Source organism: Paraburkholderia pallida, from assembly GCF_004524855.1.
Classification (GTDB): domain Bacteria; phylum Pseudomonadota; class Gammaproteobacteria; order Burkholderiales; family Burkholderiaceae; genus Paraburkholderia; species Paraburkholderia oxyphila.
The window spans coordinates 2,742,390-2,798,411 of the sequence record NZ_CP038148.1; the positions used below are offsets into that span (position 1 = coordinate 2,742,390).

The window sequence follows — 56,022 nt, forward strand, 5'->3', positions numbered from 1 at the left end:
TCCCCAATGCAGTTCGACCGGGTGAGCAAGGCAGAGGCAAAGCGGTTGGGCGTGAAGCTCTCGACGCTAGAGAAGATGGTCAAGGAGGCGCGCGGCGAGGCCGATTCGGACGACGCGCCCCTGTTCGATGAAATCGAGCCATGGCATGAGGCGGTCGAAGGCGCCGCACTGCTGTCGGAAATCAGTCGCGCCATTCAGCGTTTCATCGTCTGCGACTTGGAAACCGTCACGGCGACAGCTCTTTGGTGCGTAGCGGCGTGGCTGATCGATTCCGTCAACGTCTGCCCGATCCTCCTTATCAACGCCCCGGAGAAAGCCTGCGGCAAGACTCAACTGCTGACTGTCACGGGGCGTCTGGTTCCGAAGCCAGCCCAGGCCGCCGGCATCTCCCCGTCAGTGCTGTTCCGCATGATCGAGAAGTATCAGCCGACATTGCTCGTGGACGAGATCGAAACGGTGCTGACGAAGGAGGCCGAGGATTTGCGCGGCCTGCTGAACGCCGGACATACCCGCGACTCGGCGTTCGTGTGGCGCAGTGTGGCAGTGGGCGATGATTTCGAGCCGAAGCGGTTCAATGTGTACGGCTTCAAGGCGCTGGCTGGCATCAACGCTGACCGGCTCGCCGAGACGATCACCAGCCGTTCCGTGGTCGCGCAGCTGCGCCGCAAGCTGCCCCACGAAAACGTAGAACGCCTGCGCCATGCCGAGCCGGGATTGTTCGACGAGCTGAAATCGAAGATCGCCCGCTGGGCCGATGACAACGCCGACGCGATCCGGCGCGCACGTCCCGATCTCCCTGACGCGCTGGGCGACCGCGAGCAGGACAACTGGGAGCCGCTGCTGGCCGTTGCCGATTTGGCCGGCGGCGCATGGCCTGCCTGGTCGCGCAAGGCTGCTATCAAGCTGTGCGAGCGCGGCGGCGATGCCAACCAGAGCAACGGCGCGAACCTGCTGGCGGACATTCAGGAAGTGTTCGAAACGCGTGGCGTCGATCGCATCTTTTCGGCTGACCTGCTGGACGCGCTGATGGCCGACGAGGAAAAGCCATGGGCGACTTGGAACCGGGGCAAGTCGATCAACATGAAACAGGTGGCGTCGATGCTTCGGAAGTATGGAGTAGAGAGCGCGCAGATCCGGATTGGGTACGAATCGAAGAAAGGCTACCTGCTGAGTCAGTTTTCTGACGCCTTCGACCGATATCTGTCTTCCTCGCAGCCCCCCGGAATTTCCCGAAACAACGAAACAAACACGGCAAAGGGCAATACCGGCGGCCATCACAGCGTTTCGCGAGTCCCGAAACACGTTCCGAAACACGATGGAGATTTCCCGAAACATGAAGGGAAAAACGCCAGCGGAAACACGTCGGGCAGCGTGGTCGATGTTTCGAATGGAAACCTGAATGTTTCGGGTGGAAACGAAACACGAAACACTCCCGAAACGCTGGAACCCTTGTCGGATAAGGATTGTTTCGGTGTTTCGGGAGATTTGGGTGATTCGGAAGAAAGAGAAAAGTCGGTGAGCGGCGACGAAGCGGAGGATGAGCTATGAGCGTTGCACAACTTTTGAGCAGGGCGGCAGCGATGGGGGTAACGCTGAGGCTCGATGGTGACACGGTGAAAGTCGGCGGCCCGCTCGCTGCGCGCGAGGCAATGCGCCCGGAACTGGCCGCCCACAAACCGGAAATCATCGCGCACCTGCGCGCCGCCGCGAACGATGCCGCAGATTGCACAGGTGCGCTGCGTTCGCGTGATGGCGGTCTGTATTTGCCGTGGGGTGCGTACCTGTCGGTGGACGATGTTCATCGGTTGCGCGCTGAGCTTGCCGAACTGATTGAGGATCTCGCTGACGCTGAAGACTGGTCCGAGGCTCACCGCGACGAAGTGTTGGCCCGGGCGATGCGCGGACCGGTGTCTGACCTCCTGCCGAACCTCGCGCACTTCCGTGGCCGCATTGTCGAACTCGACGCCGAGCGTAAGGCGCGTCACCTCCTGCGGCAGCGCACGTGGCGCATGGTGGGCTTCGACGACCGGAGGGCGACATGATGCGATTGTCGCCGGCATGGCTGGCGGCTCCGGCCACGCTCACTGCCGCCAGTTTGTCGGTAATGGCCGGTTGGCAACGCGGTGGATGGTTGCCGGAGCGGCTGCTGTGGGTCGCGATCGGCGTCGTGCTAGTTGTGGCCTGCCATTTATTGCCGGCGCTTTGCCGGGCCGCTCGGTGGCCAATGCGGAGCATAGGTATCGCCCTATGGGGATTTTGCATGGCCGCAACCTGCTACGGGCACGTCACGTTCTTTGTGCTGGCGCAGCGGCACGCCGGCGAGATGCGCGCAGCCGCCCTCCCCGACGCTCCGCCTGCTGCGCCTCGCCCGGCCGTGAGCCGTTCCCTGACCGCGATCGCATCCGATCGGGCCGCGATCATCGGGCGACTGGCGAGAGTGACGGCCCCGGCTGTGCGCTCGTCGCTTGCTGCTCGGCTTGATGCGCTTGACGTGGAGGCCGCAGAGGCACGGCGACAGGAAGCGACGGTGGACCGCGCAACGGCGCTCGATGACCGCGAGTGGGAGGCGCGCGACGCACTGCGCGCCGATCCGGTCACATCCCGGCTGGCGGCATTACTCGGCACAGACGAACCCCGTGTCGATCTGCTCACGGGCATGGCGTTCGCCGCGGTGCTGGAGGGCGTCGCGTGCTTCTGCTGGCTGCTAGCGCTCGACACGGGGAAACACCCCATGAAAGAGCGCCGCTCCGAAAACTCCCCCATGAACGCGGCTGCGGAAGCAATCCCAAGCACACCCGGCGCGACTGACCGCGAACCGGAGAGCACCGCGATACCCGAGCCGCTGGCCGCCTATGCGGCTGCGGGTAACGGGCCGGTAGCGACGGCAGTAGTGGACACGGTACCGGACGACCGGGCGCGCGTAGCGGAGGAGATTGCGGCGGGTCGCGTGCGCTGCACGGTCGCAGACATTCGACGCTATCTCGGCTGCTCGCAGACCCGAGCGCTGGAGTTGCGGCGACAACTAGGAACGCAGGGAGGGTGAAAGATGATCGACGGATTGATTGCAGGGAAGATGTACGGCGCACCGGGCAGCAAGACCGGGCAAAGCGGGAAAACGTTCGTTACTGCCAAGGTACGCGCGGCGGCCGGCGACGGCGAAGCTCTCTTCGTGAACGTGATCGCGTTCGACGATGCCGCGAAATCGGCATTGTTGGCGCTTGGCAATGGGGACAGCGTCACGCTGGCGGGCACTCTGACACCGAGGGTCTGGATGAACCGGGACGGCGATGCAAAGCCCGCGCTTGATATGGTCGCTCACGCGGTGCTGACCGCCTACCACGTGACGCGCAAACGCGCTGCCATCCGCGATCACGAATCGGGAAACGAGAGTCACTCCGACCGACCAGCCACGACCGGTGCGATGTCGGATTTTGACGACGACCTGTGAGGCGACGTGATGACCGGTGAAATCGTGGTTCAGCGCCTCGTTCCGCTCGAAACATGGCTACATGAGAACGCGCGTACCCGCTCCATCTGGCGCTTCGGCAGTCCGCGCCTGACCTGCCCCGCCGACATGGGCAAATGGCTGCGTCGACATGAGGCGAGGCTGACCGAGCGTGGCGCGGTGATGCGCTTGGGCACCGCGTGGCGAATTATCGAGCCGACGTTCCGCCCGATGCTGTTCGAGATACTGGGCGAAGAGCGTGACCGCGCTAGCCGCCAAGGGGGCAAGTGACGTCGAAGACATCCCCTTTGCGAAATTAACCCCATGAACGATGCAGGAGTAACGCATGATCAAGTTTTTCAAAAGAGGCGAATCCGAACAGTCCGACCAGGACACATTCGCCGAGATCGAAATCGCAGAGAAGCGCCTCGAGGGTGAGCTGACTGATGCTACGGCTCGAAACGCGCGTGCCGTCGACGAGGCGAATCGATGCAGGTCGCGCCTGTCCGACATTCATCCGGCCGTCCTGCGCGATGCGCTGCTGGAGGAACAGGAAGCGGCTGCCGCATTCAGTACGGTGCAGAGTCGTTACGAATCTGAAATGGCCGAGTTGCGTGGCCGGCGCGAGAAGATCCGTGCGCGGGAAGAGGAAGCGGCCATTGCAGCCAGAATGGCGGCGTATGAGCAGGCACGAGCGGCCTACATTGCTCAGTGTCAGGCGCTCGTCGAGCCTGCGTTGAAGCTGCGTAAACTGGCCAGCGCCGCCGGGATCGTCCTTCCGAGTCGCACCCCTCCGTACCAAGTCGACTTGCTGTTCGATACGCTTTCTGAGCCGCACGTGGCTGGAACCTTCTTGGAAATCTGGAGGATGGACCGTCCCTAAGCGACGAGCTTCTGATCGCCGGTCCGCCATGTGCGGGCCGCTGCCTCCGCTTGCACTACTGGTGACGGAAGCTGTCGTTGCGGCCGACGCCTCCTGACCCGCACGCAACTCATCGCACCTGCTTGGCTGCGACATCCAGATTGGTGGTGCGGCCGTCAACATGAACACTACTCTTGAGTCGAATATGGCAGACAGTTTCCAATGGTTTGGTCAAGACATCCAATTCACTTCACGTGGGGACGACTTGCTCGCCACGGGCGTGACAGAGCTCAATCAACGCATCGTACGAGCCCTCCTTACCCCCCCCGGCACGTACATCTGGCATCCAACGTACGGCGCCGGCCTCGGCCGGTTCGTCGGGCACGCACTATCCGCCGAAGAGTTCGCCGAGATCAAATCGCTGATCAACAGCGTGCTCGTCACCGAGCCCGATGTGCAGAAGCAGCCGCCGCCGACCTTCACGTACCAGAACGACGCTACCGGCCTCCTGAGCGTCACGATCCAGTACATCTACGCGCCCAACGGCGTGCCGCAGACCCTCGCATTCAACGTCCCCGCATATGGAGCCTAACGTGGTCATCAGTTGCAGACTTTCTGGATCTCACGCATGTTGGCAAACTCATCGGGCATTTCCGCCACGTAGTCGCTCGGAAACTCGGCCTTGATCGTGCCGCTGATGTCCTTCCTTGCCATGGCCACAGCGTGGTCGGAAGCGTGCAGGTAGGGCATGTAGACGGCCACTGAACTGTTGCACTTGGTGAGAAGTTCCCCGCGGGCTTGGAATAGCAGGTTGTCGGCGATCTCGAGGTTCGTCAGCGCAAAAAGGTAGGGCTGGAGTTCCTTCGCATCAGCGGCGGTGTGGCAAGCGAGAACGTCCTCGTAGGTGCCCCGCAGCTTCGCGAGGATCGAGAAGTCGGCTTCCCGCTGGGCGGCGGTTGCATCTGCGACGTTCCACTTTTCGTAGCTCGACGAGTTGGGTGGCAATGACATGGACTTCGCTAGGCTGATGTCTTGGACCAGCGAAAGCCTTGCTTCTCGATACGCGCCGAATGCCTGCTGTAGTCGGGCCATGTAGGTGGACACGGGAACGCATCTCGGCGCAGGCGGCGAAAGAGATGAGCCGGTAACGCGCGGGGCATCCACGGTCGGTGTAGACGCATCCGTCGACGTAGCGGCATCTGTCGAGGGCGCTCCGTTGCAACCGTTCAGTGCGCCTTGAGACAGAGCGTAGTCGACTGGAGCGCGCCGGCGCCAAGATGCAGGTTCGTCTGAACCGGGCGAACGGCATCGTTGTCACGCTTCTGGACGACCGGCGGCGTGGCATTTCGATAGATCCAGAGATTCTCCAGCGCGAACTCGACGATATGCAGGCGCTTGCACTGTCGATCGAAGATCTCAGTAGACGGATGCGGCTAGTCCTATCGGAAATGGAGGAGCTAAATCGCGAGTTGCTCAAGCGCATCTGACCACCTCCATGCCGGAACGGACGCATTTACGGCCTCCGGTCCGGCGAATGACGCAGGAAGCGGTCACGGGTGACGGATTTTGCGCAGGATGGCAGGGAGTCGGATTAATCCGGGTTATGCCAGCAGCGGCCATTCGACTCAGTGACCAAAACGTCGAATTTTGGGCGTACGGTCTTGGCAGCGGCTACTGCCTTGTCCCGAACCTGCTCCCGCGTAGCTTCGCCGTCATAGTTGTACTCGGCTGTTGGCATGTGATAGACCGCGTCCTTAACCTTGATCGTGCGCGTGAAGCCCTTTGCTTCCATCGCCTTATGGAGCTTTGGGTAGTCCGAGCTTTCCTCATCGTGCAACTCAACGCGAGTTGTAAAACGTGGCATTTTCAATTCCTCTTCTACGTTTGGTTTGGAGCGCCCAGTCCCCCGAGGCGCCTCTTTCGAACGTGTGGCCGCGCGTGTCGCGTTCAATCCTGACGTAAACCCTAGATCCCTTGGCTTAGTTCGCCCACGGGGCCGAGCGCTTTAGCCCGATATCCCGGCAGACTGTCTACCACTTGGACGGGCAATCGCTCCGGTGTCCCGCAGAGGTTGCACGGCGGCAAGGTTTCACTGCAAGTTTCAGGTCCCCCCCTGAAACCACACGGCGCCGCGTTCACGCTGCCGGAATGACGAAGTGACGAAGCATTCGACGAACCGCGCCGTTCGTCAGAAACAAGGGGCGACCAGAACTGATCTCGGTAGCCATGCTCAGAAATGCTCAGGTGATTGGGCGTGTCGGTTCATAGCCGCCATGTTGAGGCGCGCTGCGATACGCTCGGGAGCGGGTCAGCAAAAGTAAGTACCGGGCCGCTCACTCGGAGGCAGGCGACTATTCGCGTTTTGATCGCCCCCGAGCATACCGCCTAAGAAACCCTAAGGCGCCAGAGCGTTTCTGAACGGCGGAACAGCGGCTCAAGCCTTGTATAGCAACGCGGAGCGGCGAATTCTGGAGCGGAGTTTCTGAACGAATTTCGCGGCTTATTTTGCAGTGCGTGTACGAGGCGGCACCGTATTGGCGGCGACAAAGGCTTGAACGCTGTCATCCGTTATACGCGATGAATTTCCGCCGAGCTGAATGCGTACGAGTTTCCCTTCCTGTGCGAACCGATAGACTGTGTTGCGGGAAACGCCGAGCGCGGCGGCGACGTCGTTGATGCGATGCAGTTTCGGAAGCGTGGATGCCATCTATCCCTCAAAAAAGCCGCGCATTATATCCAAGGGTCCGCGATGACCTACCTGCCGTGCTACGGAGGATCGATCGATGTTCGACAAAGTCGAATTCAAGCGAGAGTTGCTGTACGGCGAGGTTTGGCTGGAACCGATGTCGGCGGTGGCGACGCGCCACAAGATCACGGTCGAGGCATTGCGCAAGATCTGCAAGAGCCTTGCGATCCCGCTTCCCCCTCTCGGTTACTGGGCCAAAGTCCGTGCGGGAAAGCGGGTGAGGCGAGCGCTCTTGCGCAGTTATGCCGGCCCCGCGACTATCGTCCACGAGGTCCGAGTCGAACCTGAGGAAGCGGCACGCAGAGAGGCCGCAGCGCGCATCCGCACAGAGCAATGGTCTGCGTCTACCCGGGCTCAGGTCGAGGCCCGAAAGGAAAGACTGCGCAACCAAGCCGAGTTCTTCGAGAAGGCCGACAAGTGGTTAGAACTGCTGCGGCGCCTGCAGTACCTCGATCACATCGAGAGCGCGGCGCGTGACGCAGGCTTGAGCGCGCCAGAATTGGTGCGCGTCAGCGAGTGGATCGCAAGCACTCGAGCTGTCTGCCTGGCGGCCGACCCGACCGGAAGCCGGATTAAAGCGATCATCGCGACGGGCGTGCGCACCGAAAACTAATCTCGCCTGCTTGGTGCCGGCGGAATGTTCGATAGAGGGCGTCGACACCGAAGGCATCAGCGCCCTGTGGATAACTTTCGCCAGCGCGGGTGCCTAAAAAATGTGCAAACCGGCCGATCCTGCAAATCGTTTACCGGCGCGGCTTCCGCACGATGCGGACAAAAATTGTCCACAGGGCAAAGTTCGATAATTGGAGATTATGTAAAATTGCGGACGTTATAATTGTTTTTGTCCGCATTTAGGGAATCATGCTATTCTTCTGGCACCCTTACTCTTACGCGCGCGCGAGACACCCCGAATGACCCCTGAAGAGTTCAGCGAGACGTTATCTCAACTTGGCTGGAAGCAGTCCGACTTCTGTCGGATGACCGATACCGACAAGAACACCCCCAGTCGTTGGGTCAAAGGCCATACTTCGATCCCGGGCTGGGTGCCGCGATTCCTCGCCATGGCTCTGGAGATTCGTCGGCTCGCCGCATTGATCGAGCCACCAAAAGGATAGGCTCGAGGCAGAGATGTGCGTGTTGTTTGGCGTCCACAGCGAGGAACCGGCTTGTTCGCTTGCGTCACTTTGCGAAACAAGCCCGGAGCCGAGACCTGTTGCGGAAATGGAAATGCGTCACTCTGTGAACGAGAGCGTCACGGTGCGCTCGCGGTTCGCCGAATTGGCCGAAAGTGCTTGCGCGCATCGCATCCGTGCCATTAGGCTAGGCTCACAAACCCGAGCCTCGGGTATGAGGCATGAAGTACTGCTGGCTCTGCCAGCCATTAAGTAGAAGCTCGCTTTGCGGGCGCGGTGGCTCGCTCCATCGCGATGAATTTCCAAGTTGGGCCCGGCGCCCAAATTGCGTCCGCCAGTTTCTGGTGGACTGCGCAACTGCCTCGTCGATAGACGCGGCGTCCCGTTCGCCTTTTGCTTTACGCGGAAGGCTCGCAGTGCAATCCCCGTTCGCCGCTCCTGCGGCAATCAATCCGTGACGTGCGCTCGCCAGCGCCAACACCGCGCCCTGTTGCGTCCGTCGTATTCGTCCGCGTGACGATCGACGGCGCACTAGCCGCAGTGTCTGCAATTTCGTGCCGGCTTGCCCGACACCTATCAATCGCGCGGTCAGGGCAATGGCGCCCCCTGATCGGTCGCATAGCCAAATTCACGGAACGAACGGGGGAAGCGTTCACCTGTTGCGACTGTCGCCCATAGCGAGGTCGTGCAGGCTGCGCCAGCTTGCTGGCGTAGCACGCTCCCGAATTCACCAGCTCGAGGCTCGTGCCCCCGTTCGTTGTCTCCCTTGCGCATAGTGCGCAGGCACACCGTGGCCCATCGTGGGAGACAACGTCGGGGTGCGAGCCTCAACACTGGATTGTCGGGGAACACATGTCTCATAAGTCACTGACGGCCGACCTGTGCCGTGCTGCGCGCTCGGCGCGCGGGAAACAGGCAGACCACACCCGTAAGGGGCGTGACCAATCGCTCACGCGCTTTGCTCACTTTCTCTGGCGAGAGGGTTTCCAAGTCCACACTACGGGCCAACTGAAGGAAAAGCATGTCAAAGCGTGGGCCTCCGATCTCGCAGAGCGCGGACGCTCGAAGCGGACGGTCGCCAATAACTTGGCGCATATCCGCACAGCGCTCGAAGGAATCAAGCGGCGGCCGTTTGCGGACAAGATGAGCAATACCGCGCTGGGTGCAGTGCGAGCAAGCCGCGCCGGCACCAAGCGTCCGATGACACGCGAGGCGCTCGACGTGCACCTCGCGATCGTGGCTGCCCTCGATCCGGGAGTCGCGATGGTGCTCGAGCTGCTGGCGGAGTTCGGGCTGCGCGCCGAGGAAGGCGTGCGCTCGGTGAAGTCGCTCGCGGACTGGCACCGCGCGCTCGTGAACCCGGTGGCCGACGGCTTCGTGAGCGTGATCCACGGCACCAAGGGTGGCAAGACGCGACGCTGCCCTCCACTGGACCGCCAGCGAGCCGCCGGGCTCGTGGCGCGGGCGATCGAACTGAGCCGGCAGTACGGTGGGAAGCTGGTGCGCAAGCCCGATCTGAAACGGGCGATGGACCGCTACCACTACGTCGTGCGCAAGGCGGGAATGACCGGCGAGAACGCGCCTCACAGCCTTCGATACGCGTACACGGTCGAGCACCTCCAGCGCATGAAGGTGGCCGGTATGGCACGGCCCGAGGCCGCGGCTGGTGTGTCGATGTACCTCGGGCACGGCGATGGCCGTGGCACATGGGTGGAATACGTCTATGGTCGCGAAGCTCTCGCCGCGGAGGCGTGAGATGCGTAGCTGTATGGCTGGCCCGTGCACCTACGCTGCACCGGACGCCGGCCTAATCGGGACGACGTCCGCGCCCACCTTGATTCGGTCGAGGTAGTCAGCCCACTCCTGCATCATGGCGCGGCGTTGCTTAATGAACTGCGTACGGTTGTAGGCCTCGCCGAGCCTGTCAGGAACCGAGTGGGCGAGTTGACGTTCAATGACTTCGGGATTGTGCTCGAGATCTTCATGCAGGATCGTGCGCGCCATTGCCCTGAAGCCGTGCCCGGTGATTTCTGAGCGCGTGTCATACCCCAGTCGGCGGAGCGCTGCATTGACGGCAGCGTCGCTCATCGGCCGCTTCTTATCCCTCGCACCAGGGAACACGTAACGCCCTCCGCCAGTGAGCTCATATAGATCCCGCAGGATCGTGACAGCCTGAGTCGCCAGCGGCACCAGGTGTCCGGTATTAGTTTTCGTAGCGAGGTAGCGCCACTCGCCCTTGTCCAGATCAAACTGACCCCACTCAGCCTTTCGCAGCTCGCCCGGCCGCACAAACAGGAGCGGAGATAGCTTGAGCGCGCAATGCACGACGAACGTCCCGGAGAAGCCATCGAACGCGCGTAGCATCTCCCCGACCTTCACCGGCTCGGTAATGGATGCAAAATGCGTCTCGGTCGCTGGCGGAATCGCGCCAATCAAATCCTTGGCCGGATCGTTCTTGCAGAACCCCTCCTTAATTCCGTACCGGAACACCCTACTGATCTCACTCCGCACACGGTGCGCCGTGAAGCGCGCGCCACGCGAGTCGATGCGCTTCAGGACGGCAAGGACTTCCGGAGCGTCGATCTCGGCGATAGGGCGCTTGCCAAGCCACGGGAGCACGTCAGCCTTGAAGCGGGCCAGCGTCTTCTCGTACTGGCCGATCTGGACCATGGTCTTGCGCTCTGCCATCCAGCCCATTGCGACGACCTCAAACGAGTTGGCCGCGGCAATCCGGACGGCGCGCTTCTCCGCCCTCTTCGCCTCGCTCGGGTCAATCCCGGCCGCCAGCTTCTCGCGCGCCTCGTCGCGTTTCTTTCGGGCGGCGGCCAGCGGCACGTCGGGATAGACGCCGAGCGCAAGCAACTTCTCCTTCCCCGCAAAGCGATACTTCAGCCGCCAATACCGCTGGCCGGCCGGCGTAATGAGGATAAACAGGCCGCCACCATCGAAAAGCTTCAGTGGCTTTTCAGCGGGCTTGGTGTTCCTGATCGCGGTGTCTGTGAGTGGCATGGGGGTATCTGTCTGCTAAAAGGCGGCAAGTTGCAGCCCATACCCCGAAACATACCCCCGCATACCCCCTGCTGTCACTAGTGAAACCTTGGCGTCACTGGTAAGAAAAAACCCCGCGAGACACTGTCTGGCGGGGCTTAGTTGTGAAACCTTGTAATCGTTAGTAGATTATTTGGTGCCGGCGACCGGAATCGAACCGGTAAGCCGTGAGGCGGCGGATTTTCGTCACACTACGTCTTTCGACGCCATCCGCAAGGTTCTTGCGAGTGTTCGTGCGCTGGACTATGCCTTCACCCTAGCCATGTAGCGCGCGGTCAAGCCGCGCCATGGCCTTAGGCGCCCCCCGTCTAGTCTCTACACCTTCCTGGCTGGCGCGCATTGCGTCAGCCGGCTTGGCTCGGCGTCGCCTCGGCGCAATGCGCGCTCGCGCAGCGCAAAGTCCAGGGGTTTCGCCGAATTTGAGGGGTTCTGCACCGGCCGTTTCCGGCCGGGCACTCAATCTAGTTTTAAGTCCGCTATGTTTACCAATTTCATCACGCCGGCAAGGCGGACGCGATTCTACCATTGCCCCGCGCGCCCTCCCAAGCGCTCCGCGTCATCGGGCGGTCATACGCGCTTTCCATAATCGGCCCATCGAAAACGTTTACATCGCTCGGGCCGCCAGCATGACGTCAACCATCAAGGATGTCGCCGCACACGCCGGTTTTTCGATCGCCACCGTCTCGCGCGCGATCAACGCGCCGCATACGGTCAATCCGGTCACGCTCGCCAAGGTGCGCGAGGCCATCGACGCACTCAAGTTCCGCCCGAGCCCGCTCGGCCGCCAGCTCCGCGGCGAACGCACGCGCCTGATCGGTGTCGTGCTGCCGACGCTCGCCAATCCGGTGTTCGCCGAATGCCTGCAGGGCATCGACGAGCTCGCGTCCGCGCAGGGCTTCCGGCTCATGTTGATGACGACGCAATACGACGCACAGCGCGAGCGTCACGCGATCGAAACGTTGCGCGCGCAACGTGTCGAAGGACTGATCCTGACCGTCGCCGATGCGGACACGCACCCGCTGCTCGACGAGCTCGATGCCGACGGTCCGCTCTACGTGCTCATGCACAACGATACGAAGCGCCGCCCTTCGGTCTCGGTCGATAACCATCGGGCCGCGTTCGACGGCGTGCGCATGCTGATCGCCCACGGGCATCGGCGCATTCTCATGCTGGCTGGCACGCTGGCCGCTTCAGACCGCGCTCGCCAGCGCCATGCGGGCTACGCGCAGGCGATGCAGCAGGCCGGACTCACGCCGGCGCCCGCGCTCGAAGTCGACTTCAACGCCGAGGCGCTCGCGCCTTCGGTGCTCGCGCATCTGAGCACGGGTCCGGCGCGGCCCACGGCCCTCTTCTGCAGCAACGACCTGCTCGCGATGGTGGTGATGCGCGGCCTGCGCGAGGCACGCCTGCGTGTGCCGCAGGACATGTCGATTCTCGGCTTCGACGGCCTCGCCATGGGCGAGCTGCTGGCGCCGCCGCTCGCGAGCATCGGCACGCCGAACGGCGAAATCGGGCGCGCCGCGTGGCAGCGGCTCATGGCGCGCATCGGCGGTGATTACGCGGGTGCATCGCTCGGCCTCGCATTGCCGCACACGCTGCGCGAGGGCGGCACGATTGCCGCGATTGCAGGCGCGTCGCTCTCCGAGGCGTCAGGTCAACGTTGCATGCCCGACCCGACGCGTGCCTGACGCTCGCCCACGCCGCGAGCCGCTGCCGATCAGCGTCTCGCGGGCGGGCCATCGCACACGACGATTCCACTTCCGGGCAACCGCCCCCCTGCACGCGACCGAAGTCAGTGCAGAGGCGCTAGCGCCAATCAACCGCTCTACCCCCACTCCGATCAACACGGGAGACCCACCGTGATTCGCCGATTCGCCATCGCCAGCCCGCTTTCCCTCGCACGCGGCACGACGTGCACCGCGAGCACCACAGCGCAGCCGCTCCACCCCACGCCGCTCGCGCTCTCCAAGCGCGTGCTCACCCGCTCGCTGCCGCGCAGCGCCCGGGCGGCGGCGCTCAGCTTCGGTCTTGCGGTCTCCGCCGCCGTGGCCGGAATGGCCGCGCCATCCGCCGCCCATGCCGAGCAAACGGCGATCTGCTACAACTGCCCGCCCGAATGGGCGGACTGGGCCAGCCAGATTCAGGCAATCCAGCGCACGACCGGCATCCGCGTGCCATTCGACAACAAGAACTCGGGCCAGGCCATCGCCCAGTTGATGGCCGAACAGAAGAGCCCCGTTGCCGATGTCGTCTATCTGGGCGTCTCCTCGGCCTTCCAGGCCAAAGACAAGGGCGTGATCGCGCCGTACAAGCCCGCCCACTGGGACGACATTCCCGCGAACCTGAAAGATCCGCAAGGCTACTGGTTCGCGATCCATTCGGGCACGCTCGGCTTCTTCGTAAACAAGGACGCGCTCGAAGGCAAGCCCGTGCCGCGCTCGTGGGCCGACCTGCTCAAGCCCGAGTACAAAGGCATGATCGGCTACCTCGACCCGTCCAGCGCGTTCGTGGGCTATGCGGGCGCCGTGGCCGTGAATCTCGCGCTCGGCGGCACACTCGAGAACTTCCAGCCCGCCCTCACCTGGTTCAGCCGGCTCAAGGCAAACCAGCCGATCGTGCCGAAGCAGACCGCCTATGCGCGCGTGCTCTCCGGCGAGATTCCGATCCTGCTCGACTACGATTTCGACGCCTACCGCGCGAAATACAAGGACCATGCGAACGTCGAGTTCGTGATTCCGAGCGAAGGCACAATTTCGGTGCCCTACGTGATGAGCCTCGTGAAGAACGCGCCGCATGAGCAGAACGGCAAGAAGGTGCTTGATTTCGTGCTGTCCGACGAAGGTCAGAAGCTTTGGGCGAGCGCTTATCTGCGGCCGGTGCGTGCGAATGCGATGTCGCCGGAGGCGGCGGCGAAGTTCCTGCCCGCGAGCGACTACGCGCGCGCCAAGCCCGTGGACTTTGCCAGGATGGCCGCACAGCAGCAGGCGTTCGGCGAGCGCTATCTGCAGGTCATGCACTGAGCGCGCAACCCGTTTCCGATCGTCAACCCGCACGGTTTCCCGCACCTCATGCACGACCTCACCTTTCCCCTGCGCTGGCGCGTGGCGCTCGTGGCGCCCGCGCTCGCGGTGTTCCTCGCGTTCTGGCTGCTGCCGATGGCGGCCCTCGTTCAGCTCAGCGCAAACGGTCATTTCATCGCCACTTATCGTGCACTCCTGACCAATGGCCGATACATGACGAGCCTCGTTCAGACCGTGCTGCTCTGCGCGGCGGTCACGCTGGCCACGCTCGTCATCTCGACAACCTGCGGGCTGCTGCTTGCGCGCCGCGAGTTCATGGGCCGGCGCGCGGTCGTCGCGCTGCTGACGTTTCCGCTCGCGTTTCCTGGCGTGGTGGTGGGCTTCATGGTCATCATGCTCGCGGGACGCCAGGGCCTCATTGGCGCGCTCGCGCTGCGCTTCACCGGCGAGCGCTGGGTCTTCGCCTATTCGATGGCGGGACTTTTCGCCGGCTATCTGTATTTTTCGATTCCGCGCGTGATCGTGACAGTGATGGCCTGCGCGAGCAAGCTGGACACCTCGCTCGAAGAGGCAGCCCGCTCGCTCGGCGCCTCTTCGTGGCGCGTCACGTGCGACGTGGTGCTTCCGGCGCTCGCGCCGGGCCTGGTCGCCGCGGGTGCAGTGTGCTTTGCGACCGCGATGGGCGCCTTCGGCACGGCGTTCACGCTCGCCACCGACATCGATGTGCTGCCCATGACGATCTACACCGAGTTCACGCTCAACGCAAACATGGCGACGACGGCCGGGCTCTCGATCGTGCTCGGCGTCGTGACCTGGGGTGTGCTCACGCTCGCGCGCAGCCTCAGCGGCGCATCCGTGGCGGCAACCGCATGAGCGCCCTGCCCTCCGGCGACCGCGAGGAAAATCGCATGGACGCACGCGGGTTGCCGGAGCCGCACGAAAACGCGTCCACCGTGCCGCCCGCGCCGCCCATGGTTGCCACATCGCGCCAGCGCTTCGCGCTGCCATCCGCTCGCACGTGGATCGCCGGCGCGCAATGGCTCGTCACGCTCGCCACCTGCGCGTTCCTCGTCGTGCCGGTCATCATGTCGATCGTCGCGGGCCTCACCGTCAACTACTTTCGCGGCATCGCGAGCGGCCTCACGCTGCGCTGGCTCGAAGAGGTCTGGACGCAGTATCACGGGTCGGTGTTCCTCTCGCTCGAAGTGGCCGCCGCCACCCTCGCGATCACCCTCGCGACCGGCGTGCCCGCGGGCTATGCGCTTGCACGCAGCCGCACGCGCGTTTCGCGCATGATCGAGGAGCTGCTCGTGATGCCCGTCGCACTGCCCGGCCTCGCCTCGGCACTCGCGCTGCTCGTCGTCTACGGCGGCTTTTCCGCGTTCCGCATGAGCGCGGCGTTCATCGTCGTGGGCCATGTCGTGTTCACGCTGCCGTTCATGGTGCGCCCGGTAGCCGCCATCTGCGCCTCGTCCGACTTGCGCACGCTCGAGGAAGGCGCCGCGAGCCTCGGCGCGAACTTCATGCAGCGCTTCTTCACGATCGTGCTGCCGAATGCGCGGCCCGGCATCGTCGCGGGCGCACTCGCGGTGCTCACGCTGTCGATTGGCGAATTCAACCTCACGTGGATGCTGCATACCCCCGACACCAAGACCTTGCCCGTCGGTCTTGCCGATACCTACGCCTCGTTGCGCATCGAAGTGGGCAGCGCGTACACGATCCTCTTCTTCGTCATGACGATGCCGCTGCTCGTGGCGATGCAGTGGCTCGGCGTGGACACGTCCGGCGCCAATGCGCGCAGCAAACGCGGTGTGCGCGCACGACATCATCAGGATTCCCAATGAAGCTCGATTCGATTCCGATCACACTGAAACGCTGCGCGAAGACGTTCCGCGGCACGAGGGTGCTGGAGCCGTTGGACCTCACGATCGGCGCGGGCGAGACGCTTGTTCTGCTCGGCCCTTCGGGCTGCGGCAAGACCACGACGCTGCGCATGATTGCCGGCCTCGAGACGCCCGACGCGCCCGGACGCGTGCAGTTCGGCGACGACGACGTGACCGCGCTGCCCATCGAGCGCCGCAAGGTGGGCATGGTGTTCCAGAACTACGCGCTCTTTCCGAACCTGAACGTGCGCGGCAATATCGGTTACGGCCTGAAGATTGCGCGCGTGAGCGCGGCCGCCACGCGCGAGCGCGTGGACGAGCTGCTCGCGATGATGCGTCTCGAAGCGCATGCGGACAAGCCCATCGCCCAGCTCTCGGGCGGCCAGCGCCAGCGCGTCGCGCTCGCACGGGCGCTCGCGCCCCGTCCCCGCGTGCTGCTGCTCGACGAGCCGCTCACGGCGCTCGACGCCCGCCTGCGCGACGCGCTGCGCGGCGAAATGAACGCGCTCTTGCGCGGGCTCGGCGTGACGACCGTGTACGTGACGCACGATCAAGCCGAAGCGATGGAGCTGGGAGACCGCATCGTCGTGATGAGCGCAGGGCGCATCGAGCAGATCGGCACGCCGCGCGAAATCTACTATCGGCCGGCGAGCCGCGCCGTCGCGCAGTTCGTCGGCACGCTGAACCGGATCGCAGGACGATGGAGCGATGGCATGCTGCGCACGACGGGCGGCGCGGTGCCATCCACGGGCGCGAGCGAACTCTACTTCCGCCCCGAAGACGCCACGCTGGCCGACCCCGCCAGCGCAGCGTTGCGCGGCGTGATCGAGCAGTCGACGTTTCTCGGCGAACGCACGCGGCTCACCATCGGCGGCGCCGCACCCGATGCGCTCTTCGTCGACGTAGCAGGACGCATCGAACTCGCGCGCGGCACCCCCGTGGGCATTGCCATCGCGCCTGAAGCGCTCATCGCGCTTGCGTAATACTGACCAACCGAGGCCACTCATGCTGCTCGCCCAAATCAGCGACCTGCACATCAAGCAACCGGGCGCGCTCGCCTACCGGCGCGTCGACACGGCCGCGAGCCTCGCGCGCACCATCGCGAGCCTGAGCGCGCTCGCGCCGCGCCCCGACGCCGTGCTCGTGACCGGCGACCTCGTCGATTGCGGCAGCGCCGACGAATATCGGCATCTGAAGACGCTGCTCGCGAAGCTGGACATACCGTATTGGCTTCTCGTCGGCAATCACGACGGCCGCGAGGCGCTGCGCGAAGTGTTCCCCGAACGCGCCGAACTGCGCTCGGGCGGCGCATTCGTGCAATACGCGGTCGATCTCGGCCCATTGCGCGTGATCGCGCTCGACTCGATGGAGCCCGGGCAAAGCGCGGGCACGCTATGCGCCGCGCGCCTCGACTGGCTCGCGCAGCAGCTCGACGCGGCGCGCGGCAAGCCGACGATCGTGGCGCTCCATCATCCGCCGTTCGATTGCGGCATCGGCCACATGGATGCGATCCGCCTCGACGATGCCGCTGCGCGCGCGCTGGAAGCGCTGATCGCGCAGCACCCGAACGTCGAGCGCGTGCTGTGCGGCCACGTGCACCGGCCCATGTTCGTGCGCTTTGGCGGGACCATCGCGAGCGCCGTACCCGCGCCCGCCCACCAGGTCACGCTCGATCTCGCGCCCGGTGCGCCCTCCACGTTCACACTCGAGCCGCCCGCGTTCGCGCTGCATCGCTATGACGAGAGGCACGGCATCGTCACCCATCACGCGTACGTGGACGTGGCTGACGGCCCCTACCCGTTCCACGAGCCGTCGGGCGCATTGATCGCGTAGTGCGCATGTCAGATGCGGAGTCAAACCCGGATCGAGACATGACCAGCACGATCGCACACGCTCCGGTATGATCGGCACGCCCGGGCCCGTGCGGAGCGCGTTCTACCTGCACGAGCCCGGTCCGCCTTTTGAGTACCCCGCCGGGCACCGCCCGCACTGCGCACATGTCCACATCCGATACCGCATCCGCTGGCGAGCGCCAGTCGCTGCGCGGCCTGCTGCTTCTGCTCGCGACGATCGCGGGCGTCGCGGTCGCGAACATCTATTACAACCAGCCGCTGCTCGACGACTTCCGCCATGCCTTCCCCGCCGGAGCCGCATGGATCGGCGCCGTGCCCGCCGCGACGCAGCTCGGCTACGCGCTGGGCATGCTCCTGCTCGCGCCGCTCGGCGACCGCTTCGACCGGCGCCGCATCATCCTCGTGCAGACGGCGCTGCTGTGTCTCGCCCTGCTCGCCGCCGCCACCGCGCCCACGCTGCCGGTGCTGATCGGCGCGAGCCTCGCCATCGGCGTGCTCTCCACCATCGCGCAACAGGCCGTGCCGTTCTCGGCCGAGCTCGCACCGCCCGAGGCGCGTGGTCACGCGGTGGGCACCGTGATGAGCGGCCTGTTGCTCGGCATCCTGCTCGCGCGCACGGCGGCCGGGTTCATCGGTCAGTACTTCGGCTGGCGCACGGTTTTCGGCGCGTCGATCGTCGCGCTGCTCGCGCTCGCCGTGGTGGTCGTGAAGAAGCTGCCGAAGAGCCAGCCAACCTCCACGCTCGGCTACGGCAAGCTGCTTGCCACGCTCTGGCATCTCACGGTCGAATTGCGCGGCCTGCGCGAGGCATCGGCGATTGGCGCGTGCCTGTTCGCCGCGTTCAGTCTGTTCTGGCCCGTGCTCACGCTGCTGCTCGCGGGCGAGCCGTTTCATCTCGGCCCGCAGGTCGCGGGGCTCTTTGGCATCGTCGGCGCGGCGGGCGCGCTCGCGGCGCCGTGGGCAGGCCGTTCCGCCGACAAACGCGGACCGCGTGCCGTCATCACGCTCTCGATCGTGCTCATCGCCATCGCGTTCGTGATCTTCGCGTTCTCGGGCAAGAGCCTGATCGGCCTCGTGATCGGCGTGATCGTGCTCGACGTGGGCGTGCAGGCCGCGCAGATCTCGAACCAGTCGCGCATCTACGCGCTGCGCCCCGAAGCGCGCAGCCGCGTGAACACCGTGTTCATGGTCTGCTACTTCATTGGCGGTGCAACGGGCTCGGCGGTAGGCGCGGCCACGTGGCATGCGTTCGGCTGGACGGGCGTATGCGTGGCCGGCCTCGCCTTCAGTGCACTCGCCGCGTGGATCCACTACGCCACGCGTGCGAGGCAGGACGCACGCGCCGCTTGAATGTCCTGAGAAACGCGCCGAGCGCCTTCGCCGCGCAGGCGCAGCGCGGCACACACGCGTCTGGAATCGAGTGTTCGTGCAAGCAGTACGACGTACCGGGCACGCGGTGTGCTGGAGAAGGGTTCACTCATTTAGCGGAGAAACCCCTCATGAAACGCCTGATTGCCTTGCTTCTCGTCACCGCGTCGGTTGCGGCGCTGTCCGCCTGCAATACCGTCGCGGGCGCGGGTGAAGACCTGTCCTCGGGTGGCCACGCCATCACGAACAGCGCCGAGCAGGCGAAGTAACGGCGCGGCAGGCGCGGCGCCGGCGCTCGTGCTGGCGCCGCGGCTGTTCATTAGCGCACCGGCATCGACTTCGAATGCTTCGCGCTCCGAATGATCCGGCGAGATCAGGACGCGCGCCGCCGATCGTCGAACACGAACGAGAGCCCGACGCTGCCGAGAATCAACACCGTCGCAACGATCGTGCCGAGCGTGATCGGCTCGCCGAGCGTGAGCGCGCCCAGGATGACCGCGACCACCGGGTTCACGTACATGCAGCTGCTCGCCACGATCGGGCTCGTGTGGCGAATCAGATAGCCATAGGCGACATACGCGGCCATCGTGCCGATCAGCATCAAATAGACGAACGCGACAAACGGCAGGAAATGCAGCGTGCCCATGCGCTCGCCCGTGATCCAGGCGACCAGCGTCGAGATCGCGCCGCCGAGGCCGATCTGCAGCGCTGTCGCGATGAAGAGATCGGCGGGCAGTTCGAGCCGCCCCGCGAGATGCGCGCCGATCGCCCAGAAGAGCGCGCCGCCGAGAATCGCGAGGCTGCCGCCCGCGGTCCCGGTCGCGCCCCCGCCGTGGCTGAGAATCGCGATGCCGACGAGCCCGAGCGCCACCGCCGCCCATTCGCCCTTTGCGACGCGCCTTCCAGCCGCGGCGGCGATGAGCGTGGCGAACAGCGGCACGGTCGCGACCATCACCGCCGCCGTGCCCGTACCCACCGTGCGCATGCCGTAGGCCAGCATGCCGCTCGACAGGCCCACCAGCATCGTGCCCACTACGCCCGCGTTACGCACCTGCGCGAGCGTCGGCATGACGGGACGCCGGCGCATCGCGAACACGAAGAGCCCGATGCCCGCGAGCAGATTGCGCAGGCCCGAGAGCAACAGCGGGGGAAACGAGCCGAGCGCGACGTGCACGCCGAGATAGGTCGAGCCCCACACGAAGTAGACGACCGCGAGCGACAGCGCGACACGGCCGCCGCGCGACTGCGGCAGCCGCACACTGCGCGCGAGGCGCCAGCATTGGGCGCCGGCCTGGATCAGCGTCTGCAGCAGCCCTTGTACAAGGGGGCTGGCGCTCCAGCGGGAAGGCAAACGGGGAGGCATCGTCATTGCACCGCGGAGAGACTGAGGGCGAACCGCGGACATCCCGCCGGACGTGAGACGGGACGAATGAAGCGCAACGGCATGATGGAAGCGACGAAAAAAGAAAGTGCGAGGTGTGCCCAGATTTAGGGGCACGAAGGACACGAAACGCCCGAACGGGGCGCCACGCATTATGCAACAAGGCATCTGGTTGCGGACGCAGCGAGCGTGCTTTATGCGCGGGCGCGCTGCTTGCGCGCAACGAAGCGCATGGCTGACCCGTTGCCCACCATTTACGAGACCGTGTTAGCATGTTAGCTGCTTTCAAAAATCTTTCAATTTCTGCCGTCTTCATGCATCCGCCGCTCACGCACCTTGCCGTGCACCTCGCCGCTTCCCTGCCGCCGCGCGCCCAGCGCGGCGCGCTGGCGTGCGCGGGAGCGTATCCGGACGCGCGCGCTGCCGCCCGACGCCCCCTCCCCGGCTCCCCAGCCCCGCTCGCCGCCGCCCGGCGTCCACACTGAACCACCCTCCGCTTCCCGGAGCCGTTCGGTCGGGCTCCGGGCCGATCCCCACCTTTTTCAATCCCGGATCGTAAGGAGAACCACCATGTCGAAGAAAATCCGCTATCTGACCGAGCTCGATCTCGCCCGCCTCGAAAAATGCGCCGCCGAGCCAGGCGCCGCGCCCGCGCGCCAGCTCATGCTCGACGAACTGCTCGAACGCGCAGAGATCGTCGACTCGCACAACGTCGCGTCCAACGTCGTCACCATGAACTCGCAGGTCACGCTCGTGAACGCCCGCACGGGCGAGAACGTCACGTTCACCGTGGTCTATCCCGTGAGCGCCAACCTCGCCGCCGGCCGCCTGAACGTTTTTTCGCCCGCGGGCCTCGCGTTGCTGGGCGCGAAGCGCGGCGAGTCCGTGCGCTTCACGCCGCCGAGCGGCGCCGTGGAGACCTTCAAGATCGACCGCATTCTGTTTCAGCCCGAAGCCGCGGACGATTTCACGCTGTAAGCGTCGCGCGACTCCACCTCGTCTGGCACATTTCGCACGCCGGAGCACTTGCCAGATCGTCGCAGCACGGTGTATCGTTTGGCCTGCTTACGCGGGGGTCCTGCGTTATGCGCCGCTTCGAATCGTTCAGACGAATGTTCAAGCCGCGTATTACGTGGGTGAGAAATACCCTTTGAACCTGATCTGGATAATGCCAGCGCAGGGAAGCGTCCGGACTTCGCCACGCATCACGTCTCACCCCATCACAGCGAAGTCCGTCCACGTTCCGTCTCGTCTCCTGCTAAGCCGCTGTTCCCACTTTGCTTTGCATGGAGAGAGAGACGCATGAACGCGAATCCGAAGTTCATTTCCGCCACGGCGCACGTCGACGAAGCCGCAATCGCGCCGCTGCCCAATTCCCGCAAGATCTACGTGACCGGTTCGCAGCCCGACATCCGCGTGCCGATGCGCGAGATCACGCAATCGGATACGCCCACGGGCTTCGGCGGCGAGAAGAATCCGCCGATCTACGTCTACGACACCTCGGGTCCGTACACCGACCCTGAAGCGAAGATCGACATTCGCGCGGGCCTGCCGGCGCTGCGTCAAGGCTGGATCGAGAAGCGCGACGACACCGAAGCGCTGCCCGGCCTCTCCTCCGACTACGGCCGCGAGCGCGCCGCCGACCCGGCCACGGCCGAGCTGCGTTTCCCGGGCCTGCATCGCACGCCGCGCCGCGCGAAGGCCGGCAAGAACGTCACGCAGATGCACTACGCGCGCCAGGGCATCATCACGCCCGAGATGGAATACATCGCGATCCGCGAGAACCAGCGCCGCGCCGAATACCTCGAAAGCCTCAAGAACAGTGGCCCGAACGGCGCGAAGCTCGCCGCGATGATGGGCCGCCAGCACCCGGGCCAGGCGTTCGGCGCTGCCGCTTTCGGCGCCGACGCACTCAAGGAGATCACGCCTGAATTCGTGCGCGAGGAAATCGCGCGCGGCCGCGCGATCATCCCCGCGAACATCAATCACCCGGAAAGCGAGCCGATGATCATCGGCCGCAATTTCCTCGTGAAGATCAACGCGAACATCGGCAATTCGGCGGTCACCTCCTCGATCGGCGAAGAAGTCGACAAGATGACGTGGGCGATCCGCTGGGGCGGCGACACGGTCATGGATCTGTCGACCGGCAAGCACATTCACGAAACGCGCGAGTGGATCATCCGCAACTCGCCGGTGCCGATCGGCACGGTGCCCATCTATCAGGCGCTCGAAAAGGTCAACGGCAAGGCCGAGGACCTCACGTGGGAAATGTTCCGCGACACGCTCATCGAGCAGGCCGAGCAGGGTGTGGACTACTTCACGATTCACGCCGGCGTGCGCCTGCAATACGTGCCGCTCACGGCCAACCGCATGACGGGCATCGTCTCGCGCGGCGGCTCGATCATGGCCAAGTGGTGCCTCGCGCATCACAAGGAGTCCTTCATTTACGAGCATTTCGAAGAGATCTGCGAAATCATGAAGGCCTATGACGTGAGCTTCTCGCTCGGCGACGGCCTGCGTCCGGGCTCGATCTACGACGCCAACGACGAAGCGCAGCTCGGCGAACTGAAGACGCTGGGCGAGCTCACGCAGATCGCGTGGAAGCACGACGTGCAGGTCATGATCGAAGGTCCGGGCCACGTGCCGATGCAGCTCATCAAGGAGAACATGGACCTGCAACTGGAATGGTGCGACGAAGCGCCCTTCTACACGCTCGGGCCGCTCACCACGGATATTGCACCGGGCTATGACCACATCACCTCGGGCATTGGCGCCGCGATGATCGGCTGGTTCGGCACGGCGATGCTCTGCTACGTCACGCCGAAGGAACACCTGGGCCTGCCGAACAAGGACGACGTGAAGGAAGGCATCATCACGTACAAGCTCGCGGCCCACGCGGCCGATCTCGCGAAGGGCCATCCGGGCGCGCAGGTGCGCGACAACGCGCTCTCGAAGGCGCGCTTCGAGTTCCGCTGGGAAGACCAGTTCAACATCGGCCTCGATCCGGACAAGGCACGCGAGTTCCACGACGAAACGCTGCCGAAGGACTCCGCGAAGGTCGCGCACTTCTGCTCGATGTGCGGCCCGCACTTCTGCTCGATGAAGATCACGCAGGACGTGCGCGACTTCGCGGCGAAACAGGGCGTGAGCGACGACGAGGCCCTGAAAAAGGGCATGGAAGTGAAGGCCGTCGAGTTCGTCAAGCAAGGCGCGGAGATTTATCACCGCCAGTAAGGCACGCAGGACGGTTCGCTGCGCCGCACGAGGCACGAGAGGCACGCCTCGCGCGCGTGCGGCGCACCGAAACAATTTCTAACGACTCCGACATCTCGTTGACAAGCGCACACACCCGGATACGGGACGCGCCACTACGATGAACGTATTGGAGGTGAGCACCAGGCCGAAAAGCCCGAAGCCCCTCAGCCGATACACGAGGAGTCGACAATGAAAACCCTTGCACGCGCACGCACCCTGCTCACTGTGACCACGCTCGTTGCCGTGATCGGCAGCCTCTCGGCTTGCGACAACATGTCGAGGCGCGACCGTGACACGGCAATCGGCGCCGGTGTCGGCGGCGTAGCCGGCGCAGCAATCGGCGGCAGTGCGCTCTCCACCGTCGGCGGTGCCGCGGTAGGCGGCATCATCGGCAATCAGGTCGGCAAGTAAGGGCATCGCCCGCCCCACCTGACACAGCGAAAAACAACAACACGACAACAGGCGAATCGGCTTCAAACGCCGGCTTCAGAGAGGATACGCGGCGCATGTCTCGCAAGAGCATGCGCCGCATTTTCATTGGCATCGGCGAAGCACCGCACGCATGCCAACGCGCGCAGCCCTGCAATACCGCGAAATATCCGGTTATGCGAGCGCAACACAAAGCGGCGGCAAGGAGCGTAAGCTCGATCGGTCAGGTTCCGGGTATACGACACACGACGACACACGAGCCCGCGTGATCGTCCGCTTTGCGTGGGACAGGAGTCCGCCATGAATCGCCCCTCAGCAGCACTCGCGTCGCCTTGCGCATCCAGTGTGCCCGCCTGCAAAACATGGTCGAACCGGCCTTGGGTGCGTGGCGCGCTCAAGCGGGCTGCGGCGCTCGGCGCAACGACCGCACTGCTCGCGCTTTCCGGCTGCTACTACTATTACCCGTACGGCTATGCGCCGTACTACTACGGCTCGGTGCCCGCCGCGGGCACGCAGCAGGACAACGCGGTGATGCAAACCAGTCCGCAGGCGAGCCAGCCACCCAATCCTGCCCCCGCCGCCATCCCCGACGCGCAATACCCCGGGCCGCTCTATCCCTCGCCGCCCGTCGCCATCGCGGTGCCCGCGTGGCCGGCTTATCCCGCGTACTACCCCTACCCTGCATGGGGATGGGGTGGGCCGTCCATCTCCTTTGGCTTCGGCTACTGGGGTGGCGGTGGCGGGTACTGGCGACACTAGGGGCCGTTCGCGCCAATAGCCGGCGTTGACTGGCGTCGAAGCACACGCGCGTTGGGCCGCCCCTTTGCCGCACGACCGTACTTTCCCTCCTTGACGGTCCCGAACCATTTTCTATCCTGCAATTGGGCATCGGGGACTGAAGCATCGCCTTACTGAATTCGCCCTCCCTCACGACGGCGCTCCGGTTCCACCGCGGGCGCCGCGCGCACCGTCGACGCCACGCCCGGCACACCCTTGCGCACGCACGCATCGATGCGCCGATACGAATCAGCACAAAGGAGACGTCATGTTCCATCAGCTGTTGACTCCCATCGGCAACTCGCTCTTCCTGTCGTTCATCGTGGCGGTGCTGCCGATCGCCGTGGTGCTCATACTCCTCGGCTGGGCGCGCCGGCCCGCGTGGCAGGCTTCGCTCGCGGGTCTCGTCGTCGGTCTCGCCGTCGCCATCGCGGGCTGGCAGTTTCCGGTCAATCTCGCCATCAGCGCGGTGCTCAACGGCGTGGTCTTCGCGCTATGGCCGGTCATGTGGATCGTCGTCACGGCCATCCTGCTCTACAACATCGCGCTGCGCTCGGGCCGCTTCGCGGCCTTTCGCATGTGGCTGCTCGACAATCTGCCCAACGACCGGCGCATCGTGCTCGTGGTGGTGGGCTTCTCGTTCGGCGCGCTCTTCGAAGGCATCTCGGGCTTCGGCACGCCCGTCGCGATCACGAGCTCGCTGTTGATCATGCTCGGCTTCCCGACGCTCGAAGCGCTCACCTTCACGCTGATCTTCAACACGGCGCCAGTGGCGTTCGGCGCGCTCGGCGTGCCGATCACGGTGCTCGGCGCGGTCACCCACCTCCCCGCCGATGCGCTCGGCCAGATGGTCGGCCGCCAGTTGCCGTTCTTCGCGCTGGCGCTGCCCTTCTATGTGATCGCCATCTACGCGGGCGTGGGCGGCATGCTGCGCATCTGGCCGGTGCTGCTGGTCTCGGGCGGCAGCTTCGCAATCACGCAGTTCGTCACGGCCAATTTCATCAACTACAGCCTCACTGACGTGCTCTCGTCGCTCGTCTCGCTGATCCTCACGATCCTGTTCCTGCGCGTCTGGAAACCCGCGCCCGACCCGCACTTCGAGATCAAGGTCGACCGCGCGAAGGAAGTGCGCGGCGCCGTGCCGGGCGCGCAGGGCTGGTATCCGTGGATCATCGTGGCCGTGGTCGTGATTCTCTGGACCATCGCCAAGGTGTTCGCGATCGGCGACGTCAAGGTGCCCTGGCCGGGCCTCGACAAAGCCGTCTATATCACGCTGTACAAGACGCCGTATGGCGCGATCTGGGACTTCCAGCCGCTGGGCACGGGCACCGCGATCCTGCTCGCGGCGATCATCACGGCGCTGGTCGTGCGCCTCAAGCTCGCCGACTTCGGCGGCGCGATCGTCGACACGTGGGTGCAAACGCGCATCGCCATCCTGACCGTGGCGACCATCGTCGGGCTCGCGTTCCTGATGAACTACTCGGGCCTCACCTATACGCTCGGTCTCGGCGTCGCCTCGGTGGGCGCGCTGTTTCCGCTCGTCTCGGCGTTCCTCGGCTGGGTGGCGGTGTTCCTCTCGGGTAGCGACACCTCGGGCAACGCGCTGTTCGGCAACCTCCAGGTCGTGGCCGCGCACCAGCTCAACCTCGACCCGGTGCTGATGGCGGCCACCAACTCGTCGGGCGGCGTCATGGGCAAGATGATCTCGCCGCAGAACATCTCGACGGGCGTGGCCACCACCGACCTCAAGGGCAAGGAGGGCCACGTCTTCGCGAAGACCTTCAAGCACTCGATCCTGCTCACGGTGGTGCTCGGCATTCTCGTGTGGCTGCAGCAGAACGTGCTCACGTGGATGATTCCGCCGCACTGAAGGCGCCGTGCGGCACCTCGGGGCGTAAAAAAACCGCCTGCGAATCACTCGATTCGCAGGCGGTTTTGTGTCGCTTGCTTGCGGCGGCCCGTGTGCCGCGCGCTGCAATGCGAGGGGGCTTACTGCAGCTCTTCGACCACGAGGCCCATGATCTCGCGAGCCGGACGCGACGCGTCGATCTGGCCGTTGTCGTCGACGACCGCCACGCGGGTCTGGTTATCGGTCACGGCGCGCACGTTGAGCTTGTACTGCTTCGCGATCTTCTCCTTGCGGCCGTGGAAGATCTGGTTCCAGAATCCCTGCTCCGCCGAGCTCATGTCCTGCGGGTCGACGTAGCGCACGTAGTAGATGCCCTTCGCGCGATCGCGGTCGTCCACCGTGAAATTCGCGCGGTCGAGCGCAATACCCACGCGCAGCCATGCGCGGTCGTACGGCTCGGAGAGCGTGAGCTCGGTCGACGTGTACTGGCCGCCAGCCGGACTGTTAGCGGAGGACGACGTGGCCGGCGTGCTCTGGCCTGCCGCGGCGGCGTTCTGCGCCGCGACGGCGGCCGCGGCCGCATCGGGCCCCTTGGACGTCGCGTCGTTCTTTGCGTTCGCCTTCGCGTCGGCCTCGGCGGCGATCTGCGCGTCGGGCACGCCCGGCTTGGCGTTCGCGAGCGTCATCATGAGCCGCTTGAGGTACTCGGTTTCGAGCGCCGGATCGTTGGGCTTCGGCTCCCACTTGCTGGTGTCGTTGTTGGTGCCGCTCAGCTGCTCGCTCAGACCCTTCTGGCTGATGAAGATGTACGTGCCGCCGGAGGGAGAGGTTTCGAGACGCGTGCGGTACTTGTTGCGCTCTGCGGTGACGTACGAGTTGCCCGTGGCCCACGACAGCGTGTTGCGGATCAGGCCGTCGTTGATCTTCGGATGGGTCTCGTTCCAGTCGGTTTCCATCACACCCTTGTCGCGCTGGTCGACCACCAGCAGGAACCCCTGCTCCTGCCAGAAGCGGCGCACCTGCGGCCAGACCTGGTCGGGCGTGCGATCGTCGATGACGAGCCAGCTCTCCGTGCCGTCACGCTGAATGTGCATGCCGGGCACTTGCGGAAGCACCTGGGTCTGGTCGGACGGGGGCGCTGCGGCCTGGGTCTGCTTGAGCGAGGACAGCGACGTCTCCCCGCCTTGCGGGGCCATCGAGCGCTGGTCGGACGCTTCGTCGAGCATGTTCGGGGGAACGGCCAGCGAAGCCTGCTTCGCCTTTCCATCACTGCGGTAATCGATCTTGCCGGGCGTCGGCGAACTGCAGCCGGCGACCAGCCCGCCCGCCATCAGGAGCGCGAAGGCGCGAGCGGCAAGACGTTGGTGAAAATCACTCATGTTCGGGTAATCCCTTCGGCTAGGCCACGGGCTAGTTTCCGTGGATCAACCAGCCATTTTACCGGCGAGAGGCCGTGCTGTGCAAAAACCGCAGTTCGGCAGCGCTGCCGGGCGCGAGCCGGAAGCGCAAACCGGGCCGCCAGGCGGCGAGCGGCGGGCCGTTCAGCCGATTTTGTCATCGGTTTGACGCCCTGAACGTGACGTTTATCAACATTTTAGAAAACACTCTCCAACCCCTGAAATCAGACAAATCTCTTTTTTGATCAATGCCTTACGAGGAATGGCGCCGGGCGGTCAAGTTTGCGCGAGTCGGCATTTGAATCGTTCTGGTCTTGCGCGTGCGACCCGGTGCTAATTTCCCCCTCAAAAAACGAGATAAGTCCGAAGAACGACATACGGAGAGTTTCATGAAAATTTGGAGATGCGCGCAGGCGAGCCGCGCCGCGGCCAGCGCCTGCCTCTTCTCGTGCCTTGCGGCCGGCGCCGTACCGGCCCACGCCGCGCTCGGCGACACGGTTGCGCCCGGGCTCCCGCCGACACCGGCATCGACCACCCAGACGCTCGCGGGCGGGGCGGCACGCGTGACGAGCTACGTCGACGCGGGCGGCACGCACTTTAACGAGTACATCGCCGCCAGCAACGGCGAAATCTTCGCCTACGTGTGGCAAGGCCCCACCCAGCCGGACCTCGATTCGCTGCTCGGCCGCTACGCCGACGCATGGCGCAGCGGCGCTGCCGCGCTGCATGCCAGCGGACGCGACGGCCTGCACGCCGCGCGCGTCGATACGCCCACGGTCGTCGTCGAGTCCGGCGGGCACATGCGCAGCTATATCGGGCGCGCGTGGCTGCCCGCGGCGCTGCCCGCAGGCATCAGCGAAGGAGATCTGCGATGAGCACGCGCGCACAACGCGTCCTGGAACGCGTTTCCATCCGGAGCGTACAAGCGGACGTCCGCGCGTTCGTGCTCGCAAACCTCTTCGCCGTGGCGCTCGCGGGCTGCGGTGGAGGCGGCGGCAGCGGCGCGACGGGCGCCACGGTCCCGGCGAGCTCGCCCGCCGCCGCAAGCGCGCCCGCGGCCTCGGCTCCGGCCGCGGCGAGTTCGCCGTCCTCGAGCGGCTCGAGCACGTCAGGCACTGTCCCGCAATCGACGACGCCCAATGTCGTCGCGGTCAGCGTCGCCGCCACGGCCACCTCGACGCGCAACATGCTCATGGCAAGCGTGACTGTGTGCGTGCCGGGCACGAGCACCTGCGCGACCGTCGACAACGTGCAGGTCGACACCGGCTCGCAAGGCCTGCGTCTGCTCGCATCGGCCCTGCCGGCCGGGTTCGCGCTGCCCTCGGTGGCCGCGGGTTCCGGCTCGTCGCCCGCGGGCGAATGCGCGGCCTTCGGCAGCGGCTACACGTGGGGCGCAGTGCGCAGCGCCGACGTGCGGCTCGCGGGAGAAGTGGCCCGCGCGCTGCCGATCCAGGTGATCGCCGACCCGTCCGTGCCGACCACGCCGAGCGTCTGCGAGGGCTTCGGGCTCGCGATGATCAATACCACGGCGCTGCGCGCGAACGGCATCCTCGGCGTCGGGCCCTTCAACGCCGACTGCGGCGCGGCCTGCGTGAATCAGCCGAATAGTTCGTGGTACTACGCATGCCCGTCCGGCAACTGCGCGGCGAGTGCGCAGCCGCTCGCGCAGCAGGTGAGCAATCCCGTCGCGGCGTTTGCGACGGACAATAACGGCGTCGTGCTCGACCTGCCCGCGGTGCCCGACTCGGGCCAGAGCGCCGTAAGCGGATCGCTGATATTCGGCATCGGCTCGCAGTCGAACAACGCGCTCGGCGGTGCGACGGTGCTGCGCGCGAACACGGTGACGGGCTTCGTGTCGACCACGACCTCGGACGGCTCGGTCTATCCGCTGAGCTATCTGGATAGCGGCTCGAACGGCTTTTTCTTCGCGGACGCGGCACTCACGCGTTGCGGCGTGTGGTACTGCCCGGGCGCGCCGCTGAGCATCGGCGCGACGATCAAGGGCACGGACGGCGTGAGCACCGCGGCCTCGCTCCCGGTCGCCAATGCACAAACGCTGTTCGCGAGCGGCAACTGGGCGTTCGACAACCTGGCGGGCTACAACGGCAACATGTTCGGGTGGGGATTGCCGTTCTTCTTCGGGCGGCGCATCTACACGGCCATCGAAGCCCAGGTGACGCCCGCGGGCGCGGGGCCGTATTTCGCGTTCTGAGCGTGGGGCAAGCGGGTGTGGCGCCGGTGCAGCGCCGGTTCGGGTTACTCGTCGCTGGCGTCGGGCGCGGGCGTGGTCTTCGCGAGGGCGGCCGGCGAGAGCCAGCGGAACGACGTGAGGCTACCCGTCTTGTCATAGGTGCACTCTGCGGCGGTGGTCGGGCGCGGGGCCTTGTGCAGACCCAGCTTCACGGCCAGCACCGCCATCGGCGTGGTGGGCTTGCTTTCCGCGACCGGCGCGGCTGCCGATGCAGCAGATGCCACGGCGGCTCCAGATGCCGCGGAAGCTGCCGACGCTATGGCTGCTCCGGACGCCGCGGAAGCTGCCGAGGCTACGGCTGCTCCGGACGCCGCTGACGCCACCGTGGCGTGCTGCGCCGACGATGCCGATGCCGCCGACGCCCCCGTCGAAGCCGAAGCCACGGCGGCATTCGCCGCGCTCACGCCCGAGGCGCCGGCGGTCGAAGCCCCCGGCGCACCGGTGACGGCGGCGACAGCCTCTGGGCTGAGCACACCCGATGCCGGCAGCGCGCCGCGAGCGAGCGCGCCTTCGACGACAACACGCTTGCCGCGATACGCCACCGCGGTATGCGTGACGGTCAGTTGGCCCAGCGACGCGTTGACGAGCCGGGTGCGCATTTCATGCTCGCATGCGCTGGGGTTCTGGTACTGCGCGACGCATCCCGCGAGCAGAGTGGCACCGGCGGCGAGGCCGACGAGGCAGACTTTTCGTTTGTTCATCGCTCTTGTTGCGCTTCTCGCGCGGTTCGGTTTTCAGGCTGCGGCAATTGTAGCGTAGAGCCCGCGAAGACCCGAGGCGCATCGGGTTCTGCGCACGGCGCTCGCGCGCCGCGCCGGCCTGTTATTATCGCGGCTGTATATCCGTACAGTGCCGCGCGTGCTTCCCGAATCTCCCGATCCGTTCTATTACCTCGCGAACTTCGAGCGCGCGCTCGCCTCGCTCGATGCGCGCTGCGCCGACCTGTTCGACGAAGCCGAACAGTGCTTCGTGCAGGGCTTCGGCGCCCTGCCGCGGGCTTCGCGCGCGCTGTTCGTGCGCATGCTCATGCGCAAAGGGCCGCATTTTCGCGCGAGCAAGCTCGACTACGCCGAGATCGGCTGTCCGCGCGCGGCGGCGGCGGCCCTCGTGGCGGCGGGCTGGGCGGACGCGGCGCCCGTGCTCGCACTCGACGCGCTCGCGGCGCTCGTCACCAAAGCCGAATTGCAGACGCTCGCCACATGGCTCGCAACCTGCGCGCAGGCGCAAGGCGCGCCTGAGGTGACCATCGCGCCTGATACGGCTGATTCCTCCGACGTGCCCAAGCCCGTGAGCGCGCAGCACACCGGCGCTACCGCCCGCGCCGTACCGGCCGCACGCGCCACGCGCGCAGAAACACTCGAAGCCCTGCAAGCCGCCGCGCCCGAGGCGCGCGGCTGGTCCGCGTGGTTTCCGGGCTCGGCCGATACCGTGTTCCATCTGGTGGCCGCGCCGCTGTGCGAGCGGCTCAGGCTGATGTTCTTCGGCAACCTGCGGCAGGACTGGTCCGAGTTCGTGCTGGCCGACCTGGGCGTCTACCGCTACGAACCAGTGCCGCTCGACAGCGCCTCGCGCGCGTTTCAGCAACGCGCCGATATCGACGCCTATCTCACGCTGCGCGACTGCCGCGAGTCCTTCGATCTTGCTCCGGACGCGGCGAGCGCCGTCACTGCCCTCGACACTGCACTCGATACGCTCGACACTCTTGCGCCGCGCACCCGGCACAACGACTGGCTGCGCTCGCGTCACGACCGGGTGCGCCACGCGGCGGGCCAGGCGGCCGAGCGCCTGGGCGAGCCGGCGCTGGCCTGGCGCGCCTATGCCGACTGCGGTCATCCCGAATCGCGCTATCGCTGCGTGCGCGTCCTCGAACAACTCGACCGACGCGACGAAGCGCTCGCGCTCGCCCAGGCCATTGCCGGCGCGCCCGCGAACGAAGAGGAAGCGCAACGTGCGACGCGCACGCTCGCACGCCTGCAGCGGCGGCGCGCCACGGCGCAAACGCCGACAACGCCCGGCGCGCCGACGTTCGCGAGCGCCGAGCTCACGCTCCCCGACGCCTGCGCCGGCCTGCGCGTGGAGGAAGCCGCGCGCCGCACGCTCGAGCGCGCCGAGGCGCCCGTCTTCTACGTCGAGAACACGCTCATCAACAGCCTCTTCGGCCTGCTCTGCTGGCCTGCGCTCTTCGCGCCGCTGCCGGGCGCCTTCTTCCATCCGTTCCAGCGCGGCCCCGCCGACCTGCACGCCACCGACTTCGTGTCCCGGCGCGCCGGGCTCTTCGCCGCGTGTCTCGCCGAATTCGAGACCGGCACCTATCGCGCGACCATCGAACGGCGCTTCACGCAGAAGTACGGCATCCAGTCGCCCTACGTCGCGTGGCCCGCGCTCGACGCCACGCTGCTTGCGCTGGCGCTCGACTGCTTTCCCGCCGCCCACCTGAAGCTGTGGTTCGAGCGCCTGCTGCGCGAACCCGGCGCGAACCGTTCGGGCCTGCCCGACCTCGTGCGCTTCTGGCCGCGCGAGCGACGCTACGAGTTGATCGAGGTGAAGGGCCCCGGCGACCGGCTGCAGGACAACCAGCGCCGCTGGCTCGCGTACTGCGCGGCACACGGCGTGCCCGTGACGGTGCTGCAAGTGCGCTGGGCGGCGCCGGAAGGCACCTCAGCTGCGCCCACGCCATGAGCTACACCGTCGCGGTCCGTACGCTCTGCGAGTTCACCGCGAAACGCGGCGACCTCGACCTGCGCTTCACGCCCTCGCCCGATGCGAGCGAAGGCCGCGCCGGCCACGCCGCGATCGCCGCACGCCGGCCGACCGGCTATGAAACCGAAATCGCGCTCACCGGCGTATTCGGCACGCTCACGGTGCGCGGCCGCGCCGACGGCTATGACCCGGCACGCCAACGGCTCGAAGAGTTCAAGACCTATCGCGGCGATCTGGAGGCGATGCGCGAGAATCAGCGCGCGCTGCACTGGGCGCAATTGCGTGTCTATGGCGCGCTGATGTGCGAGAAGCTCGGCCTCGACGCGCTCGAGCTCGCGCTCGTCTACTACGAGATCGGCTCGGGACGCGAGACGGCGCTCGTCGAGCACGCGAGCGCGCAGCAACTGCGCGCCGAATTCGAGTCGCAGTGCGCACGCTTCATCGCGTGGGCCGAACAGGAGAGCGCGCATCGCGCGGCGCGCGACGTGGCGCTCGCGGCCTTGCGCCTGCCGCATGCGACGTTCCGCGAGGGCCAGCGCGATCTCGCCGAGGCCGTGTGGCGCGCGGCCACGCAAGGACGCTGCCTGCTCATCGAGGCGCCCACCGGTATCGGCAAGACCATCGGCACGCTGTTCCCGCAACTGAAGGCCTGCGCGCGCGCCGGCATCGACAAGGTGCTGTTCTTGAGCGCGAAGAGCCCGGGACGGCAGCTCGCGCTCGACGCGCTCGACACGCTGGCCGCCGCTCAAGTCGATGGCGCACCTCGCGATGGCGTACCCCGCGAAGGCGAAGCTCGCGAAGGCGAGCCGCGCGACGCCGCCCTGCTGCCACTACGCGTGCTCGAACTGGTCGCGCGCGACAAAGCCTGCGAGCATCCGGACCTCGCATGCCACGGGCAATCGTGCCCGCTCGCACGCGGCTTCTACGACCGCCTGCCCGCCGCGCGCGCCGCCGCACTCGCGCGCGTGCGGCTCGATCGCGCCGCATTGCGCGAGGTCGCGCGCGAGCATGTCGTCTGTCCGTACTACCTCGGCCAGGAGCTCACGCGCTGGAGCGACGTGATCGTCGGCGATTACAACTATTACTTCGACGTGAGCGCGATGTTGTTCATGCTCGGCGCGCACAACCAGTGGCGCACGAGCGTGCTCGTGGACGAGGCGCACAATCTGCCCGAACGCGCCCGCGCGATGTATTCCGCCGAGCTCGTGCAAACGCGCCTCGACGCCGTGCGGCGCGCCGCGAGCGCTCCTGTGAAGCGGGCGATGACACGTCTCGCGCGCCACTGGAACGCGCAGAACGCCGTGCAGCCGCACGCGTGGCGCGCGAGCGAGACGCTGCCGGAAGGCCTCGTTGCCGCGCTCGGCGACGTGATCGCCGCCATTGGCGACCAGCTCGCGCAACCGGCGTTCGTGCGCGACGCCGAGCTCGAACGCTTCTATTTCGACGCACTGCACTTCGTGCGCATGGCCGAGCGCTTCGATACGCAATCGATCTTCGACGTCACGCCGCTTGCCGCGCGGGACGCGAAGCGCACGCGCTCGACGCTGTGCATCCGCAACATCGTGCCCGCCGGCGCGCTGCGTCCACGCATGGCGGCGGCCCATAGCGTGACGCTCTTTTCGGCGACGCTCGCGCCCACGCGCTACTACGCCGAGATGCTCGGCCTGCCCGCGAACACCGTGAACGTGGAGATTGGCACGCCATTTCGCGCCGAGCAGCTCGACGTGCGGATCGCGCGCGATATCTCCACGCGCTACAAGGACCGCGAGCGCTCGCTCGACGCGCTCGTCGAGCGCATCGCAAGGCAGTACGACGCGCGCCCCGGCAATTACCTGTGCTTCTTCAGCAGCTACGACTATCTCCAGCTCGCCGCCGACGCCTTCGTCGCGCGGCATCCGCACGTGAGTACATGGATGCAGTCGCGCACGATGGACGAGGCGCAACAGCAGGCCTTCGTTGCGCGCTTCGTGGAGGGCGGCTGCGGGATCGGCTTTGCGGTGCTCGGCGGAGCGTTCGGCGAAGGCATCGACCTGCCGGGCACGCGCCTGATCGGCACGTTCATCGCGACGCTCGGCATGCCGCAGGTGAACCCCGTCAACGAGGCGATGCGCGAACGCATGCAAACGCTCTACGGCGCCGGATTCGACTACACCTATCTGATCCCCGGGCTGCGCAAGGTCGTGCAGGCCGCGGGCCGCGTGATTCGCACCGAACACGACTGCGGCGTCGTGTATCTGCTCGACGACCGCTTCGCGCGGCCGGACGTGCGCGCGCTGCTGCCTGCGTGGTGGCAAATCGGCTAGCGTATTAAATCAGGATGTCGAATTAAATCCCAGGAAACAAAACCGGCGCCGCGACGGCGCCGGTTTCTCCACTACGGACTCAGGCCGCCTTCGACTTGCCCGTGCCCTTGCCGCCCTTCTTCGGCGGTGGCGGCGGCGGATCGCCCTCGGCGTCATCTGCGGCGAGCTCCGGCGCGACCTCCTTCACGTCCGGCTTCGCGCCCTTTCCATCGCCTTTGGCCTTCTTTGCGGGCTTGTTTTCCGGCACGTCGGGCGGCACCGCGATCTTGCTGATGGTCACTTCATGGTTCGCCGTGTCGTAGCCGATCTCGGCGGTATCGCCCGTTTGCAATGCGTCGCCGAGCATCTCCTTGGCGAGCCGCGTCTCCACTTCCTGGCGAATCTGCCGCTTCAGCTCGCGTGCGCCGAACTCGGGTTGATAGCCGGCCTCGACCAGATGCGCGACAAGCGCATCGCTCATCTTCAGCGTGATGCCCTGCGCCGCCGCGGTACGCTTCACGCGGTCGAGCTGAATCTGCACGATCGATTCAATGTTCTCGCGCGAGAGCGCATGGAACACGATGATCTCGTCGATGCGATTGAGAAACTCGGGACGGAAGTGGCCCTTTAGCACCTTCATGAGCGCGTCTTTGAGCGCCTTGTCGTTCATGCGCGAGTCGGCCGGACGCTCGAGATTCTCCATGATGATCGGCGCGCCCAGATTGCTCGTGGCGATGATGATCGTGTTGCTGAAATCGACCACACGGCCCTTGCCGTCGGTGAGCCGGCCGTCGTCGAACACCTGCAGTAGCACGTTGTAGACGTCCGGGTGCGCCTTCTCGATTTCGTCGAGCAGAATCACGCTATAGGGACGACGGCGCACGCGCTCGGTGAGCTGGCCGCCTTCGTCGTAGCCCACGTATCCGGGCGGCGCGCCAATCAGGCGCGCAACGGCATGGCGCTCCATGTACTCGCTCATGTCGATGCGGATGATGGCCTGCTCGTCGCCGAACACGGTTTCCGCGAGCGCCTTCGCTAGCTCGGTCTTGCCCACGCCCGTGGGCCCGAGGAACAGGAACGTGGCAATCGGCCGGTGCTCCTGCCCGAGGCCAGCGCGCGAAAGACGCACCGCGTCGCTCACGGCGACCACGGCGTCGCTCTGGCCGACCACGCGCTCGCGCAGCTTTTCCTCCATCTTCAGCAGCTTCTGCCGCTCTTCCTGCGTGAGATCGGCCACGGGGATACCGGTGAGACGCGAGACCACTTCGGCGATGGACGCGACCGTCACCTCGAGCGTCTCCGAACCGGTCTTGCGCTGCCACGCCTCGGTGAGCTCTTCGAGTTTGGCCTGCTTTTCGTTGATCCGTTCTTCGAAGTTCTTTGCCTCGTCGAAGCGCTTGCGCGAGGCCGCATAGTCCTGTTCGCGCTTGCACTGCGCGATCTCCGCCTCCAGCTCCTGGATCTCCGCCGGCCGCGAGGTCGCGCCGATGCGCACGCGCGCGGCCGCCTGATCGATCAGATCGATGGCCTTGTCGGGCAAGAAGCGCGAGGTGATGTAGCGGTCCGAGAGCTCGGCCGCCGCGACGAAGGCGTCGTCGGCGAACGTGACCTGATGGTGCGCCTCAAGCTTGTCGCGCAGGCCACGCAAGATCACGATCGTCTGCTCGACGGTGGGCTCCGGCACGAGCACGGGCTGGAAGCGACGCTCCAGCGCCGCGTCCTTCTCGATGTACTTCTGATACTCGTTGAGCGTGGTCGCGCCAATCAGGCTCAACTCGCCGCGCGCGAGCGCGGGCTTGAGCACGTTCGCGATATCGAGGCCGCCCTCGCCGCCGCCTTGGCCCGCACCCACGATCGTATGCAGTTCATCAATGAAGAGGATCAGCTCGTCGTGCTTGGCCGTCACCTCGTCAATCAACTGCTTCGCGCGCTCTTCGAACTCGCCGCGATACTTCGCGCCCGCGACCATCGAATTGATGTTCACCTCGACGAGCCGCTTGCCGCGCAGGACCTCGGGCACGTCGCCGTTCACGATACGCTGCGCGAGGCCTTCGACGATGGCGGTCTTGCCCACGCCCGGCTCGCCGATCAGCACCGGATTGTTCTTCTTCCGGCGCGCGAGCACTTCGATAGTGTTCTCGATCTCCAGCGCACGGCCGAGCACCGGATCGAGCTTGCCCTGGCGCGCCATGGCCGTGAGATCGCGGCCGAACTTGTCGAGCGTGGGCGTGCCCGTGGGTGCATCCACGCGGCCGTCTTCCGCGCCCTTGCCCACCACCTTCACGACCTTCTGGCGCAGCGCCTCGGGGGTCACGCCGTACTTCTTGAGCAATGTGCCGGCAATGCTGTCCGGCACCGCCGCCAGCCCGATCAGCAGATGCTCGGGACCGACGTACGAGTGGCCCAGATCGCGCGACGCCTGGAACGCGAACTGAAACGCCTTCTTCAGGCGCGGCGAGATCGTCATCTTGTCGATGGGCGCGTCGGGGTCGGCGTTGCCCTTTTGCGCGTGCTGGTCGATGTAGCCCTTGATGTCCTGCGGCGAGAGCTTCAATTCCTTCAGGAGTGCCGCACAAACGTCGGTATCGGCGAGCACGTAGAGCAGATGTTCGGTGTCGAGCTCGGTGCGCCGCAACTCATGGGCTTTTTCGGCGGCGCGCTGCAGGATCTCGAGCGTCTGCTCGCTGAACGCGTCCGTGGCGTCGACGGACTCGCGCGGCACCTCCGCCTCGAAGCCCCCACCTCCGTCGTCGTGATTGCCCTCGCCTTCCGGGCCGCCGAAGAAACGCGACAGACCGCTGCCGCCCAGCAGCGAATCGAACGGATTGAGCGCGCTTTGATGGCGCATCAACTGCCGATAGTCGTAATCGCATATCGACATGGACTTGCGCTGGCCGTTTTGCACGACCGTCACGCGCGCGACAGCGGGCCGCGCGTTGCAGATTTCACAGAGGGTAGGCATGGTCGACTTGTCTCCAGTTCGGCGCCGTTGCGCGTAATGCGAAACGGCACGGCGCATCGCGAAGATGCGCCGGAAAAGTGACAGAGCGGCGGCGGCCCGCGCAGAAGACGCGGCGCTGCGCCAGGCGTTGCCGGGCCGGCGGCATCATCGACTGCGAGCACCGGAGGCACACGACGAAACGATTGTGGCAGGAAACGTGGCGGCACGCTCCAAATGTGTATCGAGACTTGTGAAGCGAGCGCGTTGATACGCAGGCTTACAGCGATAGTCCACAAGCTTGCGTCACAGTCTTGTCATACGAAAAGCGCAACGGGGCGTGGAGGTCTGTCACGCGTCACTGCTGAATACGGGTTCGAGTGCGCGATAGAGTGCGCGAAACGTTGGTCGCCGCGCTTCGCGATACCACGCGTGACGCCCGGCGTCGGGCTCGCGCACGGCCAGGACCGGCGGCTGCGGACAGACGGCGTCGAGCGCCGCGTGCGGCTCGAGCGCGAGATGCGCGAGGCGCGCCGCGCCCAATGCAGGACCGACCTCGCCGCCCGCGCGCAGCGTGAGCGCACGCCCGCTGATATCCGCGAGCATCTGCGTCCACCACGCGCTGCGCGAGCCGCCGCCGATCACCGTGATTGTCTCGGGCACGAGACCCGCCGCGTGCAGTGCATCCATGCCGTCGAGCAGCGCGAAGCCCACGCCTTCGAGTGTCGCGTTGGCGAGATCGGCGCGCGTGGTCTGTGGCGTCATGCCGTAGAACACGCCCTTCGCGTTGACGTTGTTGTGTGGCGTCCGCTCGCCGCTCAGATAAGGCAGAAACCACGGCCTGCGCGCATCGAGCGCCGCGCCCGCCTGCGCCTGCGCGTCGGCGAGCAATGCGGCAACGCTTTCGTGACCCGTCAAACGCGCCGTGAAATCGAGGCAGCTCGCGGCGTTGAGTATCACCGACATCAAGTGCCAGGTACGCGGCAACGCATGGCAAAAGCTATGGACCGCGGAATCCGGATTCGCGAGAAAGCCGTCCGAGACCGCGAAATACACGCCCGACGTCCCGAGCGAGAGCATCGCGTCGCCGGGCCGCACGATCCCCACGCCCACCGCGCCGGCCGCGTTGTCGCCAGCGCCCGCCACCACCGGTATCTCGCGCAAGCCGAATTCGCGCGCGATCTCGGGGCGCAGCGTGCCGGTCACTTCATTGCCTTCGAAGACCTCGGGCATCTGCGCGCGCGTCAGGCCGCAGGCGGACAGCAGCGCGTCGCTGTAATCGCGCCTGGCAACGTCGAGCCAGAGCGTGCCGGCGGCGTCGGAGGGATCGGTCGCGAACACGCCCGTCAGCAACCAGCGCAGATAATCTTTTGGCAGCAGCACGTGCGCGATGCGCGCGAACACCTCGGGCTCGTGCTCGCGCACCCAGAGCAGCTTGGGTGCCGTAAAGCCCGGCATGGCGAGATTGCCGGCCACTGCGTGCAGCTCCGGCATGGCCTTTTCCAGCTCGATACATTCGGAATCCGAACGACCGTCGTTCCAGAGAATCGCCGGACGCAGCACCTCGCCCTTCGCATCGAGCAACGTTGCGCCGTGCATCTGGCCCGTGAGACCCAGCGCCTCGATACGCGCCGTGTCGACGCCATTGCGGCGCACCGTGTCCAGCAGTTCGCGCAGCGCGCTGCGTGCCGCGCCCCACCAGTCCTGCGGCGCCTGCTCGGACCAGCGCGGCTGCGGCCGGCTCGCCGCGAGCGGTGCGCTCGCGCTGCCGAGCACGTCGCCGGCGCGATCGAGCAGCACGGCCTTCACGCCCGATGTGCCGAGGTCGATACCGATAAACATGTCTGCATCCCCTCTCGTTTCTCGTGCGCTTCTCGTACGCTCCTCGTGTGCTTCTCGCGGCGTGCGTTCAGCGCTGCGCGTAGATCGCCTGATTCACGACGTTCTCGAGCCGCTCCTGCTGGCCGCTCGCATGCTGCGGATTGAAGCCATGCGCGGCGGCATCGGCGGCCAGCGACGCAAGCGAATAGCCGCCTGCGAGGATCTTGCGGCCGAGCTCGGTATCCCAGCCCGCATAGCGCTGACGCTTGAACTGTTCGAGACGATCGTTCTCGACCAGCACTGCCGCACGCTCGAGCGCGAGGGCGAGCACATCGATCGCGCCCACGTGGCCATAGAACAGGTCTTCGGGATCGGCGCTCTGACGCCGCACCTTCGCATCGAAATTCATGCCGCCCGTGGTGAAGCCGCCGTGGCGCAGGATTTCGTAGAGCGCCAGCGTCAGCTCTTCCACGCTGTTCGGAAACTGATCGGTGTCCCAGCCATTTTGCGAATCGCCGCGATTGGCGTCTACGCTGCCGAACACGCCGAGCGCGTAGGCCATCGCAATCTCGTGGTGGAACGAATGGCCCGCGAGGGTGGCATGATTCGCCTCGATGTTCACGCGAATTTCGTTTTGCAGTCCGTATTGGGTCAGAAAACCGTGCACGGTGGCGACGTCATAGTCGTACTGGTGCTTGGTGGGCTCCTGCGGCTTCGGCTCGATCAGCAGCGTGCCCTTGAAGCCGATGCGCGCCTTGTGCTCGACCACCATCGAGAGAAAACGCGCAAACTGCTCGCGCTCGCGGCTGAGGTCGGTATTGAGCAGCGTTTCGTAGCCCTCGCGCCCACCCCACAACACGTAATTCTCGCCCCCGAGGCGGTGCGTGGCGTCGAGCGCGTGGCACACCTGGGTGGCCGCCCAGGCGAAGACCTCGGGGTTCGGATTCGTGGCCGCACCGGCTGCATAGCGCGGATGCGAAAACAGATTCGCCGTGCCCCACAGCAGCTTCATGCCGCTCGCCTGCTGCTTCGCCTCCAGGTAATCCACCATGCGCGCGAAGTTCTCCTTGTAATCCTTGAGGTCCTTGCCTTCGGGCGCAACGTCGGTGTCGTGGAAGGTATAGAACGGCACGCCGAGCTTCGTGAAGAACTCGAACGCCGCGTCGGCCTTCTGGTGCGCGCGCTCCATCGCGTCGCCGGGCTGATGCCACGGACGATGAAAAGTGCCGTGGCCGAAGATGTCGCCGCCGGGCCACACGAACGTATGCCAGTAGCACACCGCGACGCGCAGGTGTTCCTCCAGCGTCTTGCCGAGGAGCTTCTTCGTGCGATCGTAGTAGTGGTAGGCAAGCGGATTGTCCGATTGCGGGCCTTCGTAGCGAATGGCTGGAATAGCTTCGAAATACGACATGGTGTCCCCCGTCTCAAGCAAAGACGTCGATCGCACCTGGCGCTTGAGCTGTAGGCCCGAGTGAGTGCTCGAGTCCTGACTCCGGCCCCATGCAGAGCACCTGGTGCGATCCCGTGCAAAGCGCTCATGTTGCGGCGCAACGGCACACGCCGTGCGAACTGAGGCCATACTGCCCGTGTCGCCCGAAGGGCGGCAATTGCGAAATTGCGCGACCGGCACAACGTTTCCTGCCACCCGCCCGTCAGGCACGCGTGCACGGCCTAGAATACCGGGACGCTTGAAAAGCAGCGCGCCGCTTCGCCGCGAGTAACGGACAAGCGACGTACAAGCAACGCACAAGCGCCGCGCAAGCCCCGCGCCCGAACTGGAGACGACTGCGCCTGCCGCAACGCCAGCAAGCGCATGCAGAACCGAACCGCATGCCATGAACCGTGCCCCCGCTGCCCAGACCGCGCATCGCATCGCACTGCTCTTCAATGCGAACAAGGTGTACGACCGCGAGATCATCGCGGGCATCGGCCATTACCTGCGCTCGACGCGCGTGGCGTGGGACCTCTTTCTCGAAGAGGATTTCCGCTGCCGTCTCGCGGGCATCGAGCGCTTCGACGGCGACGGCATCATCGCCGACTTCGACGACCCCGCCGTCGCCAGTGCGCTTGCGGGCTGCCCGCTGCCGGTGGTGGCGGTCGGCTCGTCGTTCGAGGATCCGACGCAGTACCCCGCCGCGCTGCCCTATATCGCCACCGACAACCGCAAGCTCGTTTCGCTCGCGTGGACGCACTTGATCGGCGCGGGCCTGCCGCATCTCGCGATGTACAGCTTGCCCATCGCGCAGGAGAACCGCTGGGCACAGGAGCGCGAGCGGGCCTTCCAGGCGCTCGCGCAGGCAGAGGACGTTCAGGCGCCCGTCTATCGCGGCCTGGCCACCAGTGCGCCGTCGTGGAACCAGGCCATCGAGCAACTGAGCGCGTGGCTGCACGCGCTGCCCAAGCCCGTCGGCGTGATCGCCGTGACCGATGCGCGCGCCCGCCATCTGCTGCAGGCCTGCCTGATGCACGGCATCGCCGTGCCGGAACAGGTGGCGATCATCGGCATCGACAACGACCCGCTCACACGCACCCTCACCCGCATCCCGCTTTCCTCGGTCATTCAGGGCACCGAGGAAATGGGCAAGACCGCGGCGCACCTGCTGCACCAGATGCTCGGCGGTGCACGTTTTCCGGGACGGCGCATTCTGGTTCCGCCCGTCGGCATCAATGTGCTGGAATCGACACGGCATGAACCGCTGTCCAGCCCGCACGTGATGCGTGCACGCCACTTCATCCGCCAGTACGCGTGCCAGGGCATCAAGACCGAGCAGGTCGCCGATTACGTGGGCGTGTCGCGCTCGTCGCTGGAAGAATACTTCCGGCGTGAACTGCACCGCACGGTCCACCAGGAGATCCTGAGGCACAAGCTCGACGCCGCGAAAGCGCTACTCGCGAGCCGCGACGCGTCGAGTGCCGAAGTGGCCATCCGCTGCGGGTTCACGTCGCTCCAGTACATGTACGCGGTGTTCCGGCGCGAACTGGACTGCACACCGCGCGAATATCAGGACCGCGTGGCGCAGCCCGCCAGTTCCGCGGCGTCCGCCTCGCCCCAGCCGAACGCGCAGGCGGCGCAAGCCCCGGCCCTTCCGACTCTCCCGACCGACGCCACATGAACCGAATCGCCCAACTGAGTTCCGAACCTTGGGGTGCGCTGCCCGGCGGCGACGCCTGCCGGCTCTACACGCTGCGCAACGCTCAGGGCATGAAAGTGCAGATCAGCGACCTCGGCGCGACGCTGGTGAGCTGGCACGCGCCCGATCGCACGGGACGGCTCGCCGACATCCTGCTGGGCCACGACACGCCCGCCGCGTACCATGCGGCCACGACCTACATGGGCGGCCTCGTCGGCCGCTGGGCCAACCGCATTGCCGGTGCGCGCTTCACATTGGATGGCATCGACTACACGCTCGATCGCAACGAGAACGGCAATTTGCTGCATGGCGGCGCGAACGGATTTCACCGCGCGAGATGGCAAGCGGAGGACGATCGCGGCACGCTGCTGCTGCGGCTCGATTCGCCCGAGGGGGACGCCGGCTTTCCCGGCAACGTGAACGTGCAAGTCCGCTACACGCTCGACGACGACGGCACGCTCACGCTCGATTACGAAGCCCTCAGCGACGCCCCCACTCCGCTGAACCTGACGAGCCATGGCTATTTCAATCTCAGCGGCGAGCCGGGCACGGACATTCGCGGCCACCTCCTGACCATCGACGCCGACGCGTACCTCGAAGTCGATCCGCAGATGATCCCGATCCGGGTGGCCGACGTGCGCGGCACGGCCTTCGACTTTCGCCAGGGCGCGCCGCTGGGCGCGCGGCTCGACTGGCCCCACGCGCAGATCGCGCTAGCGGGCGGCTTCGACCACTGCTACATCTTGCGCGACGCCGCGCAAGCGGGCCATGCGCCTGCCGTGCGCACCGTGGCGAGTGTCTACGAGCCCGGCAGCGGGCGCGAGCTCACGGTCGCCACCGACCAGCGCGGCCTGCAGTGCTATACGGGAAATTATCTGGAGGGCCAGCCTGGGCGCCACGGCGTGCCATGCGTGCGCCATGGCGCGCTGTGCCTGGAAGCGGGTGGATTCCCGAACCAGATCAACATGGATGCACCGGAATGCAATGAAGTGGTGTTGCGGCCCGGCGGCAGTTACCGCCAGGTCACGCAGTACAGGCTAACCGTGCGCGAATGAAGCGCAGTGCAGGCGCGGGCCAAAAAGGGACATCTGGCGCCGGCCTGCACCAAAGTGCCGGAAAGACCTCAGGAAAAGGCCTCAGGAAACCTTGTCGTACTGGTACACGCCACGGCCGGTCTTGCGGCCGAGCTGCCCTGCCGCCACCATCTCGCGCAACAGCGGACACGCACGATACTTCGAGTCGCCGAAGTCCTTCAGGAACACGTCCATCACCGAGAGACACACGTCGAGGCCGATCAGGTCCGCGAGCGCGAGCGGCCCGATCGGATGATTCGCGCCGAGCTTCATGCCGGCATCGATTTCCTCGGCGCTCGCGACACCTTCGGCGAGCACGAAGAACGCCTCGTTGATCATCGGCACGAGAATGCGGTTGACGACGAAGCCCGGCGAGTTCTTCACCGCGATGGGCGTCTTCTCGAGGCGCAGCGCAAGCTCGCGCACGGCATCGGCCACGTCCGGGCGCGTCTGGAGGCCGCGAATGACCTCGACGAGCGGCATCATCGGCACCGGATTGAAGAAGTGCATGCCGATGAAGCGCGACGGGTCGGCCAGCGTCGTTGCGAGCGTCGTGATCGAAATGGACGAGGTGTTCGACGCGATGATCGCGTCGGGACGCGCGGCGGCTTCGATCTGCTTGAGGATGCGCGTCTTGAGCTCGCCGTTCTCCGTGGCGGCTTCAATCACGAGGTCGGCACTGTCAAGACGCTGGTAGTCGGTGCTGGTCTCGATGCGCGCAAGCGCCGCATCGCGTGCGGCCGCGTCGAGCTTGCCTTTCGAAACGAGCCGCTCGAGGCTGTGCGCGAGCGTCGCCACGCCTCGTGCGAGCGCCGCGTCCGTCACGTCGATCATCACGGCCTTCAGGCCCGACACGGCCACCGCCTGCGCGATGCCGTTGCCCATGGTGCCCGCTCCCACAATCCCAACCGTCTCGATTGCCATGCCTGCTCCTCACTTTTTGTCTGCGACGCCAGTGCATCGCTAATGGAAAAACCTGGCCATGCCGTGCACGTGGTGCACTGCATCATGAACCGATAGTGTAACGGGTTGCGAGGGAGGGTCGGAATTTGCGCAACGGGGGGCACTATCATGCCGCCCCGCCCGCTGCGGATACGCGTGTGACAAGCCGCTGCCCGACGCGGCTCAGAAGTTGTACTGGAAGTAGATTTCGCTGAAGTTCAGGCCGGGGTTGGGGGTCTTGATGTCGGCGTTCGAGATGTGCTGAAAGCGAAAGCCCGCCTGATAGTTCTGGTGCTCGCCGAACTGCGCGCCCACGCCCACCATGTCCGCGAACTGGAATGCCGACGACAAGGTGCGGTCACCCGTGAGCTGCACATGCGAAAGCAGCCGCACGCCCACACCCGCCTCGAAATACGGCCTGATCCACCCACTGTCCTTGATGATGCGGAACACCGGCGTCACGCCGAATTCCCAGATGTTCGGGTGCGAGGCGCCTTTTTCCGTCAAGTCCCAATAAGCGACGTGCCCCTCGCCCACCACGGTGAAATGAAAACCCGCGAAATGCCACCACTGAAGCCCCGGATCCCAGACCAGGCCGAGGTCGAGTTTCTTCACACCATAGCCCGCGACACCCGGCGCCAACTGAATGCCGAATTGATCCGCGTGCGCGCTTCCTGCTCCAAAGACCAGGAGGGTCGCGCATGCAACGCGCGCCATCCGGGCCTGCCAGCCCAATTTTCTTTCTGTCATGAATATCCCCGGAAACGAACGACACTTCACGACTCGAATTTTTTACAGCCCGCTTTTCTTCACGGCCGGCCTCTGTCACTTCACTCCTTTTGGAAATGAAGGCCACTGAAACCCGACCGCTGCGATCCACCGTTTGCAAATGTATCGCGCACTGCGTCGCCAAGTGTAATCGTCAATTCGTCAGTCTGCTCATATCGGGTCTAGACGCGCGCAGGCCATTCACAGATATCTGACTTAATGCTTTCAATACAATACGTATTACCTTCAATCAGAATAAATGACACGCTTTAACTAGCAGCTTTTACTTCGCGTCAACGCACAAGCTCCATCGCTTTTACCGGCGCAACCGTGCCAAATCGACTTGAATGGCATGGATTGTTTTTTCCGCTAAACGGATTAAAGCGTCCGTGCGCTCGATCACGCGAAGCTGCAGAACCTTCCTCCATACGAATCACGCCGGCCGGCGAGCATTGCTCATCAGCGTCTTCCCTGACGCACTGTGCGCTGTACCCAAAATGAGGACAGACAGCACCAACGTGCCTCGCATAATCCGCGGGACGCGCGTTCGGCGACATCGACAAGAATAAACCCTCACCGAAGCGCGCATGCCCAGATAGCCCCGTGCCCAGGAGGAGACCCATGAGCCCAACCCAACCGCGCGACGCAACGCGAGCGCCGCAAACGTCTGCTACTGCATCGTCTGGCGATGCAGCGCCCGCACAGAATCTCGCGCAAGACTCGGCCCATGCGCGCCCAAGCGCCGACGCGGTCACGCGCAAAGTATCGCGCCATCTGCTCGGCTTCCTGTTCCTGCTGTTCGTCGTGTCGTTCCTCGACCGCATCAACATCGGCTTTGCCGGGCTCACGATGATGAAGGACCTCGGTCTGACGAGCACGCAGTTCGGCTTCGCCACCACGCTGTTCTATCTCGCCTATATCGCGTGCGGCATTCCCAGCAACCTCGCGCTCGCCCGCTTCGGCGCACGCCGCTGGATCGCGTTCATCATGATCGCGTGGGGGCTCGCCTCCACCGCGACGATGTTCGCCACCGACGCGAGGACCCTGTACGGATTGCGCATGCTGGTCGGCGTGACCGAAGCAGGCTTTCTGCCCGGCATGCTGCTCTATCTCACGTGCTGGTTTCCGCCCGCATGGCGCGCCCGCGCCAACGCGCTCTTCATGATCGCGATGCCCGTGACCGCGGCGTTCGGCTCGGCCGTATCCGGTTTCGTCCTGCGGCTCGACGGCCACGCAGGACTCGCCGGCTGGCAGTGGCTCTTTTTGCTCGAAGGGCTGCCTGCCGCCCTGCTCGGCTGCGTCGCGTTCTGCTATCTCGACGACGCACCCGCGGCCGCGCGCTGGCTCAGCCCCGCGGAAAAGCGCACGCTCGAAGCCGAACTCGCAGGCGCACCCGCCACGCCGGAAGCACACAGCGAACAGACCGGCCTCTGGCAGCAAATCCGCTCGCCGATCGTAATTCGCTTTGCGGCGGCCTATTTCTGCCTCGTCAACACGCTTGCCATGGTTGCCGTATGGGCGCCGCTCATCGTCAAGAGCTTCAGCGCGGGGGCGAGCAACGTCACGGTCGGCCTGATCGCCACGATCCCGCAGATCGTCACCATCGTCGCGATGATCGTCTGGGGGCGCCGCTCGGACCGCCGCCAGGAGCGCAAGTGGCACCTCATCGCGCCGATGCTCCTCGCCGCGCTCGGCTGCATGCTCTGCGCGAGCGGCGGCGCGCCGCTCGTTCAGTTGCTCGGCGTGTGCCTCGCTTCGGCAGGCTCGTACACGGCCATGTCGATCTTCTGGACGACGCCCGATCAGGCGTTTTCGCCCGCCGCGCGCGCAGTCGGCATCGCCGTCATCAACGCGATCGGCAATCTGAGCTCGGCTGCGAACCCGCTCGTGGTGGGGTGGCTCAGGGACATGACGCACAGCTACGCTGCGGGACTCGGCTACTCCGCGGCGCTGCTCGTGATAGGGACGCTGATCGTCGTGCGGCTGCCCGGCGGACAGAACAGTGCACGCCGTGACGCGAACAACGTTGAAGCCGCCGAGGATGCGAAGCGCGCGGCGGCCTGAAGCCAGGCGGGCCTGATGCCCGTGGCACAGCCGTCCGCGTGAGGCGTCGCATTGCACGACACCATATCGTTGTACGCACATCGAATGTACGCACAACGATCCAACTGCAGCATCGCGTGGAACGCCCTTATTGCTTGGCGCCCGCGCGCTCCTGACGCGCGCTCAAACCCGGCACACGCTTGATGAAGCCGGTCGCGAGCGACGTGCCCACGAGAATCGCCGCACACGCCTCGATCATGCCCACCGATACGTGCTCGCGAAGGAACAGCGCGCCCCAGAGGATGCCGAAGATCGGGATCACGAAGGTCACGGTGATCGTGCGCGCGGGACCAATTGCGGCGATCAGGCGGAAGAACAGCAGATACGCGACGCCCGTGCACGCGACGCCAAGGCAGAGCGCCGCGCCCCATGCATGCACTGAGACGGCAGCATGCGGCCACGTGAAAAGCGCGATCGGCGCCAGTACGACGGTCGCGGCCGTCATGGTGCCGGCGGCCACGGTGAGCGGATCGACGCCGGTCAGATGCCGCTTCGTGAAGCTCGCCGCAACACCGTAAAGCGCGGCCGCACAGAGCGCCGCCCCGGCCGCGAGCAAGGTGGTCGAGGTGCTCGCGCCGTCGCCGGCGTGCGTGGCGATCTGATCCCAGACCAGCGCGAGCACCCCCGCGAAGCCGATCGCGAGGCCGGCGATGCGCAGGCCGCTGAGCCGGTCCTTGAGCCACAGATACGCGACCACCGCGCCGAACAACGGCGTGGTCGCGTTGATCACCGAGGTCACGCCCGCGGAGAGCGTCAGCTCGGCCCATGCGAACAGGCAGAACGGCGCAGCCGAATTGAGGATGCCAACCACGAAGAGCGGCCACGCGTGCTCACGCAAGGCGCCGAGCGCCTCGCGAGGCGAGCGTCTCGAGAACAGCACGAGCAGCAGGAACAGCGCGCCGATGCCGACACGCAGCGCCATCAACGGCGCCACGCCCAGATCGGTCACGCCGACCCGGATAAAGAGAAACGACCCGCCCCACAGGGCGGCGAGAATAACGAGCTGAACGAGTTCGATCGGATTCATGGAAAGGGCGCTGGGCTGTGTGGCCGGTTGGCGTGCGGTGCCCATCAACGGACAGGACCGCACGGAGGGTACAGCACCGGCCGATAAGCGTTAATGCTAATGTGCGCGGCGCAACCCTCATAGCGAATGATTCTCATCGATATGTGAGAAAAATTAACACCGAATCTTGCGCACTCATTCGCGGCGCGTGGACATTAACGCTTTGAATTGAAGGACTTAACACAGTCCGCACCGGTGCGGGTGGTGTGTGCTGGAAGCGACATAGGGGCGCCACGCGCGGGCGTAAACTGGGACATCGGCGCGAGACGTCGGCCCGCGCTCGCCGCCGGCCATCCCATCGACAGGAGACATCGAATGAAGACCCTGCTTGCCGCCCTGCTCTTGATCCCCGCCGCGGCTGCGCTCGCGCAAGGCACCGCCTTCCCTGACGGCGCCACCACGCCCAGCGCCGCCGACATCCAGCAACGCCTGACCGGCAAGGCATTCGACATCAAGATTGGCGATGGCAGCATGTGGCACGTCCAGTACGGCGACGGCGGCAGCTACGATTTCAAGTCGAGCAAGGGATTCGCCGATCACGGCGACTGGAAAGCAGAGGACGGCAAGATCTGCAGCAAGGGCAGCAAGATCCCCTACTCGTGCAACGACGTTCGCATGAAGGGCACCGATTTGTATCTGAAGCGCGATAACGGCGAAGTCGTGCAGTTCGTCGATTCGCAGTGAGCACATGCTCGTGCTGTTGATCCACGCACGGTTCACGAAGCCAAAGAAAAAGGCCTTACGGTTTTCACCGTAAGGCCTTTTTGACTTCTGGTCGGGGCGAGAGGATTTGAACCTCCGACCACCTGCACCCCATGCAGGTACGCTACCAGGCTGCGCTACGCCCCGAGAGCTAGAAAGTATAACAGACCCTTTCTCTAATTAGAACCACCAGAATCGGAATTCGTCACAAAGATTGTTTGCAGGATCTTCATTGCCCCAGCAGGTCGATCACGTGCAGCAACTCCTTGCGCAACTGATCGACGTCCACCATCGCCATATTGCCCTGCGCAGCGCTCACCTCACCCGTCTCGCCCGGCGCGGCTTCCTGAGCCACCGCACCCGGCGAATCGAGCCGGTTGCGTGCGCCGTTGATCGTGAAGCCCTGCTCGTAGAGCAGTTCACGAATACGCCGGATCAGCAGGACTTCGTGATGCTGATAGTAGCGGCGGTTGCCGCGCCGCTTGACCGGCTTCAACTGCGTGAACTCCTGCTCCCAATACCGCAGCACATGAGGCTTCACGCCGCACAGCTCGCTCACTTCGCCAATCGTGAAGTAGCGCTTGGCGGGGATGGGGGGCAAGACGACCTTTTCGATTGTCGATGTCATCGCCGGGTTGCCGTCGTGGTGGTTGCGCAATGTGGCGTCGCCGCCTGGGTCAAGTGTTTCCAGTCACGCCCGCTGCATGCTCACCCGTGCGGGCCGCGCGGGTCCTCCCGCGCATGATGCCTTGATCGACGAATCAGCGCGTGAAGCTTGCCTCCGCGCCGCTCTCGACCAGAGCCTTGAGCTTCTGGCTCGCGTGGAACGTCACCACGCGTCGCGCTGCAATGGGGATCGCCTCCCCGGTCTTCGGGTTGCGGCCCGGTCGTTGCGGCTTGTCGCGCAACTGGAAATTGCCGAAGCCCGAGAGCTTCACGCTTTCGCCGCTTTCGAGCGCGTCGCGAATCACTTCGAAGAACGCTTCGACCATGTCCTTGGCCTCGCGCTTGTTGAGCCCGACGTTGTCGAACAGCAGTTCCGCGAGCTCGGCTTTGGTCAGCGTGGGCGTGTCGTTCGTGGCGCTTGCCGACGAGGCAGGGATGTCGCGAATCATGGCGCTACGCTGTGCCGCAAGAAGGGCTTCGAAATCACTCGAGTTCATTTCGTTCATCTATCTATGAAATGGCGCGCTTCCGGTTCTCGGGACTGCACGAACCGGAAGCCTATGTCGGTAGGAGATGAGCCGTGGAGCTTATCCGCGCAACCGGGCGCCAAACACTCGAGCCAGGCGATCCACCAGGGACTTGATGGCCGCATCGACCGTTTCGTCCTGAAGGGTCCCGCCAGTATCTTGCAGGGTCACCCGGAAGGCAAGGCTTTTCTCGTCCGCGCCAAGTCCGGAAGTGTTTGATTTTGCACGAAATTCATCGAACAATGCAACCCTCTGGACAATCTTGCAGGGCTCGTCCTGCATGCCCTTGTAAAGCTCGTCGAGCAACGCCTGAACCTCGATCTTTTGATCGACAACAAGCGCAATGTCGCGCCGAACCGGCGGGAATTTCGAGACTTCAGACGGTGCAGGCAGTTCGCGCGCCATCAGCGCATCGGCTTGCACTTCGAAGAGGATCGGCGCATGAGGCAGGTCATACTTCTGCATCCAGCGCGGATGCAGCTCGCCAATCCAGCCCACCGCGCGGCCATCCACTTCGATGCGCGCGCTACGGCCCGGATGCAGCGCCGGGTGCTCGGCCTTCACGAAACGCGGCGCTTTTGCCGCACCCAGCGAGGCGAACAGCGCTTCGAGATCGCCCTTCATGTCGAAGTAATCGACGCCGCGCGTCTGCGCGCCCCACTGCTCGTCGAGCGCCGGACCGTAGGCGAGCGCACCGATCATCTTCGGTTGTGCGAAGCCTTCCACCGTCATCTCGCCGGCCTTGATCGACTGATCGTGCAGGAACACGCGGCCCGCCTCGAACACGCGCACGCGGTCCGCGCGGCGGTTGAGGTTGTGGCGCAGCACGTTGACGAGGCTGCCGAACAGCGTCGTGCGCATGACCGAGAGCTGGCTCGCGATCGGGTTCAGCAGCTTCACGGGATTCGCGTTGCCCGCGAGATCCTGTTCCCACTCCGCGTCGACGAAGCTGAAGTTGATCGTCTCGGCGTAGTCGCGCGCGGCCAGCGCGTGACGGATCGCGTGAATCGAGCGGCGCGTTTCGTTGGTTGCGCGCATTTCGCTGCGCGCGACCGGCGGGTTCGCCGGAATCTTCTCGAAGCCGTAGATGCGCGCGACTTCTTCGATCAGGTCTTCCTCGATCTCGATGTCGAAGCGGTACGGCGGCGGCGTCACGCTGAACGTATCGCCTTCGCGCGTGAACGTGAGGCCCAGACGCGTGAAGATCTGCGCGATCTCGTCGGCATCGATCTTCACACCGATGATGCGGTTCGCACGCGCGACACGCATCTTCACCGGCTCGCGCTTGGGCACGTTCACGGTCTGATCGTCGATCGGGCCGGCCTCGCCACCGCAGATGTCGAGGATCAGTTGCGTGATGCGCTCGATGTGCTCGACGGTCGTGGACCAGTCCACGCCGCGCTCGAAGCGGTGGCCCGCATCGGTCGAGAAGTTGTAGCGGCGCGAGCGGCCACGGATGCTGTCCGGCCACCAGAACGCGGCCTCGAGATAGATGTTCTTCGTGTCGAGCGAGACGGCCGTGCTGTCGCCCCCCATGATGCCCGCGAGGCTTTCGATCTCGCGCTCGTCGGCAATCACGCCGACGGTTTCATCGACTTCGACGGTATTGCCGTTGAGCAGCTTGAGCGTCTCGCCCTTCTTGCCCCAGCGCACGTCCATCGAGCCGTGGATCTTGTCGAGATCGAACACGTGCGACGGGCGGCCCAGTTCGAGCATCACGTAGTTCGAAATATCGACGAGCGCCGAGATGCTGCGCTGGCCAGAGCGCTCGAGGCGCTCGACCATCCACGCCGGCGTCTTCGCGTGCGCGTTCACGCCGCGGATCACGCGGCCCGAGAAACGGCCGCACAGGTCCGGCGCCGAGATCTTCACGGGCAACGTTTCGTTGAGCTTGACTTCGACCTGCGGGAACACCGGGGCCTGCAGCGGCGCGCCCGTGATCGCGGCGGTCTCGCGCGCGATGCCGTACACCGAAAGGCAATCGGCCTTGTTCGGCGTGAGCTTGATTTCGAAGATGGTGTCGTCGAGGTTGAGCGTCTCGCGAATGTCCTGGCCGATGGGCGTGTCTTCCGGCAGGATCATCAGACCGCTGTGGTCTTCGGAGAGCTTCAGTTCGCGCGCCGAGCACAGCATGCCCTGGCTCTCCACGCCGCGCAGCTTCGAGAGCTTGATCGCGAAGGGCTTGCCGCCCTCTTCCGCGGGCGGCAGTTCGGCGCCCACGAGCGCCACCGGCACCTTGATGCCGGGCGCCACGTTGGGCGCGCCGCACACGATCTGCAGCGTCGCGCCGGTGCCGGCATCGACCTGTGTGACATTGAGCTTGTCCGCGTCCGGGTGCTTGACGACTTCGAGCACGCGGCCCACCACGATCTTCGACGTGGGCGGCGCGGCCGGGCGCAGGCCTTCGATTTCGAGGCCGGCCATGGTGAGCGCGTGGGCCAGCTCGTCGGTCGTGAGCTTCGGATCGACAAAGCTTCTCAGCCAGGATTCGGGGAATAGCATTTCGTTTTACGTTCCAGACAGATTGAGACCGTCGCGAAGCGTTTTCTCGCGCACCGCCCTGGAGGCTTGGGGTGCTGCGTGCGCTTCGCGAACCGCGGATGCCGTGCGTGCCGTACGTTGGCCTTCGGGCTTAGGCGAACTGGCGCAAGAAGCGCAGGTCGCCTTCGAAGAACAGACGCAGATCCTGCACGCCATAACGCAGCATCGTCAGGCGTTCGAGGCCGCTGCCGAACGCAAAGCCGATATAGCGTTCCGGGTCGAGGCCCATGTTGCGGATCACGGTCGGATGCACTTGCCCCGAGCCCGAGATCTCGAGCCACTTGCCGGCGTTCTTGCCCTGCTCGAACATCATGTCGATTTCGGCCGACGGTTCCGTGAACGGGAAGTACGACGGACGGAAACGCACCTGGATGTCGTCGCGCTCGAAGAACTTACTCAGGAAGTCCGTATAGACGCCCTTCAGGTCCGCGAAGCTGATGTTCTCTTCGATCCACAGGCCTTCGACCTGGTTGAACATCGGCGAGTGGGTGGCGTCGCTGTCCACGCGATAGGTGCGGCCCGGCACGATCACCTTGATGGGCGGCGTGTGCGTGCGCGCGTAGCGCACCTGCATCGGGCTCGTGTGCGTGCGCAGCAGGAGCGGACGGCCTTCGGCGTCCTTGCCGTCCACGTAGAACGTGTCCTGCATCGAACGCGCCGGATGGTTTTCCGGGCTGTTGAGCGAGGTGAAGTTGTACCAGTCGGTTTCGATCTCGGGACCGTCGGCCACGTCGAAGCCGATCGAGCCGAAGATCTGCTCGACGCGTTCCCACGTCTGCATCACCGGATGCAGGCTGCCGGTGCCCGTGCCGCGGCCCGGCAACGTGACGTCGATCGCCTCGGCGGCGAGACGCTGGTTCAGCAGCGCATCGGCGAGCGCCTGACGGCGCGCGTTGAGCGCCGCCTCGACCTGCTGCTTGACGGCGTTGATGCGCGCACCCTCGGTCTTGCGTGTTTCCGGGTCGAGCTTGCCGAGGCCCTTGAGCAGCTCGGTCAGCGCGCCGGATTTACCGAGAAAACGCGCCTTTTCGTTTTCAAGCGTGTTGACGTCGGGGGCGGAAGCGAACGCGCCTTGCGCGTCGGCGACAATCTGGTCCAGATCCATTGATCCCATCTTTTCAGCGTCAGTGTTTGAGACTTGAGCGGCGCATTTCACGTTGCCGGCCACGATGATGACGCACGGGCGCGACGACATGAAGGCACTCGCAGGAAGCGCGCAGATAGCGCTTCACCAACAAAAACGGGGCTCGGTGAGGAGCCCCGTTTTTGTTGCAGCATCACCGAAACGACCGGAATGTTTGCTGCAACGAACCTGCGCAATACCTATGCTTGATACCAGCGCTTAGGCAGCGACGGCGGCCTTCACCTGCTTGACGATCGCAGCAAATGCAGCCTTGTCGAACACCGCCATGTCAGCCAGAACCTTGCGGTCGAGTTCGATCGACGCCTTCTTCAGGCCGTTGATGAACACGCTGTAGGTCATGTCGTGCTGACGCACCGCCGCGTTGATACGCGTGATCCACAGTGCGCGGAACACACGCTTCTTGTTGCGGCGATCGCGGTAGGCGTATTGGCCCGCGCGCATGACCGCCTGCTTGGCGATGCGATAGACGTTATTGCGACGGCCGCGGTAACCCTTGGCCAGGTTGATGATCTTCTTGTGACGGGCCCGTGCGGTAACCCCACGTTTGACTCGAGGCATGAGTAGCTCCTATGAGTTGTCGGTTGAGGATTACGCGAACGGCATCATTGCGCGAACGGACTTCACATCGGCCTCGTGAACGGCCGTTGCACCACGCAGATGACGCTTGTTCTTGGTGGTCTTCTTGGTCAGGATGTGACGCTTGAAGGCTTGACCGCGCTTGACGGTACCACCCGGACGAACCACAAAGCGCTTTGCGGCGCTCTTCTTGGTCTTCATCTTGGGCATGACAAAAACTCCATTATTTGATGGACATGGGTGTGCGGTTGGCTCTGGCACGCGCTTTTGCAAACGCCGCTTTTCGCCCTCAAACCGCCCTTCGAAACCCACTCCACTTGTTTTGGCAGCTGGCTGCTCTAAAAA

The 56,022-nt window shown here is 65.2% G+C and carries 52 protein-coding genes, 1 tRNA gene, 1 pseudogene and 1 riboswitch (1 of these 55 cut by a window edge); of the genes and pseudogenes, 34 read left to right on the forward strand and 20 right to left on the reverse strand.

From position 1 onward, the window contains the following. The 7 genes from E1956_RS12415 to E1956_RS12445 all read left to right on the forward strand — a co-directional run. A protein-coding gene (locus E1956_RS12415; protein WP_232071136.1) for a DUF3631 domain-containing protein crosses the window boundary here: on the forward strand, positions 1-1,548 show its 3' portion. 1,137 nt of this gene lie to the left of the window's left edge; only the last 1,548 of its 2,685 coding nucleotides appear in the window; its start codon lies off the left edge, out of view; it ends in the stop codon at positions 1,546-1,548. Further along, positions 1,545-2,042, forward strand: coding sequence for a TubC N-terminal docking domain-related protein (locus tag E1956_RS12420; RefSeq protein ID WP_134749228.1), 498 nt, complete (start codon positions 1,545-1,547; stop codon positions 2,040-2,042). Before E1956_RS12415 ends, E1956_RS12420 begins: the two co-directional genes overlap by 4 nt. Further along, complete coding sequence (locus E1956_RS12425) at positions 2,039-3,043, forward strand: hypothetical protein (protein ID WP_134749230.1); 1,005 nt, start codon at positions 2,039-2,041, stop codon at positions 3,041-3,043. Before E1956_RS12420 ends, E1956_RS12425 begins: the two co-directional genes overlap by 4 nt. A 3-nt stretch (positions 3,044-3,046) precedes the next feature. Beyond that, positions 3,047-3,448 carry a single-stranded DNA-binding protein gene (locus E1956_RS12430; protein WP_134749232.1) on the forward strand — a complete coding sequence of 134 codons (402 nt, stop codon included), beginning with the start codon at positions 3,047-3,049 and terminating at the stop codon, positions 3,446-3,448. A 9-nt stretch (positions 3,449-3,457) separates the two neighbouring features. Then, the gene (locus tag E1956_RS12435; protein WP_134749234.1) at positions 3,458-3,736 is read left to right on the forward strand and encodes a hypothetical protein; all 279 of its coding nucleotides are present in this window, start codon (positions 3,458-3,460) and stop codon (positions 3,734-3,736) included. A gap of 55 nt (positions 3,737-3,791) precedes the next feature. Further along, positions 3,792-4,328 (forward strand): hypothetical protein, encoded by a 537-nt coding sequence (locus tag E1956_RS12440; protein ID WP_134749236.1) that lies wholly within the window; start codon positions 3,792-3,794, stop codon positions 4,326-4,328. A 184-nt stretch (positions 4,329-4,512) separates the two neighbouring features. Further along, positions 4,513-4,899 carry a phage tail protein gene (locus tag E1956_RS12445; RefSeq protein WP_134749238.1) on the forward strand — a complete coding sequence of 129 codons (387 nt, stop codon included), beginning with the start codon at positions 4,513-4,515 and terminating at the stop codon, positions 4,897-4,899. A gap of 8 nt (positions 4,900-4,907) precedes the next feature. Here the strand turns inward: E1956_RS12445 and E1956_RS12450 are convergent, their stop codons facing one another. Then, positions 4,908-5,411: a hypothetical protein gene (locus tag E1956_RS12450; protein WP_134749240.1), complete on the reverse strand. Its 504-nt coding sequence runs from the start codon at positions 5,409-5,411 to the stop codon at positions 4,908-4,910. A 173-nt stretch (positions 5,412-5,584) separates the two neighbouring features. On the opposite strand from E1956_RS12450, the gene E1956_RS12455 reads away from it, so the two are divergent. After that, positions 5,585-5,794, forward strand: coding sequence for a hypothetical protein (locus E1956_RS12455; protein WP_134749242.1), 210 nt, complete (start codon positions 5,585-5,587; stop codon positions 5,792-5,794). Positions 5,795-5,898: 104 nt separating this feature from the next. Here the strand turns inward: E1956_RS12455 and E1956_RS12460 are convergent, their stop codons facing one another. Together E1956_RS12460 and E1956_RS12465 are read right to left on the reverse strand one after the other, a co-directional pair. Next, positions 5,899-6,171 carry a hypothetical protein gene (locus tag E1956_RS12460; protein ID WP_134749244.1) on the reverse strand — a complete coding sequence of 91 codons (273 nt, stop codon included), beginning with the start codon at positions 6,169-6,171 and terminating at the stop codon, positions 5,899-5,901. Between the two features lie 636 nt (positions 6,172-6,807). Then, positions 6,808-7,014, reverse strand: coding sequence for a helix-turn-helix transcriptional regulator (locus E1956_RS12465; protein WP_134749246.1), 207 nt, complete (start codon positions 7,012-7,014; stop codon positions 6,808-6,810). 76 nt (positions 7,015-7,090) lie between these two features. Between E1956_RS12465 and E1956_RS12470 the strand changes: the two genes are divergently transcribed. The 4 genes and pseudogenes from E1956_RS12470 (at position 7,091) to E1956_RS12480 (ending at position 9,941) form a co-directional block, all read left to right on the forward strand. Then, a complete protein-coding gene (locus E1956_RS12470) occupies positions 7,091-7,666 on the forward strand; it encodes a hypothetical protein (RefSeq protein ID WP_134749248.1) in 576 nt (191 codons plus the stop codon). 298 nt (positions 7,667-7,964) lie between these two features. After that, positions 7,965-8,168 carry a hypothetical protein gene (locus E1956_RS12475; protein ID WP_134749250.1) on the forward strand — a complete coding sequence of 68 codons (204 nt, stop codon included), beginning with the start codon at positions 7,965-7,967 and terminating at the stop codon, positions 8,166-8,168. 870 nt (positions 8,169-9,038) lie between these two features. Next, positions 9,039-9,287: pseudogene (locus tag E1956_RS46830) on the forward strand (phage integrase N-terminal domain-containing protein); the annotation flags it as partial. A 42-nt stretch (positions 9,288-9,329) separates the two neighbouring features. After that, positions 9,330-9,941: an integrase domain-containing protein gene (locus E1956_RS12480; protein ID WP_232071427.1), complete on the forward strand. Its 612-nt coding sequence runs from the start codon at positions 9,330-9,332 to the stop codon at positions 9,939-9,941. Between the two features lie 30 nt (positions 9,942-9,971). On the opposite strand, the gene E1956_RS12485 is transcribed toward E1956_RS12480, so the two are convergent. After that, positions 9,972-11,195, reverse strand: coding sequence for a tyrosine-type recombinase/integrase (locus tag E1956_RS12485; RefSeq protein WP_134749254.1), 1,224 nt, complete (start codon positions 11,193-11,195; stop codon positions 9,972-9,974). A gap of 665 nt (positions 11,196-11,860) precedes the next feature. On the opposite strand from E1956_RS12485, the gene E1956_RS12495 reads away from it, so the two are divergent. The 8 genes from E1956_RS12495 (at position 11,861) to E1956_RS12530 (ending at position 19,627) form a co-directional block, all read left to right on the forward strand. Then, positions 11,861-12,922: a substrate-binding domain-containing protein gene (locus E1956_RS12495; RefSeq protein WP_134749256.1), complete on the forward strand. Its 1,062-nt coding sequence runs from the start codon at positions 11,861-11,863 to the stop codon at positions 12,920-12,922. A 300-nt stretch (positions 12,923-13,222) separates the two neighbouring features. After that, positions 13,223-14,254 (forward strand): ABC transporter substrate-binding protein, encoded by a 1,032-nt coding sequence (locus tag E1956_RS12500; protein WP_232071429.1) that lies wholly within the window; start codon positions 13,223-13,225, stop codon positions 14,252-14,254. Between the two features lie 48 nt (positions 14,255-14,302). Further along, complete coding sequence (locus tag E1956_RS12505; protein WP_134749258.1) at positions 14,303-15,127, forward strand: ABC transporter permease; 825 nt, start codon at positions 14,303-14,305, stop codon at positions 15,125-15,127. Between the two features lie 98 nt (positions 15,128-15,225). Then, on the forward strand, positions 15,226-16,098 hold the full coding sequence (locus E1956_RS12510) for an ABC transporter permease (RefSeq protein WP_232071431.1): 873 nt from the start codon (positions 15,226-15,228) through the stop codon (positions 16,096-16,098). Beyond that, positions 16,095-17,120, forward strand: coding sequence for an ABC transporter ATP-binding protein (locus E1956_RS12515; RefSeq protein ID WP_134749260.1), 1,026 nt, complete (start codon positions 16,095-16,097; stop codon positions 17,118-17,120). The genes E1956_RS12510 and E1956_RS12515 overlap by 4 nt, the downstream gene beginning before the upstream one ends. A gap of 22 nt (positions 17,121-17,142) precedes the next feature. Next, positions 17,143-17,970 carry a phosphodiesterase gene (locus E1956_RS12520; RefSeq protein WP_134749262.1) on the forward strand — a complete coding sequence of 276 codons (828 nt, stop codon included), beginning with the start codon at positions 17,143-17,145 and terminating at the stop codon, positions 17,968-17,970. A gap of 164 nt (positions 17,971-18,134) precedes the next feature. Further along, entirely contained in the window at positions 18,135-19,340 is a 1,206-nt protein-coding gene (locus E1956_RS12525) for an MFS transporter (protein WP_134749264.1), read from the forward strand. Positions 19,341-19,489: 149 nt separating this feature from the next. Then, positions 19,490-19,627: an entericidin A/B family lipoprotein gene (locus E1956_RS12530; protein WP_134749266.1), complete on the forward strand. Its 138-nt coding sequence runs from the start codon at positions 19,490-19,492 to the stop codon at positions 19,625-19,627. Positions 19,628-19,731: 104 nt separating this feature from the next. Here the strand turns inward: E1956_RS12530 and E1956_RS12535 are convergent, their stop codons facing one another. Continuing rightward, entirely contained in the window at positions 19,732-20,727 is a 996-nt protein-coding gene (locus E1956_RS12535) for an EamA family transporter (protein WP_232071138.1), read from the reverse strand. Positions 20,728-21,309: 582 nt separating this feature from the next. Here E1956_RS12535 and E1956_RS12540 point away from each other — a divergent pair. From E1956_RS12540 to E1956_RS12560, 5 genes are all read left to right on the forward strand, one after another. Beyond that, positions 21,310-21,717, forward strand: a complete 408-nt coding sequence (locus tag E1956_RS12540; RefSeq protein WP_134749268.1) for a GreA/GreB family elongation factor — start codon at positions 21,310-21,312, stop codon at positions 21,715-21,717. An 83-nt stretch (positions 21,718-21,800) separates the two neighbouring features. Continuing rightward, a riboswitch (TPP riboswitch) is annotated at positions 21,801-21,940 on the forward strand. Positions 21,941-22,041: 101 nt separating this feature from the next. Beyond that, positions 22,042-23,973, forward strand: coding sequence for a phosphomethylpyrimidine synthase ThiC (gene thiC / locus E1956_RS12545; protein ID WP_134749270.1), 1,932 nt, complete (start codon positions 22,042-22,044; stop codon positions 23,971-23,973). 210 nt (positions 23,974-24,183) lie between these two features. Continuing rightward, a complete protein-coding gene (locus tag E1956_RS12550; protein WP_134749272.1) occupies positions 24,184-24,405 on the forward strand; it encodes a glycine zipper 2TM domain-containing protein in 222 nt (73 codons plus the stop codon). A gap of 318 nt (positions 24,406-24,723) precedes the next feature. Beyond that, the gene (locus E1956_RS12555; protein ID WP_232071140.1) at positions 24,724-25,182 is read left to right on the forward strand and encodes a hypothetical protein; all 459 of its coding nucleotides are present in this window, start codon (positions 24,724-24,726) and stop codon (positions 25,180-25,182) included. A 286-nt stretch (positions 25,183-25,468) separates the two neighbouring features. Beyond that, positions 25,469-27,070 (forward strand): L-lactate permease, encoded by a 1,602-nt coding sequence (locus E1956_RS12560; RefSeq protein WP_134749273.1) that lies wholly within the window; start codon positions 25,469-25,471, stop codon positions 27,068-27,070. A gap of 119 nt (positions 27,071-27,189) precedes the next feature. On the opposite strand, the gene bamC is transcribed toward E1956_RS12560, so the two are convergent. Then, positions 27,190-28,428: an outer membrane protein assembly factor BamC gene (bamC, locus tag E1956_RS12565; protein WP_134749275.1), complete on the reverse strand. Its 1,239-nt coding sequence runs from the start codon at positions 28,426-28,428 to the stop codon at positions 27,190-27,192. A gap of 74 nt (positions 28,429-28,502) precedes the next feature. On the opposite strand from bamC, the gene E1956_RS12570 reads away from it, so the two are divergent. From E1956_RS12570 to E1956_RS12580, 3 genes are all read left to right on the forward strand, one after another. Further along, a complete protein-coding gene (locus E1956_RS12570) occupies positions 28,503-28,691 on the forward strand; it encodes a hypothetical protein (protein WP_134749277.1) in 189 nt (62 codons plus the stop codon). 144 nt (positions 28,692-28,835) lie between these two features. Further along, a complete protein-coding gene (locus E1956_RS12575) occupies positions 28,836-29,321 on the forward strand; it encodes a DUF2844 domain-containing protein (RefSeq protein WP_134749279.1) in 486 nt (161 codons plus the stop codon). Next, positions 29,318-30,658, forward strand: a complete 1,341-nt coding sequence (locus E1956_RS12580; RefSeq protein WP_134749281.1) for a DUF3443 domain-containing protein — start codon at positions 29,318-29,320, stop codon at positions 30,656-30,658. The genes E1956_RS12575 and E1956_RS12580 overlap by 4 nt, the downstream gene beginning before the upstream one ends. Before the next feature lie 44 nt (positions 30,659-30,702). Here the strand turns inward: E1956_RS12580 and E1956_RS12585 are convergent, their stop codons facing one another. Next, positions 30,703-31,398 (reverse strand): hypothetical protein, encoded by a 696-nt coding sequence (locus E1956_RS12585; protein ID WP_134749283.1) that lies wholly within the window; start codon positions 31,396-31,398, stop codon positions 30,703-30,705. A gap of 157 nt (positions 31,399-31,555) precedes the next feature. Between E1956_RS12585 and E1956_RS12595 the strand changes: the two genes are divergently transcribed. Beyond that, a complete protein-coding gene (locus E1956_RS12595) occupies positions 31,556-33,376 on the forward strand; it encodes a VRR-NUC domain-containing protein (protein ID WP_232071142.1) in 1,821 nt (606 codons plus the stop codon). Further along, positions 33,373-35,700 carry an ATP-dependent DNA helicase gene (locus E1956_RS12600; RefSeq protein WP_134749285.1) on the forward strand — a complete coding sequence of 776 codons (2,328 nt, stop codon included), beginning with the start codon at positions 33,373-33,375 and terminating at the stop codon, positions 35,698-35,700. The genes E1956_RS12595 and E1956_RS12600 overlap by 4 nt, the downstream gene beginning before the upstream one ends. 79 nt (positions 35,701-35,779) lie before the next feature. Here the strand turns inward: E1956_RS12600 and E1956_RS12605 are convergent, their stop codons facing one another. The 3 genes from E1956_RS12605 to xylA form a co-directional block, all read right to left on the reverse strand. Next, entirely contained in the window at positions 35,780-38,641 is a 2,862-nt protein-coding gene (locus tag E1956_RS12605) for an ATP-dependent Clp protease ATP-binding subunit (protein WP_134749287.1), read from the reverse strand. A gap of 327 nt (positions 38,642-38,968) precedes the next feature. Next, positions 38,969-40,459 carry a xylulokinase gene (gene xylB, locus E1956_RS12610; RefSeq protein WP_134749289.1) on the reverse strand — a complete coding sequence of 497 codons (1,491 nt, stop codon included), beginning with the start codon at positions 40,457-40,459 and terminating at the stop codon, positions 38,969-38,971. A 67-nt stretch (positions 40,460-40,526) separates the two neighbouring features. Next, positions 40,527-41,849, reverse strand: a complete 1,323-nt coding sequence (gene xylA, locus E1956_RS12615) for a xylose isomerase (protein ID WP_134749291.1) — start codon at positions 41,847-41,849, stop codon at positions 40,527-40,529. Between the two features lie 424 nt (positions 41,850-42,273). Between xylA and E1956_RS12620 the strand changes: the two genes are divergently transcribed. Both E1956_RS12620 and E1956_RS12625 read left to right on the forward strand, forming a co-directional pair. Further along, the gene (locus E1956_RS12620; protein WP_134749293.1) at positions 42,274-43,551 is read left to right on the forward strand and encodes a XylR family transcriptional regulator; all 1,278 of its coding nucleotides are present in this window, start codon (positions 42,274-42,276) and stop codon (positions 43,549-43,551) included. Further along, complete coding sequence (locus E1956_RS12625) at positions 43,548-44,624, forward strand: aldose epimerase family protein (RefSeq protein WP_134749295.1); 1,077 nt, start codon at positions 43,548-43,550, stop codon at positions 44,622-44,624. The genes E1956_RS12620 and E1956_RS12625 overlap by 4 nt, the downstream gene beginning before the upstream one ends. Positions 44,625-44,705: 81 nt before the next feature. On the opposite strand, the gene E1956_RS12630 is transcribed toward E1956_RS12625, so the two are convergent. Next, positions 44,706-45,566 carry a 3-hydroxybutyryl-CoA dehydrogenase gene (locus E1956_RS12630; protein WP_134749297.1) on the reverse strand — a complete coding sequence of 287 codons (861 nt, stop codon included), beginning with the start codon at positions 45,564-45,566 and terminating at the stop codon, positions 44,706-44,708. Positions 45,567-45,767: 201 nt separating this feature from the next. Continuing rightward, a complete protein-coding gene (locus E1956_RS12635) occupies positions 45,768-46,334 on the reverse strand; it encodes an acyloxyacyl hydrolase (RefSeq protein WP_134749299.1) in 567 nt (188 codons plus the stop codon). Between the two features lie 639 nt (positions 46,335-46,973). Between E1956_RS12635 and E1956_RS12640 the strand changes: the two genes are divergently transcribed. Further along, on the forward strand, positions 46,974-48,416 hold the full coding sequence (locus tag E1956_RS12640) for an MFS transporter (protein WP_134749301.1): 1,443 nt from the start codon (positions 46,974-46,976) through the stop codon (positions 48,414-48,416). A 127-nt stretch (positions 48,417-48,543) separates the two neighbouring features. On the opposite strand, the gene E1956_RS12645 is transcribed toward E1956_RS12640, so the two are convergent. Beyond that, on the reverse strand, positions 48,544-49,482 hold the full coding sequence (locus E1956_RS12645; protein ID WP_134749303.1) for a DMT family transporter: 939 nt from the start codon (positions 49,480-49,482) through the stop codon (positions 48,544-48,546). 354 nt (positions 49,483-49,836) lie between these two features. On the opposite strand from E1956_RS12645, the gene E1956_RS12650 reads away from it, so the two are divergent. Next, complete coding sequence (locus E1956_RS12650; protein WP_134749305.1) at positions 49,837-50,205, forward strand: hypothetical protein; 369 nt, start codon at positions 49,837-49,839, stop codon at positions 50,203-50,205. 88 nt (positions 50,206-50,293) lie between these two features. Here the strand turns inward: E1956_RS12650 and E1956_RS12655 are convergent. The 7 genes from E1956_RS12655 to rpmI all read right to left on the reverse strand — a co-directional run bounded on the left by E1956_RS12655 (position 50,294) and on the right by rpmI (position 55,887). Then, positions 50,294-50,370 (reverse strand) — tRNA-Pro (locus E1956_RS12655). Between the two features lie 82 nt (positions 50,371-50,452). Continuing rightward, positions 50,453-50,851, reverse strand: coding sequence for a MerR family transcriptional regulator (locus E1956_RS12660; RefSeq protein WP_134749307.1), 399 nt, complete (start codon positions 50,849-50,851; stop codon positions 50,453-50,455). Between the two features lie 133 nt (positions 50,852-50,984). Beyond that, a complete protein-coding gene (locus E1956_RS12665; RefSeq protein ID WP_134749309.1) occupies positions 50,985-51,395 on the reverse strand; it encodes an integration host factor subunit alpha in 411 nt (136 codons plus the stop codon). An 81-nt stretch (positions 51,396-51,476) separates the two neighbouring features. Beyond that, positions 51,477-53,918: a phenylalanine--tRNA ligase subunit beta gene (gene pheT, locus E1956_RS12670; RefSeq protein WP_134749310.1), complete on the reverse strand. Its 2,442-nt coding sequence runs from the start codon at positions 53,916-53,918 to the stop codon at positions 51,477-51,479. A gap of 130 nt (positions 53,919-54,048) precedes the next feature. Further along, complete coding sequence (pheS, locus tag E1956_RS12675; protein WP_167760010.1) at positions 54,049-55,062, reverse strand: phenylalanine--tRNA ligase subunit alpha; 1,014 nt, start codon at positions 55,060-55,062, stop codon at positions 54,049-54,051. Between the two features lie 237 nt (positions 55,063-55,299). Next, on the reverse strand, positions 55,300-55,659 hold the full coding sequence (rplT, locus tag E1956_RS12680; RefSeq protein WP_004192938.1) for a 50S ribosomal protein L20: 360 nt from the start codon (positions 55,657-55,659) through the stop codon (positions 55,300-55,302). A gap of 30 nt (positions 55,660-55,689) precedes the next feature. Further along, positions 55,690-55,887, reverse strand: a complete 198-nt coding sequence (rpmI, locus tag E1956_RS12685; protein ID WP_028216806.1) for a 50S ribosomal protein L35 — start codon at positions 55,885-55,887, stop codon at positions 55,690-55,692. Positions 55,888-56,022 lie beyond the last annotated feature (135 nt).

What these genes read in the sequence shown, in the direction of transcription:
- E1956_RS12420 (WP_134749228.1), top strand. Translation starts at nt 1,545, where the DNA reads ATGAGCGTTGCACAACTTTTGAGCAGGGCGGCAGCGATGGGGGTAACG.
- E1956_RS12425 (WP_134749230.1), top strand. Translation starts at nt 2,039, where the DNA reads ATGATGCGATTGTCGCCGGCATGGCTGGCGGCTCCGGCCACGCTCACT.
- E1956_RS12430 (WP_134749232.1), top strand. Translation starts at nt 3,047, where the DNA reads ATGATCGACGGATTGATTGCAGGGAAGATGTACGGCGCACCGGGCAGC.
- E1956_RS12435 (WP_134749234.1), top strand. Translation starts at nt 3,458, where the DNA reads ATGACCGGTGAAATCGTGGTTCAGCGCCTCGTTCCGCTCGAAACATGG.
- E1956_RS12440 (WP_134749236.1), top strand. Translation starts at nt 3,792, where the DNA reads ATGATCAAGTTTTTCAAAAGAGGCGAATCCGAACAGTCCGACCAGGAC.
- E1956_RS12445 (WP_134749238.1), top strand. Translation starts at nt 4,513, where the DNA reads ATGGCAGACAGTTTCCAATGGTTTGGTCAAGACATCCAATTCACTTCA.
- E1956_RS12455 (WP_134749242.1), top strand. Translation starts at nt 5,585, where the DNA reads ATGCAGGTTCGTCTGAACCGGGCGAACGGCATCGTTGTCACGCTTCTG.
- E1956_RS12460 (WP_134749244.1), bottom strand. Translation starts at nt 6,171, where the DNA reads ATGCCACGTTTTACAACTCGCGTTGAGTTGCACGATGAGGAAAGCTCG.
- E1956_RS12465 (WP_134749246.1), bottom strand. Translation starts at nt 7,014, where the DNA reads ATGGCATCCACGCTTCCGAAACTGCATCGCATCAACGACGTCGCCGCC.
- E1956_RS12470 (WP_134749248.1), top strand. Translation starts at nt 7,091, where the DNA reads ATGTTCGACAAAGTCGAATTCAAGCGAGAGTTGCTGTACGGCGAGGTT.
- E1956_RS12475 (WP_134749250.1), top strand. Translation starts at nt 7,965, where the DNA reads ATGACCCCTGAAGAGTTCAGCGAGACGTTATCTCAACTTGGCTGGAAG.
- E1956_RS12480 (WP_232071427.1), top strand. Translation starts at nt 9,330, where the DNA reads ATGAGCAATACCGCGCTGGGTGCAGTGCGAGCAAGCCGCGCCGGCACC.
- E1956_RS12485 (WP_134749254.1), bottom strand. Translation starts at nt 11,195, where the DNA reads ATGCCACTCACAGACACCGCGATCAGGAACACCAAGCCCGCTGAAAAG.
- E1956_RS12495 (WP_134749256.1), top strand. Translation starts at nt 11,861, where the DNA reads ATGACGTCAACCATCAAGGATGTCGCCGCACACGCCGGTTTTTCGATC.
- E1956_RS12505 (WP_134749258.1), top strand. Translation starts at nt 14,303, where the DNA reads ATGCACGACCTCACCTTTCCCCTGCGCTGGCGCGTGGCGCTCGTGGCG.
- E1956_RS12510 (WP_232071431.1), top strand. Translation starts at nt 15,226, where the DNA reads ATGGTTGCCACATCGCGCCAGCGCTTCGCGCTGCCATCCGCTCGCACG.
- E1956_RS12515 (WP_134749260.1), top strand. Translation starts at nt 16,095, where the DNA reads ATGAAGCTCGATTCGATTCCGATCACACTGAAACGCTGCGCGAAGACG.
- E1956_RS12520 (WP_134749262.1), top strand. Translation starts at nt 17,143, where the DNA reads ATGCTGCTCGCCCAAATCAGCGACCTGCACATCAAGCAACCGGGCGCG.
- E1956_RS12525 (WP_134749264.1), top strand. Translation starts at nt 18,135, where the DNA reads ATGTCCACATCCGATACCGCATCCGCTGGCGAGCGCCAGTCGCTGCGC.
- E1956_RS12530 (WP_134749266.1), top strand. Translation starts at nt 19,490, where the DNA reads ATGAAACGCCTGATTGCCTTGCTTCTCGTCACCGCGTCGGTTGCGGCG.
- E1956_RS12535 (WP_232071138.1), bottom strand. Translation starts at nt 20,727, where the DNA reads ATGACGATGCCTCCCCGTTTGCCTTCCCGCTGGAGCGCCAGCCCCCTT.
- E1956_RS12540 (WP_134749268.1), top strand. Translation starts at nt 21,310, where the DNA reads ATGTCGAAGAAAATCCGCTATCTGACCGAGCTCGATCTCGCCCGCCTC.
- thiC (WP_134749270.1), top strand. Translation starts at nt 22,042, where the DNA reads ATGAACGCGAATCCGAAGTTCATTTCCGCCACGGCGCACGTCGACGAA.
- E1956_RS12550 (WP_134749272.1), top strand. Translation starts at nt 24,184, where the DNA reads ATGAAAACCCTTGCACGCGCACGCACCCTGCTCACTGTGACCACGCTC.
- E1956_RS12555 (WP_232071140.1), top strand. Translation starts at nt 24,724, where the DNA reads ATGAATCGCCCCTCAGCAGCACTCGCGTCGCCTTGCGCATCCAGTGTG.
- E1956_RS12560 (WP_134749273.1), top strand. Translation starts at nt 25,469, where the DNA reads ATGTTCCATCAGCTGTTGACTCCCATCGGCAACTCGCTCTTCCTGTCG.
- bamC (WP_134749275.1), bottom strand. Translation starts at nt 28,428, where the DNA reads ATGAGTGATTTTCACCAACGTCTTGCCGCTCGCGCCTTCGCGCTCCTG.
- E1956_RS12575 (WP_134749279.1), top strand. Translation starts at nt 28,836, where the DNA reads ATGAAAATTTGGAGATGCGCGCAGGCGAGCCGCGCCGCGGCCAGCGCC.
- E1956_RS12580 (WP_134749281.1), top strand. Translation starts at nt 29,318, where the DNA reads ATGAGCACGCGCGCACAACGCGTCCTGGAACGCGTTTCCATCCGGAGC.
- E1956_RS12585 (WP_134749283.1), bottom strand. Translation starts at nt 31,398, where the DNA reads ATGAACAAACGAAAAGTCTGCCTCGTCGGCCTCGCCGCCGGTGCCACT.
- E1956_RS12600 (WP_134749285.1), top strand. Translation starts at nt 33,373, where the DNA reads ATGAGCTACACCGTCGCGGTCCGTACGCTCTGCGAGTTCACCGCGAAA.
- E1956_RS12605 (WP_134749287.1), bottom strand. Translation starts at nt 38,641, where the DNA reads ATGCCTACCCTCTGTGAAATCTGCAACGCGCGGCCCGCTGTCGCGCGC.
- xylB (WP_134749289.1), bottom strand. Translation starts at nt 40,459, where the DNA reads ATGTTTATCGGTATCGACCTCGGCACATCGGGCGTGAAGGCCGTGCTG.
- xylA (WP_134749291.1), bottom strand. Translation starts at nt 41,849, where the DNA reads ATGTCGTATTTCGAAGCTATTCCAGCCATTCGCTACGAAGGCCCGCAA.
- E1956_RS12620 (WP_134749293.1), top strand. Translation starts at nt 42,274, where the DNA reads ATGAACCGTGCCCCCGCTGCCCAGACCGCGCATCGCATCGCACTGCTC.
- E1956_RS12625 (WP_134749295.1), top strand. Translation starts at nt 43,548, where the DNA reads ATGAACCGAATCGCCCAACTGAGTTCCGAACCTTGGGGTGCGCTGCCC.
- E1956_RS12630 (WP_134749297.1), bottom strand. Translation starts at nt 45,566, where the DNA reads ATGGCAATCGAGACGGTTGGGATTGTGGGAGCGGGCACCATGGGCAAC.
- E1956_RS12635 (WP_134749299.1), bottom strand. Translation starts at nt 46,334, where the DNA reads ATGACAGAAAGAAAATTGGGCTGGCAGGCCCGGATGGCGCGCGTTGCA.
- E1956_RS12640 (WP_134749301.1), top strand. Translation starts at nt 46,974, where the DNA reads ATGAGCCCAACCCAACCGCGCGACGCAACGCGAGCGCCGCAAACGTCT.
- E1956_RS12645 (WP_134749303.1), bottom strand. Translation starts at nt 49,482, where the DNA reads ATGAATCCGATCGAACTCGTTCAGCTCGTTATTCTCGCCGCCCTGTGG.
- E1956_RS12650 (WP_134749305.1), top strand. Translation starts at nt 49,837, where the DNA reads ATGAAGACCCTGCTTGCCGCCCTGCTCTTGATCCCCGCCGCGGCTGCG.
- E1956_RS12660 (WP_134749307.1), bottom strand. Translation starts at nt 50,851, where the DNA reads ATGACATCGACAATCGAAAAGGTCGTCTTGCCCCCCATCCCCGCCAAG.
- E1956_RS12665 (WP_134749309.1), bottom strand. Translation starts at nt 51,395, where the DNA reads ATGAACGAAATGAACTCGAGTGATTTCGAAGCCCTTCTTGCGGCACAG.
- pheT (WP_134749310.1), bottom strand. Translation starts at nt 53,918, where the DNA reads ATGCTATTCCCCGAATCCTGGCTGAGAAGCTTTGTCGATCCGAAGCTC.
- pheS (WP_167760010.1), bottom strand. Translation starts at nt 55,062, where the DNA reads ATGGATCTGGACCAGATTGTCGCCGACGCGCAAGGCGCGTTCGCTTCC.
- rplT (WP_004192938.1), bottom strand. Translation starts at nt 55,659, where the DNA reads ATGCCTCGAGTCAAACGTGGGGTTACCGCACGGGCCCGTCACAAGAAG.
- rpmI (WP_028216806.1), bottom strand. Translation starts at nt 55,887, where the DNA reads ATGCCCAAGATGAAGACCAAGAAGAGCGCCGCAAAGCGCTTTGTGGTT.